We start from the raw sequence: 57671 nt of genomic DNA on the forward strand, positions 1-57671 counted from the left end.
TAGTCGAATCTTGAAAAAATTATAGCGTTTTTCTTGCAAACAAAGACAGTACCCGGAAGGACAAAAAATAATTATCCATTTTACATTATTCTTACGGCTTTACTGCCACCGTCGGTGATTTCCAGAAATCGGGCTTACCGTATTGGCCTTTGGCGACCTCACCACCAAACAGTATCGAGTTAAGCAAAACGCGATACGTACCCAATGGTTGGCCGCGCCATTGCGGACGGAAACCGTGCAAAATGACATGTCCTTTTCCCTGCTGAACATCCAGCGAGGCCGCGTAGCCCTGCAGGTATTTTTCGCCCAGCAAATAACCTGAGCGTAAGGGTGAACCACTTGTCGCAAATTTGGCTAGGGCCTGACCTTTAAAGCCATCGAGCGTAGCAAACACGGGACTATCATCTACAAAGACAGCCGCTCGGGTCGGCATGCCGGACATAACCGGGTGAGTCGGGTCGGTTTCTACTTCCAGGATCGAACCTCCCGTAAAAAAGTCTTTGGCATTGACGCCTGCCACTACATTTTTCACAGGCAGGTGGAGGGCTTCAATGGCATAATCGCTGCTTTCGTTCAGGCAAACGAGCGTTCCGCCCTGGCTGACGAAGTTGGTTAGGTTTGCTGCACCCAGCGTTCCCAATCCACCCTCGTAGGCAGGGGGGACGGCTCCTTTCGCAAATCCATCTTTCAGATTTCTTGGTCGGTCGGAAGCCATCAGGATTACGTCGAAGCGGTCGTTGAGGTCGCTGGCCAGCACGTCGGTGTTGGTGATGATGGCAAACGGAAATTCAAACTGCTCCAGAATCCACTGCGACCAGCCTTCGTCCATGCTGGCTGTCCAGGGTTTGTAAATAGCGATGCGCGGTTTCACCATTGCCCCCGATGTATTGGTGGTCAATTCGGCAGTAAGCCCTAGCTCCTTGACCCAGGGCTCCAGCGTTGTTCTGGCCAGACTGCTAATCGCGTAACGCTGAGCTTCTTTGTTGAATTTGACGGTTCCGCCTGCTTTGAGTGAGCGTGTAATGACTTTAAACGCATTGTTCTCGGCCGGATTGACCAGCAACACCGTTCCCGTACCCGTCAGTTTTCCTTCGGGTACTTTAATTCCTGCCGAAACCGGGTTCGTATCGAAGCCAATCCCTGTCACAAAATCGGCGGGTGTGGCATCTTTCTTATCATCGGTTTTCCAATCTTTACCGGTGCCACTGACCAATTGAATCGCTCCTTTTAATTCGGGAGATAGGGGTTTGATGGCAGGGATGACGTTCAACTCAAATTGTAGCGGAAGTGTCCAGCCAGCGGCATCGTACGGTTGCTCGGGCGGACCGCCGGGAAATTCGCGCAAGTCGGGGTATATCTGCACATCAAGGAGTTGTTTGGTCAATTCACCATACTCCTGATTCATCGGAATCACCCAGGTTCCTTTGGGGTAGTTGCGGCCATCAAACGCGACATCTTTCGTCAGCTGACCAATGCGAATACCATGAAAAGCCAATCGACGAAGCAGCTCGGCTGGGCGGGCCGGATCACGTTGTTTTTGGGGGATGAAATAGGCGTAAGGCGGCTCCTGTTCGTATTTTTTGATGGTGTTTCGTCCAGCCTGGTAGCGGTTGTACAGCAACACATCGCCGTATTTAGCGGCATAATCGAGCGTCGCCAGCGAGGCCGTTTCCATGTAGGCCATGGCGTCGCTGATGCGCCACCAGCCGCCCGGCCATGGACTGGAATACAATGACTCTACCCGAAACTCTTTTTTGTCCTGCGGGAAATCGCGGACGGTGTAAAAATGGGGCGTTGCATAGTTGTACAAGGCCGTTTCGGTCCAGAAAGCCGGAATATTTTGCAACACTGGCATGTAGTCGATATAGCCGGGGTACCAGGCGTCGAAGCCGGTTCCCATGTGCGTGGCTCCTTTCTGACCGTTGCTTTCCAGTGCCTGTGCCATTGCCATTCCTATCATGTTGACCTCACGGGCGATAATGGGTGGGGTTTGTGAGGCAATTGGTTCGGCAAAAGGCGGCAACCAGATACGCGTTGGAAAAGGTGAGGTTTGGTGATGCACGAAAATGATATTCGGCTCCCACTCGCGCCAAGTACGGGCCACCACCCGCGATTCGATCATGTTGAGCATGTAGGCATCGCGGTTGTTGTCGTGCCCAACGTACTTCTGATACAGGAATGGCGGAGGGGCAATCTCAAAGGGCGTCCCGACATTCGATTTATACCAGTCGCCAATCATTGTTTGCCCATCCGGATTAAGTGACGGCCACAGGAGTAAAATCACATTATCCAGAATGTTCTTGATCTTGGGATCATCGGCTTTGCTGAGCATGTCGTAGGCCAATGAAATGGTATGCTGCGCCCCCGCCACTTCCGACGCGTGCAAGCCCCCGTCGATGTGCACGAGTGGTTTCCCTTCCATCGACAGCTTTTTGGCTTCCTCGTCTGTCAGCCCAGCAGGGTGCGCGAGCCGCTGGGCAATGGCCCGGTACTTATCGATGTTATCGAGATTCTTCTTGGACGAAATCAAGGCAAAATACCAGGGTCGTCCTTCGGAGGTTTCACCGACATGCACCAGCTTGACCATGTCGCTGGCTTCGTCGAGTTTCTTAAAATAAGCCAGCGATTGCTCGTAGGTAGCCAGATGGAAGTCGGCCCCAACGGGGAAGCCAAGCGTTTCTTCAGGTTTCGGAATAGGTTTTTGCTGGGCTATACTGGGTGAGGTTGCTAGCCAACAGGAACTAAATAATGCGATTAGGAAAGTGCGCTTCAGGAAGTACATGTTCATTGATGTATAGTTCAGGTTGTAATGAAATGGTTTTTGACAGGATTAACAGGATAAAACAGGATTAGCCACTAGACTAAAAATCCTGTTTATCCTGTTAATCCTGTCAAAAAAATAATTTATTTTCCCGCCACAGGCGGTTTGGCCGCATCGAAATCATCGGGCAACCGCATTAGCCACAGGTTTCGAACGCGACCGTTCGAAATGCGGAGACCGCTGACGATATGCTTCGAGTTTCGGACAACGTCGATAGTGGAGGCAAACCACCAGTCGGTCGAGAATTTGTCTTTATCGGTTGGTTTTAGCGTCACCTCGCCATGATGAACATGCACCAGTTCAAGGCCATCACCCTTTGGGCGAATGGTGTAAATTGCTTCTAATTCAGGACTGTAATACCGGCCTACGTAATCGGCACTGACGAGCTTGTCCGGCTTTTTGTCGGTGGCTGGGGCCTTAGGGGGAGCGGGCGTTTCTTTGCCTTTTTGCTGGTAAGCAGCCAGATAGATATCGGCTATTTCCAGTGCCTTAGCGGTCGGATTGGTTTCGGCCAGATTGTTTAGGACGATGAAGCCGTAATCCTCTTTGGGGAAATACGTGATGTTGGATCGAAAACCGGCATCGGCTCCGCTGTGGCCGTAATACGGTAATCCCTTGTGCGTGCCGTGCACCAGCGCGAAGGCATACGGGATGGTATCGCCCTTGGTCAACCGACCCCGTTCCAGCATCTGGGTCATGGTAGCCGCATTTCCGATAGTCGTATTTTTAAAGTTGTTCATCCACTTCGCCAGGTCTTCAACCGTGGTAAACAAGCTAGTGGCCCCTGCGTTGGCATAGCTCAACACGCTTTTCTTGTAGAAGCCCGCCGACAGGTCGTCAGAACGATGAAATGAATACGCCCGGCCTTTTACAATACGCTCATCATCGTCGTAGAAGAGTGTGTTTTTCATGTCCAGGGGTGTAAATACGTGCTGTTTCATCCACTCCCGAAAAGGCTGCTTACCCACCCGAGCGACAATTTCGGCCAGCAATGTGTAGCCTGTGTTGCAATAGAGATATTCAGCACCGGGGGCGAAATTCAATTCCTTCTGCCGTTTGACGAGGTTAAATACATGCTCTTTCGTAATCACATCGCTCATGTTCCAGCCCGCCATCGTCAGCAAGGCCCACTGATCACGGAGGCCGCTGGTGTGGTGAATCAAGTGACGAATCGTGATTTTCTGCCCGAAATCCGGTACTTCGGGCAGGTGTTTATGAATATCGTCATCCAGTGACAACTTACCCTCCTGCGCCAGCAGCACAATTCCGTAGGCCGTAAATTCCTTGGAGACGGAGGCCACGTGGAAGATCGTTGTGGGTGTAACAGGGGCTCCCGTTTCTATATCGGCCTCCCCAAAACCTCTAGCGTAGATGAGCTTGCCACCATGCAGAACCCCCACAGCCGCCCCCGGTCGGCCAGGCCCGTTCCATTCCAAAAATAGCTTATCAACTTTGGCCGCTAGTGTGTCCGGGATTGACTGGGCAGTTGCGAAATAGGTGCTCAAGAGAGCAAATGCGAGGAAAAGAAGGTTTTTCGTCATGATATGTAGAGACGCAATCCCTTGCGTCTTCTCTAACCGGATGGTTTCCTTTATCTGGATGCTAATTGCTGACGCTTGAGGAGACGCGAAGGATCGCGTCTCTACTTACTCACCGGCAACACAAGTTTACTAGCCGCTGTAGCGCCGTGGTGCACTTTGATGGTGGCTTTCTGGAAATCGCTGTCTTTGGCGTGGTAGATGTCCACATATTTCTGCGGGTTCCGGTCGACTAATGGGAACCAGGTGCTTTGAATCTGCACCATAACCCGGTGGCCTTTCTGGAAGGTGTGGGCTACGTCGGGGAGGGTGTATTTCACTTCGGTAACCTGACCCGGTACAAAGGGCTCCGGCTTCTCGAAACTCTTGCGGAAACGTCCCCGGAACACTTCGCCCCGAACCAGCTTTTGGTAGCCGTTCATGATGTAGGCATCCGAGGCACTGTATTGGAAATCATCGGGAAACACGTCGATCAGTTTGACAATGAAATCCGCATCGGTACCGGTGATACTTACCTGTAAATCAGCTACGAGTGGACCCGCCAAGGTTAAATCTTCGGTCAATACATCCGTCTGAAAAACCAGAACATCAGGACGACTAGCGGCAAAGCGTTGATCGTCGGTCATGTATTCGCGGGTGCGGTTGGCCTTAACGCCTTCCGCATACGGAACGGGTTTGGCCGGATCGCTAACGTATTCCGAAAAAGCGCCACTTGCCGAGGGTTTGGTGAAGCCTAGCTTTCCGTTGGCTTGCAGGTACAGATCGCGATCCGATGTACTGGCTGGTGGCCATTTCTCGAACTGATGCCACTTATTTTCGCCCGTGAAGAAGATGTTCGCTTCCTTGATTTTATCGATGCTGCCTTTTCCTTTCAGATAATAATTGAAGAATGGTACTTCCACATTCTCCGCATAATACGTACTCGTTGGGCTTCCGAATTTCACATTACCCAACGATGCACCGTCGCTACCTCGACCCGCCCACTGGCCATGAAACCAGGGACCCATAATGATTTTGTTGTTGTTTTTCGCTTTACTTTCGATGGCCTTGTAGGTAGACCAGGCACCAAAGCAATCCTCGGCATCGAACAAACCACCCACAATCAGCGTAGCTACGCCGGATGGGACTGCTTCAACGAAATTCCGAACGTTACGGGCTTTCCACCAGGCATCCATATTTGGGTGTTGCATCATCTCGTTCCAGAATCGAACGCTATCGCCAGCAAAGCGGGTTAGGTTGGCCAGTGAGCCACTACGCAGAAAATAGTCGTAGCTGTCTTTGGTTGGTACCGACAAGCCTTTGGGGCCAACGGTAGTCGGTTTCGGGTGCGGAAAGCCAAACCCGCGACGGAGGTAGAAATTGAAGGCATCCATCTCCATAAACGCGCCGTTGTGGTGGAAATCATCGCCCAGAAACCAGTCGGTAACGGGCGCTTGTGGGCTGGCTGCTTTTAAGGCCGGGTGATTACTCAGAGCCGCCATCGTGGTGTAGAAACCCGGATACGAAATCCCGAAAACGCCGACCTTTTCGTTGTTGTTCGGGATGTTTTTTACGAGCCAGTCGATGGTATCGTAGGTATCGCTGGCTTCATCAAAATCCTTTCCTTTTTTGTCTGTCTTATACGGGCGTATGTCTTCAAATACACCCTCGCTCATCCAGCGGCCCCGCACATCCTGTACCACCATGATGTAGCCTTCTTTCAGGTACTCTTTGTAATGGTTGCTATAGAAGGGCCGGTAGGCGCTCTCGCCATAAGGAGCACAGGAATAGGGCGTCCGGGAAAGTAGAATCGGGTGTTTTTCGGCGTTGTCGTTTGGGATGTAAATGGAGGTGAACAATTTCGTGCCATCCCGCATCGGAATGTACTGTTCTTTCTTGGTGTAATTAGCCTTAAACCAGGTTGAATCGGGCGTTTGGGCATGCGTAAGCAAAGGGACAAGCGTCACCAAGAGGTAAACGAGTTGCTTCATGGTTGTATTCTGGTTAACAGAAGAGAAAAAAGTTTATTCGGCAATTTACTGAAACTACAGAATTTCTACGATACAGCCATTATTTGGGTGTAAGACAAGTTTGTTTTCTGACAGGATTAACAGGATAAAACAGGATTATAGGAGAGAGGAAATCATGTCTCATCCTGTTAATCCTGTCAGAAAAAACTACTCCTTTACTCTTTGCTAACTTTCACATTGCTGATATAAACATTCACATTTTCATCACCAGTACCAACCGTCCGGTTTTCCCAGTTGATGGCACTAAACTGGACACCAGCCGGTATGACGCAGTACTCACAGGGCTTTCCATACTTGCCTTTAAAATCGGATGGGAGGATGATAGGCTTGTTGTTGACAAAGAGCGTGACTTCTGATCCTCGCTTGAGTAGCTTGACGTGTACCTTGTTCTGGCGATTCGTAAAAGTGGTGAGCGGCTTGATCGACTCCCCACCGGCTTCGACATACGTATTGGATTTGACCAGCGGGTAACTGGTTACTTCAACTTTTGCCTGCCCCCGGTAATTGTTGTTCTGGAAATCGGCTTCACTGCCCGCCGTAATGATAACTTTTATGTAGGTAGAGGCACTTTTCCGGTCGCCCTTTAGGCCACCCGTCAACTCCATCCTGACTTCCCCGCCCGTTCTGGAATTAAATTCGTCGGTAGCGACATCGTATTCCAGCGAGAAATTTTCCGGAAGGGGTTTGGGCAACGCCGTCGGATCGACCTTGTTGTTTTTGCCTAGTTGTAGCCATTTACCCGGCAAGTTTTTTACGGTTACTACCTGCGACGCTTTGCCATACGAAGAAAAAAACCAGCCCGCCGGTCGGTTGCCGACTTCATTATTAGCAAAATTGTCTTGAAAAAGAACACCCGGAGGCAACGCTCCCCCGGTCGCTGCCGAATTGTTCCAGTAGGAGCGTTTGCTATAGTTAGCCAGCGTCTTTTTCAATAACTCTTCGTTGAGAGGTCGATAAGGTTGCCCTTTTACTTTTTCGGGATTGAAAAAATAATCGTAGACATAATCGAAGTTGAAATGCTCCGTAATGGCCCGAAACAGCTCATATCGCTTGCGGCCATTTTCTTTGGTAGCATAGGGAAAAGTAATGGCAATCCATTGAGGCTGATCGGTGAGGCATTTTTCGTAGATCGATGGCTCGTAGGTATACACGCCGTACGAATGCTTCAAATTCGTGGAGAAGGGATCAATCTTGAACGGATCTATAGAGCCATCAACGGTATAAATGGTTGGCTGCATATCCCGAATCACCGCTGGCTCGTTCAGGCGACCGCTGTATTGGTTCTTTAACGCTTTCAGTTTTTCGCGATAGGTTTTGATCTTCTCCCGTTCCGCTACCATAGCCTCGTTTTGGCTTTTTTCGCCGTTGAACTGGCGGACAATCTCTTTCTGTTTTTCGGCTAAATAGCGATCAAATGATGCGTCGGATAGGTCGAGAAACTCGCCTTTCGTTAGCTGCCGGATGGGTAATTTATTGCCGGGGGCTAAATAAACAGTCATGGCACTGCTGTTTACCGTCGTGATGTATTTATAGACATTCGGGTGGATTTTCGGGTCTGCATCCTTGAAGCGTTTCAGAAAGAAATCGCTTTCCATATAGCCATTCGGCAACAGGGTGAAGATGTACTGCGAAGGCGTGTTGAGGTAATAAGCCTGATTGAAATCGAATACAACATTGGCCGCTATCTGAAAAGGCACCCAGGTCTCGTCGATAGGTTTGAAATGACCTTGTTTATCCAAAGTTTGGAAATCGACGTTATAGGCCTGAAAAAATATGCCGTAGGCATGCGGGAAGTACTCGTCTTTTTTGGCATAATACCGTTTCTTGAAGACACCAATGCCTGCAACGGGCGTGTAGGTTTGCTGCATCCATTGGACAAATAAGTTGTTGATTTCCTGTTGTCGGATCGAAAACGTCTGCCCGCCCGATTGGATTGGTTTCACGGGTTTGTCGGCGGGCGTGAGCTTTGTGTACCAGCCCACCACCGTATCTTCAATCATCTGTTGTTGGCTAATCTGGGCAAATGAGCCAGAAATTGTGCAAAGGAAAACGAACGCAAGTGAACGAATTTTCATGCTGAGTTGAGTTGTTGATTCTTGAATCAGCCCTATCAGGCAGCTGTCTTAAAAGTAAGCATTCAACGCAAAAAGGATTGGTGGGGTTGTTGATTAATTCGTGAGTGGTAATGGGTGGCAGTATAACTCACTACCTTTGCATATGGATTATTTTAAAAATCTGCTTGATTTACTCAAGGTTGAACGAGAAGAAGACCGTGCTCAATACCGCAAACTCACCGAAACAACCTCCGTTGCCGAACGTCGGGCCAATGGCTTAACGTGGTATCCGATTGCTATTCGAGGCTCCGAAATGAGCCGGGGAGATTACCTGACGGTCGAAGTGGAACGAACGACGCACCAGGATATTCCGCACCAGCTCCGATTCGGGATGCCCGCCGTATTTTTCAGTAATCACGATCCGAAAAACGACCGGGTCGAGGGTACGATTTCGTATCAGGGGGGTAATCGGGCCAAAATTACCCTACGTACGGATGAACTGCCCGATTGGTCGAGAGACGGGAAATTGGGTGCTGAAGTGCTGTTCGATGACAATAGCTACAACGAAATGGAGGAAGCCCTTAAACAGGCCAATGCGTTGGGCGAAAAATCGGATAACCGCCTGATTTCCATTTTGACGGGTGATAAATCACCAACCTTTCATACAGATATACCAACGCCCTACCTGCCCAAATTGAATCCGAGCCAGGTGTCGGCAGTCGGGAAAATACTGGCGGCCAATGAACTGGCCATTGTGCATGGCCCTCCGGGTACGGGTAAAACCACGACGTTGGTGCAGGCCATCAAAGCCCTGCTAGCGCAGGATCATAAGAAGATTTTAGTAGTGGCTCCCAGCAACACCGCCGTCGATTTACTGAGTGAAAAACTGTCCGACGAAGGCCTGAATGTGATTCGGGTGGGCAACCCGGCTCGGGTATCGGAGCGCTTGATGTCGCTGACGCTGGATCATAAAATGGCCGAGCATCCTTATATGAAGGAAGCTAAAAAGCTGAAAAAGCAGGCGAACGAGTTCAAGAACATGGCGCACAAATACAAGCGCAATTTTGGCAAAGCGGAGCGCGATCAACGCAAAGCCCTGTTCGATGAAGCGCACCGGATTATGAAAGAAGTCGGCAATTCGGAACAATACATCATTGAGGATCTGATTGCGAAAGCGCAGGTGATTACGGCTACGCTGGTCGGTGCGAATCACTATACGGTCCGGAATCTTACGTATCATACCGTTGTGATCGACGAAGCCGGACAGGCGCTGGAACCGGCCTGCTGGATTCCCATCCTGAAAGCACAGAAGGTTGTCCTGGCGGGCGATCACTGTCAGTTGTCGCCCACTATAAAGTCGGCTGAAGCCGCTCGGAAAGGCTTGAGTAACACCTTACTGGAGAAATGCGTAAATCGGCATCCCGAAGCGGTGGCGCTGCTGAACGAACAGTACCGAATGCACGAGCACATCATGGGGTATTCGTCGCAGGTATTTTACGAGAACAAAGTGCGGGCTCATGCGTCCGTAGCCCGACATTCGCTGTTTGATGGCGATACATCGCTGGTATTTGTCGATACGGCCGGTTGTGGTTTCGACGAAAAACTGGAAGGCACCAGCTCCACAAACCCCGAAGAAGCCGCTTTACTGATCCGGCATCTAACCCAACTTGTGGCCGACTTGAGTACACGCTATTCGAAGCCGGATTTCCCAACAATCGCGATCATCTCACCGTATAAACAGCAGATCAATGTTCTGAAAGATCAACTGTTGAGCGTACCTGAATTACAGGGCTATGGGGATAAGATTTCGGTGAATACCATCGATAGTTTTCAGGGGCAGGAGCGGGACATCGTCTATATCTCCATGACGCGCAGCAATGCCGAAGGGGAAATCGGCTTCCTATCCGACATCCGCCGGATGAACGTCGCCATGACCCGCGCCCGCAAGAAACTCATCATTGTTGGAGACAGCGCTACACTGGCCGGATTTCCGTTCTACGCTGATTTTATTGCCTATTCGGAAGGGCTTGATGCATACCAGAGCGCTTGGGAGTGGATGTAATTCTGGCGCGAGTATTTACTCGTGCCTTTTTACGAAGTCAGTATTTACTGACGCAAGCGAATGCTTGCTATATGGAAAGTCACGAGTAAATGCTCGCGCCAGTCTTGAGCCGCCTAGCAACAACTGCCAGATTGGCTAAGGCCAGTAAGACTAACGCCAAAATAACATCGGGCATCATTAAGAAGATGCGTTCCCAGCTTAATACCCGGCCACTCAACGCTGTTAGCAAGTAAGGGATCAACAACAGGAATACGAGTGGCAACAATCGTAGAAGCATAAAAAGCCAGGAACGCCAGATCGGCCTTGACTGATACAGCCTTTGCCATTGAGTTACTCGGAAAAACTGCCGTACGGCAAAACCAGTTGCGATGAGTAAAAGAAACACAGTAGCAATCGGGTAGAACCAATCGGGAAGAGCCTCTGACGTGGGTTCCTGATTGGTCAGAATATCCGAAACACCCTGGATAAACGACGTATAATCGATGAATGGATTCAGGCCACCATTGAACAGCATCACAATACCAAAGCCTTCTTTGGGGAGAATAAGCAGCTCAGAACTGTACGTCCAGAGAATTCCATTGTGGCGTAGCTTCGCCGGGTTATTGACAAACCAGCCCATACCATAAGGGAAACTAGTGCCCCCTGGCGCAGCGTACATCATGGCCAACGATTGACTGGTAATTAGCTGATTCGTTCCAAACCGCCCCTGATTCAGTTGTAAGCGCATCCAATGAGCCATGTCGTTAATCGTAGAACTCATTCCGGCTGCACCATCCACAAACCAATCCGGTTCTGGTCGGTTAATTGACTTGCCCAAGGCGAAGATCGACCCATTGGCGAGCTTGTCAGGACCTGTATAAAATGCGGGCGTTGTCGCAACATCGCGGGTATGGGTCATGTTGAGCGGGCCAAAAATATGCTGTTGTAAATAAGCCGAAAACGGTTGATGGCTGACGGCTTCTACGACCTTGGCTAGAATCTGGTAATTGGGGTTATGGTAATGGAATTGCTGTCCGGGTGCGCTTACCAGAAGGGCATTTTTTAGGCGGGCAATTGCTTCGTCCAATGTGCGGGGCTGCTCCGTAAATCCCAATTCAGGAAAGCCCGTATCGGCTAAGCCACTCGTTTGATGCAGCAATTGCCGGATGGTTATGGAAGCTCCTCGTGGATCATCGACTGAAAACGTAGGTATATAGCGAGTAACCGGAGCATCGAGGTCGATTTGCTTCGAGTCAACCAGTTGCATAATGGCCATCGCCGTGAACGCTTTGCTAAGCGAGGCAATCGCAAACGGTGTATCGGCAGTAACTGGCCGACCTGTCTCCGTTGTGCCGTAGCCTTTGGCTAACAGAAGCGAATCTCCTTGAACAATAGCAATGGCGAAACCCGGAATGTTGCTGGCTGCCAATCGGCGTTGAAGATATTGATCGAGCTGGGCGATCTTGGCCGTTGACTGGGCATGGACACATACGTAGCTGAGCAACAGGCTCAAAAATGTAAGAAAAATGGATTTGGGTGAGTGGGTCATTGGTGTGCTGTAATAGAATGGCTTACAAAGCTCCGCAAGGATTTTCGCCCATCCATTTACATAGGTAAAGAACGTTATGATCGGGTCAATTTCTTCCGAATTCGACTTAATTGCGTTGGGGTAATACCCAGATAAGACGCAATATGGTATTGCGAAATCTGTTGCTCCAGATACGGATATTGCCGCTGAAAATTTGCATACCGTTTTTCGGCGTTATCCAGAACGATCTCGACTTCCTTGCGTTCTTTTTCAACGAAATACCGTTCGGCAAATCGACGGCCGACCCGTTCCAGGTCTGGGTAGGAATCGTAAAGACGCGTAAAGGTGGTGTAGTCGGCTTGCAAGAGTTGGCAATCGAGTAGGGCCTGCTGACTAATTTGGTTCGGGTTTCCTGTAATCAGCGACGTGTAGCCACCCACAATAGCCGGGGCAATGAAAAAATGTTTGTTGTATTCCTTTCCCTGTTGGTCTCGGTAGAACCCTCGAACAATGCCCGATCGTAAAAAAGCAAATTGAGTAGCCAGCTGACCTTCTTCAATAAAATAGTCGCCTTTTTTCAAGGTCGCTTCGGTGAAAATGGACTGTACGGCCTGCCAGGTAGATTCCTTAATCGGTGAAAATGAGTTCAGGTATTGCTGTAGATCCGTCATAACTTAGGTTGCAAAAGCAGGAGCGTAAACACGGATGGAGTCGTTACGCTTTATCTTCGATAATCTGAATATCAATTCAATGAATGCCGACTACGCATTATTAATTCAAACAATTCGCCATTGGATAGCTATCCACGAAGACGAAGAGGCTGTTATTTCTACCTTATTTGAACGGAAGCAGATAGCCGCCAATGACTTTTTTTTGACAGCGGGCGATGTGTGTCATTCTGTTGGTTTCGTCGTTGAGGGACTACTGCGCTATTACATTCTGGATGATGGTCAGGAGCATACCTATGATTTCTCGCCCGAACAGCACTTTACCTGCAATTACGAGAGCTTTCTCACCAAAACACCTTCCGTTCGATTTATTCAGGCCATTGAACATACATCGTTACTGGTTATTAGCTACGATAATCTGCAACGGCTTTATGATCGATTGCAGGAAGGGCAGAAGTTTGGCCGTCTGGTAGCCGAGGAACTGTTTGTTGGTATGTTGCAAAAACTCACCTCGTTTTACAATGAAACAGCCGAAGAACGCTACGATACCTTACTACGAAGTTTTCCCGATTTGCAGGAGCGCGTACCTCAGTATGTTATTGCGTCGTATGTGGGCATCAAGCCGCAGTCGCTCAGCCGGATTCGGGCACAGCGGGCGGGTAAGCATTATTGAGGGATATTCGATCTTCACCTAGGTGAATGCATGCGCCTGTAGGGAGTAGGACCTTTGTTGCGTCACTAATTCATACAACGATGCAAAACGCAGCACTGCCCTTCTGGGCCAAATCTCTTGGTTATTTCTTCGGTGCCGGATTGATTTTTATCGGTGCCCGTTTTTTGATTCTACCCGAAACTGCTGAACTTGGTTTCGGGCTGCTGTATGCGCAACCGAATGAGTCGTTCCATTACATCAAAGGCATTCGCGATCTGACGTTTGGGTTGCTTTTTACAGTATTCACCCTGGCTGGCTGGCGCAAACCGCTTGGGGCTTTCTTTCTAATTGGCTCACTGACACCAATTGGCGATATGATCATCGTGCTGACAGCACCAGCCGCCGTGTTGAGTGCCGCCTGGATTCACGGACTAACGGCGCTGACTGCCTGGATAGGAGGCTATTTTTTGTTGCGCAAGCAAGAATGATTAGGTGTAGCCTATGTCGCTAATGACTTTGCAGGTAAAATAGCCAGTCTTTCAAAACTTTTTCTGCACTGTAGCAAGAATCTCATGAGGATACCCCATCGCAATGGCACTAACCTCATCCAGACGTGTCACTTGATCGATAGTTAATTGAATATCAAGTACTTTTAGGCTGTCCTCCAGATGGGTCAGCGTTCGTGCGCCGATTATGGGAAATACGTCTTTGCCCAATACCCAGGCCAACGCTACCTGTCCGGGAGTTGCTTCCAGTTCGTTCGCGATCTGTTCTAGTTGATCGATTACTGCTCTGGCATGATCATCTTCCTGATAACTTCCAGACCCAGAAAGTGTCAGTCGCCCAGAGGAACCTTGTCGGTATTTACCAGTCAGTAAGCCCCCAGCCAACGGTGAATAACACATCATGCCCAAACCAAAGTGGTTAGCCATGGGTGTCAACTCGCGTTCTGGTGTTCGTTGGAGCAGGTTGTATTCGATTTGGATAGCAGTCAATGGCATTGATGTGGCGATGGCTGCCGCTTTCCAGGCTGGAAAATTGGCCAAACCCGTGTATAAAACTTTACCGGCAGACACAAGGTCTTCCAACCCCCGAACGGTTTCCTCTAAGGGCGTTACGCCGTCATCAAAATGCGGGATATAGATGTCGATGTAATCCGTCTTCAGGCGTTTCAGGCTGCCCTCGATGGCCTGACGCATGGCTTTCCGGTGATTTCCGGAATTGGCCAGCGACGGATTGGGTTGGCTGCTCCGGGTGTACTTGGTACAAATAATGAAATCGTGCCGGTTGTGCTCAATAAACCGCCCGACCGTTTCTTCCGATTCGCCCAATTGATACTGGTCGGAGACGTCGATAAAGTTTCCGCCAGCATCGGCATAAGCCGAAAGGATGTCGAGCGCGTCGTGGGCGGCAGTGCCATAACCCCGGCGATTGCCCAGCTGTGAGCCGCCCATAATTAGCTCGCTGGCTGGTAAGCCAGTCTGTGTTCCGAATAGTTTATGTTTCATTCTGCAAAGCACCGACGAGAAGAAACGAGAATCAAGTACGGCTAAATTCAGCCGTATGGAGCAGCCCTTTTGAAGGTGTATATTTGTCGAATGTATGCGCGAAAATTACCAGTTGAGCTCGAATGCGGGCTTCACCTATTCATGGAGGTGATGAATGGGAAGTGGAAAATCAGCCTCATTTGGTGCATTCATTCGGGGATTCGGCGGCCCGGCGAATTGCAGCGGAAAATCCCTAAAGCATCGCGGAGATTGTTAGATACCCAGTTAAAACAGCTGGTTGAGCATGGTATCCTTGCCAAAACGGTTTTTGATCAACGGTCCTTAAAGGTCGAATACTCACTCACACCCTTGGGCGAAACGCTGATACCCGTTATTGAATTGACGGCGAAATGGGGCGAAGAACATCGTAGCGTTTTAGAGCCGCTATTTATTGGTGAACAGGCTTGAGGATGAGCTTTTTTTTGTGAAAATACTAGCCTTTTTTGTCATTCCGACGGCAGGAGGAATCTTAAAGTTGATTATTAGTCAAGCTTAAGATTCCCCCTGCCGTCGGAATGACAGAAAACTAAATCGAACGGTAAAAACTAACCTCTCGGAGCGCGGAGGGCAGGTAGACCGATGCCACCGGCACTGAAACCGCCACCCACTGCGATCATTTGCCCGGTAACATAAGACGCTTTTTCGGAGCAGAGGAATACGATCCAATCTATACCTATAAAACGCTCGGTTTCAACTCAAACTCAGGGCAATGATGCCGCTTAGTATTAACCCGCTGGCAATGAGTCTTCGTTTGCCATCTTTTTCATTAAAGACTTTCGAGCCCATAAATACGCCTAACAAAATGCTGGTTTCTCTAGCTGGTGCCACAACGGTTAATGGTGCATATTTTACTGCTTCCAGGACTAATATGTAAGCCGCAGGGCTCAATATGGCAATGGCGATAATGATCCATTTATGCAGTTTTATTTCTCTTCTTAGCTCCTCTTTTTCAGACAGGACGAACGGCGAAAGTAAAACGGCCCCAAAAAGGTTGGTACCTAATGTGAGCGGTAAAGGGGACACAGCATAGGATTTTACGGCGATGGTGTCGTTGATCGTGTATAGGGCGATGAACAAACCCGTCAGCACGCCGTACGTAATACCCGGCATTAGTTGCTTGTTAGCCTCTTTTTTGAAGCTTAACCCCGTGATTAGCAGCACACCAGCAATAATTAAAACTAGACCAATGGTTGCCGTTAATCGTAGTGGTTCGTGTAAGAACACAATAGCCGCTATAGACGAAAACAGCGGACCCGACCCTCGGGCAAGCGGGTATACCACCGAAAGGTCGGCGCTTCTGTAGCCCTTTTGCAACACGATATAATACCCCAGATGCAGCACGGCGCTGCTTACCGAAAACCACAGGAGCGGTGCTGAGTAGAGGGTATCGCCCTGCTTTAGTTGGAATAGGAGTACGGGTAAATACACAACATTGCTGGCGATATACATTAACCAGATGTAAGGCGTTTGGCCTTGTGTTTTTTTAGAAAGCAGATTCCAGGTAGCATGCAGAACGGCAGCAGTTAGTACCAGCGATAAAACGTATACACTCATTTCTGATGGTTAAATTGGCTATTTATTGGTCGTATTCAGGGACTCGTTAGGGCGTCAAGTTAGTTTAATTCAGGGGTTGGGTGTAGGGTAAGTAATTGAAAAGCCTGATTTTATAGGGTCTCTAGACCATCTGGCAAATGTATGACCCAGAAATGCTTAGAGATTAAGTGATGAAAGATCAATCTGTTAAATCTTTGTATGGTTTCACCATGTCGGTTTCTCAAAACCGACACCACAGAGCGTTTCATTCAATAATCTGGGCGTTGGGTTTGTTACGCGGGTAAATTCTATGGTGGATACTCTTACAGGAGAGTACATATTATCAAACCACTTTGAACCGAATGAAACTCATCCGAAATACACAATTTGCTATACTGTCTGCCGTGCTACTCCTTGCTGTCAGCGTGGCCATGATTCCGAGGGCTAAAGAACCCGTTGGTGTTGGGGTGAAAGCGCCGAAAGGGGCCGAAGTGCTGTTCGATGGCTCGAAGAAGATGCTCGATGAAAAATGGACGTATTGGGAAGGTCCTCGGCTTAAGGCCAGTTTACCCATCAAATGGAAAATTGAGCAGGACCCCGCTGGTACGGGTACAGTGATGAACACCAACGATCCGGCTGCTGCCGGTGGCCTGTATGGGGCCGCCGACATTGTGACCAAGGAGACCTTTCGGGATTTTCGCCTGCACGTTGAGTTTTACGTGAGCAAAGCGGGCGGAAATAGCGGGGTTTATCTGCAAAACCGATACGAGATTCAGATTTTCGATGGCGATACAACAAGTCACGGATTAGGAGCGGTCATCAACGAATCGCCTTCGCCCTACAAACTGTACAACGGTATTGGCAAGTGGAACGCCTATGATATTGAGTTCCGGGCTGCCCGTTTCAAAGATGGTAAACGCACCGAACCCGCTATGGTAACGATCTACCTAAACGGCAAAAAAGCGCACACCAACCAGAAGATAAACCAGGTGTGGGGTGGGCCAAATTCGGGTATCGATGGCGGGAATGACGGTGGCAAAGGCATCACCGATACGCCGGGTGGACTGAAACTTCAGGCCGAAGGGCACGACGTGCTTTACCGCAATATCTGGATCAAGAAAATGGATATAAAAGAAGCTAACACGGATTTTTAGTGTAACGCGGCTGGAAAGCCGCAGCGTGTTTTTGTCATTCTGACGCAAGGAGGAATGACAAAAATGCAATACGAAAGCATAAAATCAGACGTCTACATCCCGCTTATAACAACATAAATTGACCAACTATGAATCGCCGATTTACACATTGCCTAGCCCAGTTACTGCTCCTGAGTATGCTGGGGTTTGTATTGCCCATGCACGGGTATAGTCAGGAGAATGCCTCCAAAACCGGAAAAGTAGAACGGATAAAGGTACATGGTAAAGGACTGGAAGGGAATCTGGCTGGCGATTCGCCGGATCGGGATGTATCGGTGTATTTGCCGCCCAGCTACCAGACCGATAAGAAGCGGCATTATCCGGTTATTTATTTCCTGCATGGCTTTACGGATAGCGACGATAAATGGTACGGCTTCACGAAACACTGGATCAATCTGCCCGCTGTTGTCGATAAAACGTTGGCCGAAGGGAAAACGAACGAGTTTATCATTGTGACACCGAATGCGTATAATCGCTATTTCGGGAGTATGTATTCCAACTCCGTGACGATTGGGAACTGGGAGGATTTTGTGGCGCATGAACTGGTCGCCTACATCGACAAGCAGTACCGCACGATTCCGCAAGCGAGTAGCCGTGGCTTGGCAGGGCACTCGATGGGTGGGTACGGCACGATCCGTATTGGGCAGAAGCACCCCGAAATTTTTTCGAGCTTATACCTGCTCAGTCCCTGCTGCATGGTGCCGAATATGAACAGTTCGGTCAATGCCGAACGGGCAGCTTTGGCGGAGGGTATCAAAACGGTCGATGACCTGAACAAAGCTGATTTTGGAATCAAAGCCATGTTTGCGTCGGCGGCTTCCTGGTCGCCCAACCCGACGAACGCGCCCTTTTTTCTGGATTTACCCGTGAAAGAAGGCCAGCCTCAGCCTTTGGTAACGGCGAAATGGGCGGCCAACGCGCCACTGGCCACCCTCGACCAATACATCGGCAACATCAAGCAACTTCATGCGCTGGCGTTTGATGCGGGTTCAAAAGATGCTTCGATAGCGGCCACAAACAAAGTGCTTGACGGTATGCTCACGACTTACCAGATTCCGCATACCTACGAAGAGTACGAGGGCGACCACATCAACCGAATCGCCGAACGCATCGAGCAGAAAATGCTTCCTTTTTTCACAACTAATTTATCGTCGGAAATGGGGAAAGGCGGGAAGAAGAAGTGAGGTGATTTTAATCGAATTTTGTTGTAATGTATACATGCAATTAGTTGTTAAGGTCGATTTTTAGTTATTCACTTTGTCCAGAGATACCAAATCAGTATTGTGAAATATGAAAGTGCATTTATTGGTAGATAATCAGACGGTTGTGTAAATATTTTTTGTACTTATTTATCTAGTAAAGTATTATTGTAATAAGAGTGCTGTAAAAGATGAATTTTAAGTGCTAAATTTTGGGTATGGAAAATGTAATGGCTTTTGTAGATGAGTATGGTAATAATTCTTTTGATTTTGACTCTCAGGGGACGCATTTTATCGTATCCGCGGTAATAATTAATCAAAGAAGGCAAGATAATATCATATCGGAGATTGAAAATATAAGAAAGAAGTATTTTCAAACTGGAGAAATAAAGTCAAATAAAGTCGCTTCAAACGATAAGAGAAGGTTGCTTATTTTGAGAGACCTTGTTAAGAGTGATTTTAGTATATATTCTGTTGTAGTAGATAAGAGGAAATTAGTTAGTGAAGGCTTTAAGTATAAAACGTCATTCTATAAGTTTCTTAATGGGTTAGTTTATAATGAGCTATTTAAGACTTTTCCCGATCTACAGTTAACAGTTGATGAACATGGGCGAAACGATTTTATGAGAAGCTTTAAAAAATATGTTTCGGAAAATCATCAGCCAGATTTATTCTCAGGATCAGGTTTTTATTTTTCTGGTAGCGCTGATAATGTATTAATTCAATTGGCTGATTTTATATCTGGAACTCTTGGGAGATGCTTTGATGAAACAAAAAAGTCTGAAAATAGTGACCTTTTCTTAAAAATGCTGCAGCCAAGATTAATAAGTATTAAGCCATTTCCTAATGAAAATGATCTTCAAGTTTATAACTCAACAATAGAAGATAAGAGTTATGATGCTACTATTGCTAATTATTCAGTAAACCTTGCAAATATCTTTATTGATAAGAAAAAAGGTAGATTATCGCAGCAAGAAGTAGATCAAATTACATGTGTGAAACTTTTGCTACTCTACTTTAGAAATTATGGATTTAATAAGTATGTTTCTGCAAGGGAAATAATAAATCATCTCAATGCAGGGCGTAAAGAACAGATGCAGGAACAGTATTTCAGAACAAGTATTATTGCTAAACTGCGTGATGGAGGGATTATTATAGCTAGTAATACCTCTGGTAAACGTAAAGGATATAAGTTGCCAAGTTGTTCTGAGGATTTGTATAACTTTATCAATCACGGAAACAGTATGATTATTCCTATCCTTGCTCGTATAAAAAAATGTAGAGATGGTATAAAGTTAGTTACGGACAATAGATTAGATATACTGGATAAGCCTGAATATACTTATTTGAGAGGTTTGATTGAAAAATAATCTTCGTTTAATCTAACATTACCAATACGCATTGCCTTAACTGGGAAGAACGCTAATACAAATCCGCAGAGATCGCCCCCGTTCGGCGTAGTATTCACTACGCTCAGCTTACCTACCATCTAAACTTCAAAATCGTATACGAATAAGCCGGAAAATCGTACACCGGGCTGGCCCCTTTAAGCACCACTTTGGTGTGCACAGTTTTATGGCGAGTTGGTTTTGAGGGCGTATTTTCGGCGACTAGATTACCGGAGAGAACGTATATATCCGTGTCGGGTTTGAGGTTTTCGAATCCGTTAAGGTCGATTTGGGTGGGTATCGTTTGCACGCCTGTATTCACAACGTGGACGACTAACGTCTTGCCGTCTTCGCTGCGGACGCGTAGGGACAGGTGAATAGGTTCTGACTGGTGGAATTACGACGCTATCCACTGACTTCAAACAGATGGGAAAGACGTTAGCGCAGCTCATGACGACCAAATCCATTACCACCATCAGAAACCCCTGGCAGTTCAACATTCGAAAATCGCTTTGACGTCTGAGTGAGTGGTACTTACTGATAATTGCATGTAGAGTCAGTTAGAATAAGGTCTAAATGGTCAACCCCCAACTTTTTTAATCAACCTACTGTTGTATATTTCGTCCACAATTTGTGGACGAACTTAAGTTATGGATAAGCAACACAAAGGAATGAGACCGCAGGATGTCATTATCCTGATCAAACTTGCTCTTAGCAATCGTGAATGGTCGGCCAAAGAACTGGGACAATCACTGGGTTTGTCAAAAAGTGAAATATGCAATTCACTCGAGCGATCAATGCAGGCTGGCTTGATCGATGATAGTAAACGATTGGTAAAACGGCGCCGATTAGTTGAGCTACTCCAATATGGCTTTGGGTATGTATTTCCGGCAAATTTGACCAGTAGTACCAGAGGTATTCCCACTGCCTTATCTGTTAAGCCATTAGTTGATAAAATAATGTCCGACGAGAGTTTTGTCTGGCCCAATGAGGAAGGTGATATGGTTGGTATAGGTATACTTCCACTTTGTCGGACTGTACCGCAGGCTGTTAAACATGATGAGAAATTACATGTCGTTTTGGCGCTGGTGGATATACTTCGTTTAGAAGGGAGTCGAGTTCGTGAACGTAACCTGGCCAAAGAATTATTGGAGGACGTACTTCTAAACCGGAACGAACTTGTTTTACAGGCATGAGTCATCAACGGAATCTTGACCGGCTGGCAGCTGTAGCAACTGCATTAGGTGAGCTAAATAAAGACGTCGTTTATGTAGGAGGTGCCACAGTTTCGCTCTATGTACCCGTTTTACAGACTGCTTATACCCGGCCAACCGACGATGTTGACGTAGTCGTTGAGCTGGCCACATATGGAGCCTATAACCACTTATACAACCTCCTTACTACGAAAGGATTCATCCAATCTCACAACGATGAAGTTATCTGCCGGTTTCGATTGCAGGGGTTCATTGTAGATATAATGTCTACGCAGGATATTGGTATGGGTAGTTCAAATCGATGGTATCAGAGTGGCTTTACTGCCGCTATCTGGTATGACATTAAACCCAACCTTGCTATTCGAATCTTTCCTCCTTCCTACTTTTTGGCGACTAAATTAGAAGCCTTTTTCAGCCGAGGTTATCAGGACCCCTATGCTAGTAAAGATTTTGAAGACATTGTTTTTTTAATTGACTACTGCCCCAATCTAATAGAGTCAGTGAACCAATCCGATGATGTATTACGACAACATCTGGCAGTTTATGCCCAACGCTTGCAGGTAACCCGAAACCTTGATGATATTGTGTTAGGACATATAAGTGGTCGCCATCAAGAAGAACGTACCAGACATATATTGGCATTTTTTGACGATTTAGCTAGTAACAACTGATCCGTCACGAAGCTTTATTTGCCCTTGTGCATTACTAAATCATCCGTAAATATTTGTTGCCATTTCCAAAGAACCTTGCCTTTCTGACGGGTTAAAATGAACAGCGGATCATTGAGTTTAACCCGGTCCTTGGCGTAAAACGCGCCATCGGTTGCCGACCGATAGTAGACTTTTAGGGTCGTTGGCGTGCCGGTTGCCCAGCAGTCCAGGGTGTAAAATGTTTGAATTCCTTCGGCATGCACCTCACATAAATTCATGCCTTTGTATTTATCCTTGACCTTGATGGTATAGGTGACTCCTTCGGGATGTTCGCCTGTCCATTTCCCCATCCAGCCATCTGTTTGCTGAAAATTGAGGAAGGTCGCGACTATAAGCAGGCAACCAATTATGGCAACTACCTTGCGCATGGTGTGTTGAGTTGGTGATGGAGATTGACAACTAGGAGTGCATGAAGCCGTACCACATAAAGGCAACGATAATGGCTTCGATAATCCAGACGTGTAGTGTATTGTGATGGGCTAATCGACGGATTAGAAAATGAAGCCCGACCGCTCCGGCCATAATAGGAATGCCGAATAAAAATTGCAGAATGTTGTTCTGTTGTTTCATATCGACAAAGCCGTAGAGAATCATGATGAGACCCATCAGGGCGACAATCATCAGTGGCGTAACCAGATTAAATACCTTTGAAATATCCATATACACGATTAGTTAAGGGCCATAATGATCGACTGAGGATCATTGACCAATAGCCAAAATCAATAGGTACAGGATGGGTCATTTGCGTTTGGCTTATTTCAAGAAATGGCCTACCCAGATCACTAAAAACAGGCCTGTTTAATGCCAATTTCATGAACTCTTTAATCGGCTAGAAAAGGGTGTCTGTCGGTATTTACGCCTGAATGGTCTAGTAAATGCGTACGTTCGCCGAGGCTTATTTATCTTTGGGCCATTAAAAGTATTAGATAGGATTAAGGAAAGCGGCCTGACTTTGTTTAGCCGCTTTTTTGTGTTAATCCAGCCCCCATATGCAGACCAACCGATAAGGCATACTATCAGCGCAACTAGTGTCTGGATAGAAGTTAAGCTACGCCCAGACACTATTCTTTGTGACATCAATGTGTTTGCCAGGATGGCGACAGAGTAAGTCCGCCCCCAACAAGACCATTCTCGGCCTGACCACCGTATAAGTTGAAGCTTTTAATAAGGCTATTCCCTAAAAAGCCGTTCGTGAGGCCGTTTCTTGAAACTCCACTTCCAGCGCTACTAGTGGTCCCTTTACCGGATTTCTTGCCGAAATATTTATAAAGTCCATAGCCAGCGGCCAATGCGGCTCCCAGTGCAATTCCTGCGATAGCTGTTACCTTCTTATCCATGAGTATTTATCAGATTGTTTGTATAGGTAACAGACGGTAACACAAATGGTTTTGGCATGCCTACTCCAACGGACATTTGATTAAAGCCCGAACTTGCTCAAAAGTACGTTGTTAGCACCGGGTTAATAAGGGGCATTTACGATGTCTGGCTAGCTTAAAGAGGGTGAAGATTTTTTCAATCTCACCGGGTTAAAACTCGGCGCAGATCATTGATTCTGTCTTCTTGCACCGGGTTTTAACCCGGTGAGATTGAAAAAATATGCCTGTTGCTCAACCAGAAATTGATGCGTAATTATTGCCGCAATTGACCCCTACTTTGTCGGATTTACCCCACGTCAGCGCCCTGGATTTGCCGTATTTTTGTTCTGTAAATCACCAAACAACACATACTCATGGCAACCAAGATTTTTTTAAACCTGCCCGTTAAAGACCTGAACAAATCGGTTGAGTTTTTCACGAAACTAGGCTACTCCTTCAACGCCCAATTCACCAATGAGGATGGTACCTGCATGATTATCAGCGAGGATATTTATGTCATGCTACTGGTAGAGAAGTTCTTTAAGTCGTTCATAAAAAAGGAAATTGCCGATGCTTCCAAAACCACCGAAGCGATCATTTGCCTTTCTGCCGACAATCGGGAAGCCGTCGATGAAGTAGTGAAAAAGGCAGTAGCTGCAGGTGCTACAACGCCTACTGAAGCCCAGGATCAGGGCTTTATGTATAGCCACGGATTTCAGGATTTGGACGGCCACCTGTGGGAGTTTGTATATATGGACCCTGCGGCTGTCAATCAGGCGTAACAAACGGCAGAAAACAGCTCATTAAAAACAGACAACCTGAAAAAGCAGAAAGCCCGATCCTTGTTGTGGCCGGGCTTTCTGTTCTAGTACTCGTCCAATTTAGATTCTATAGATTCTATAGATTCTTTTGATTCTGTCTGGATTCTATCCGTTGATCATCAATGCAATAGAAGCAATAAAATCCAGCAGAATCACTAGAATCTATAGAAACAGTTAGAGTCTATTTTGCCAAAGCACTAGTTTTCAACAAACTCTTTGTCTTCGAGCATGTGCACTACATCGAGGAGTGCTTCGGTTTCCAGATCGTCCCACGTAAAGAGTTCGCCAATTTTTTTGTCAACAATCTGGGCTAGGCCTTGTTCGGTAATGGCATTGAATTCCAGCCCTTCATACTCCCATTCTTCGGCTAAAGTAGCCTCGGGCATTACAGAACCATTGTGATCTTTTACGTTCTGACGATACAACTGGCTGATTAATTCTTTTATTCGTTTCCGAAATTTGTCATGCTCTTCCAGGAGCGTTTTTGACGTTTGGGTCATGATACTTTATAAAGTTTACGGTTGATTGTGAATAATTTAATTTTTTATTAATGGCTTAGACTGGTTTTGATTAAATAGTATCAGGTTGTAGGTCGCTATGCTATAAATTTTAATGTGAATGGTTGGTAAGTGTTTGACAATGAGTGGATTTTCTAGTGAAATGATTTTTGCCATTCCTATTTCCTTAGGAGGCAGATATACTAATCTAGAGCGTACCCTCTGGGTAAAATCGTTAGACGATATTGGCTGAAAAATAAAAAAGGCACCCTGGGGTGCCTTAACGTAACGTGTATTTATACGCTACCAGATAAAATCATCCAATAGCTTCGGGCTGTTTAATTAGGATGCTGACTCCTGATTGAGGATGATTAACTTATCGACTTCCAGTTCACCAATTCGCAGTTTCCGGATATAACCCCGACCAACGCTTAACTGTCCGATTGCCAGTGCGCCAATAGCTAGCGCACCCATTGCCAGGGCTCCGGCGGCAAAAGCCCCTAAAGCCAGGCGGCCTACAGCAGCCTGCCCTAAGGCCTGCGTGCTTAGTTGTCGTGGTAACTTGAATCGTTTCATGGTTTGCGTTTTAACCAGAACTTATATTGCCTCGGCAGGTTTTATTGTATTATCCTACGGACCAAATTAATTGATGAACCGATTTTACGCCATTTTAGCCAACTCGCTGGTTGCCTCATTGACCAATAATCTTGTCTGGTTTGCGGTTACTTTCTGGGTTTACTTAGAGACCAAATCGGTAGTGGCTACCTCGTTGATGGCTGGTGTCTATTCAGGTACGGTAGCGCTTTCCGGTTTTTTCCTTGGCTCACTGGTCGATCGGTATAAAAAGAAGCTCTCGATGATTTTCTCGAGTGTTGGCTCGCTTGTTTTATACGGCCTCTCGTTTCTCATTTTCATCACAACACCCGAAAAAATCTTTAAAGACCCCGCCAGCCCGGTTCTGTGGACATTTATCATTCTTTCCTTGGTAGGCGCCATCGCCGGAAACATTCGAAGCATTGCGCTCTCAACGCTTGTGACGGTACTGATACCTGAAGATAGTCGGGATAAAGCAAACGGGATGGTTGGCACCACCAATGGCGTTTCCTTTCTGGTTTCGTCGATTTTCAGCGGACTAATTATTGGCTTTCTGGGTATTTTCTGGATGCTGGTTATCGCAATTGGACTGACCGCCCTGGTACTGATTCATCTTTGGCTTTTAGAGATTCCCGAGAAAGGAATTGTCCATGCCGAGGAGCATACCAAACGCATTGATATTCGGGGAACAATCAAGGCTATCAATCTTGTACCAGGCCTGTTTGCACTTATCTTTTTCAATACCTTCAACAACTTTCTGGGCGGTGTATTTATGTCGCTGATGGATGCGTATGGCCTATCGTTAGTTACGGTCCAGACCTGGGGTGTTTTATGGGGTGTTCTGAGCCTCGGGTTTATTATTGGCGGCTTAATTGTATCGAAAAAAGGCCTTGGTAAACAGCCGCTTCGCACCCTGTTTCTGTCCAACATCGCCATGTGGACAGTCTGCGTTTTCTTTACGATACAGGCATCGATTATTCTGCTGGCGGTTGGGATGTTCATTTACCTGTGCCTCATTCCGGTTGTTGAAGCGGCCGAACAGACGATTCTGCAAAAGCTGATTACGCCAGAGCGTCAGGGGCGGGTGTTTGGCTTTGCACAGAGTATCGAACAGGCGGCTTCCCCGATAACCGCGTTTATGATTGGTCCCATTGCGCAACTTATATTCATTCCGTTCATGACCACCGGAGCGGGCGCAGAACTGATAGGTTCGTGGTTTGGTACAGGTAAGGATAGGGGATTAGCACTTCTGTTTACAGTTACCGGATTGATTGGCCTCATCATTACGATTATAGCCATGAAATCGAAAGCTTATGACACACTCTTAGAAAACTACCAAAAACAAGCCCAGCTCCAGCCAGAGGGGGAAATTACTAATGGATAATGAGTCACTAATTATTCATTTTACAGTATCCATTACCTACCTGCACAGCTAATTTCCTCTCTCGCCAGACCAACTACACTGAAATCAGGATTCCCAGACAGGCAAGACCTGCCGTGACCAATCGAATGGTGGCAGCGGCCACGTAGCCAAACCCTTCGAGACCTTTCTTAATCAGAATGTAACTGCTTCCCCTAATAAGCGATAACGCAATGAAATACACCCATTTAGTGGGGTTTTGCATGGTAGCCATGAGATTAAATGAATTTGGTACTAATAGGCGTGCATTTCTCCCCTCTCCCAAAACGGGAGAGGGACAGGGGGTGAGGGGACTACTTCTCCAGAACCGAGGTCGGTTTCCCCGGTTCAGCTACGAAAAAGACTAATAGTTTAGCCGGAACTGTCGCACTGGTATTACGGGCTGAACTGTGCAGTCCATTGCTGAATTCATAGAACGTGTCCCCTTTCTTATACACACGCGTCTTGCCTTCGAAGGTAGATTCAAGTTCGCCTTCCAGTAGATAGCCAAACGTAGGGCAGGGGTGACGGTGTGCAGGTGAGGAGCTGTTGGGCGGATAGTCCACAATAAGCATCTGGACTTCCCGATTGTCGATCCCTTTTTCGTTCAATAACTGCTGACGAATGATAGAGCGAGTTACGGTCGTAGGACTGCTAGTAGCCGCCGTATGGTCATGTTGAGCAAAGAGTTGGCCTGATAGCGAACTTGCCAGTATAACACTGATAATGAGTAATGTTTTCATTTGAGCGTTAAGAGTTTAGCCCACCGCTTTAGCTGTGGGAATTGGAATAATGTAAGGTAGCAATCAACCGTTTTAACGGTTTTTTTGTCAACAAACCGTTAAAACGGTTGGCGTAAGTTCGCCATTTTTTTTTACCACCCACAGCTAAAGCGGTGGGCTAATAAATGGTTGATTTTGTGATGGTTGTCAATCCCGATCAGCCACCATATGCGTAGCGACTGCAATGCGATTCCAACTATTAATGGTGTTAATGACCAGAATGATCTGGGCTACTTTTTGCTCGCCAAGCAGGCTTACCACCTTATCATACACGTCGTCGGATACGCCCTTGTTGGTTAACTGCGTCAATTCTTCAGTGAACCGCAAAACCGCCTGTTCGATTTCGGTGAAAAAGGGCGTTTCCCACCAGGCACTTAGTGTGTAAAGCCGTTGTTCAGTTTCGCCAATTCGGCGGGCTTCTTTGGCGTGCATGTTCAGGCAGTAACCGCAGCCGTTCAATTGCGACACGCGCATTTTGATCAATTCGGTCAATATAGGATCAAGACCGAAGGAAGCTTGTTGTTTTACCGCTTCCATCATGGCTGTATAAACTCTGGGTTCTACTACTTTAACGCTTAATCTGGTTTTCATGCTCTGTACTGTTTAAGTTGGCAACAGCCGCTTTTTGGTGCGTTTATGGCCGTTTGTACTTGTGTTTTGTCTCGACAAATGTCTATCTTTCCTGGACTACTTTTATAGTCCAGATTAAACAAATAAAGTAGTCCAGAGATGTTCTCGTTCAAGGACTTTATTCAGATCGACAAAAGCGCCGATACCTCCATTTATTTGCAGGTTGTTAATGCCATCATTCAGCAAATTCGCCGGGGGCAGTTGCGGAGCGGATCAAAATTGCCGGGCTCCCGTGAACTGGCTGAAGCGCTGTCTATTCATCGAAAAACCATCGTAGCAGCTTACGATGAACTCATGGCGCAGGGCTGGATTGAGATGATTCCTCGGAAGGGAACCTTCGTTGTTCAGGATTTGCCCGAGATCAAACCAAAGAAGCTGAAAACGAGCGACTTTGTCTTGACTTATCCAAGCCAAACGATTTTCGCTATTCAGGAAAATCGGCTTGGTTCGTTTCCCGCAGTGGTTATTCCAGACGCTAAAGCATTGATCATCAATGATGGCTTTCCCGATACGCGCTTAATTCCTAATGAGCCGCTACTGCGCGAGTTAAGAAGCGTGAGTCGGCAGACCGCCTTCCGAAAATATCATATGTATGGGAATCCGGAAGGTACTGATTACCTGCGCGAAACGCTGGCGAATTTTCTGCGTGAAACCAGGGGCTTACCCATTTCGACTGCCAACGTGATGATTACTCGTGGTGCGCAAATGGGCATTTATCTGACAGCTCAGCTGTTGCTGAAACCGGGTGATCAGGTCGTGGTAGGAGAGTCCAGTTATTTTGCCGCTACGCTCATTTGCCAGCAGACGGGCGCACAAATCAATCGGGTTCCTGTCGATGAGTTTGGCATTGATGTCGATGCGGTAGAGCAGCTTTGTAAAAAGAAGCGAGTCCGGTTGTTGTATGTGATTCCGCATCACCATCATCCCACTACGGTGACCCTGCCCCCTGAGCGACGCATCCGGCTCCTTGAACTGGCCGCTACCTACAAGTTTGCCATTATCGAAGACGATTACGACTACGATTTTCATTACACCAGTAATCCCATTCAACCCATGGCCAGTCTCGACCATCACGGCAGCGTGATCTACATCGGGACGCTGAGCAAAACGCTGGTTCCGGCCATTCGGGTTGGGTTCATTGTGGCACCCGAAAATTTTATTCAGACGGTTGCCAATCTGCGTATGGCCATTGATCGGCAGGGCGATAGTATGATGGAGATCGCCATTGCCGAACTGTACCGAAACGGAACAATTAGTCGGCACATTCGGAAAGTGGTTAACCTCTATCGGGAGCGCCGGGACCATTTCTGTGCATTGATGACTGATCAACTTGGCGATCGAGTTTCGTTCAAAATACCCGATGGCGGTATGGCCGTCTGGACTAAATTTACTGACAGTGATCTCCAGCAAGTTTCGGCGAAAGCGGCTACAAAAGGATTGATTATGAGCGATGGACAGCGCTACAATACGGGCTTAATAAATTATAATGCTGCTCGATTGGGTTTTACCTCGCTAAATCTGGCTGAACAAGATAGAGCGATTGAGATTATGGCGAGTTGTTTGTAAAGAGCTGGCGATGGCGCGAGTTTGAACTCGTGCCTTTTACTATAGCAAGCATTCGCTTGCGCCAGTGAATACTGGCAAAATAAAAAGGCGCGAGTGAATACTCGCGCCAGACGTCCGGATTGCTTCTTCATGCAACAAATGTATGTTTCCAAACGTATACTATTTAGTCGAATAGTGCTATCCCTAAGGACTACGATATATAAAAAAAAGCCTTTTTGACACTTAATGGCATTATTTTGGAATATTTGTAGTTCTAAAATTCATCAACGTTAGATTAATGATTGAAACTGCTACATTAACCGATTTTCCTTCTGATCAACAGATCTGGCAACGGTTTAGAGAAGGCGATCAGGTTGCTTTTGAGCAGATTATTGCCACTAACTACAACAGTTTATTTCGGTTTGGCACCCGGTTTACCAAAGATGTCGGGCTGATCGAAGATTGTCTTCACGATCTATTTGTGTACCTCTGGGAGAAACGCCAATCGCTTGGGGCGACCGATTCGATTCGAAAATATCTGTTCAAATCCTTCCGACACAAAATGTTGCTGGAGTTGCAGCGGGTGTATCGGCGGGGCTGGGTTGCGGAGGACGAAGCGGCTGAGATGGCATCTGAGCAGAATTTTCAGGAAATCCTTTTTCGGCTGGAAAAAGAGCAGTTCACCACCCGAAAAGTAAAAGAAGCAATTAATCAATTACCCGTTCGTCAGCAGGAAGCGTTGTACTTACGTTACTTCGAAGGGCTGGATGTGGATCATATCGCCCAAATCATGAACATCAACCGCCAGTCTGTCTCTAATCATCTTCATAAGGCGCTCACCTATCTGCGCGAACACTGGCAGGGCTTTTCCGTCTCCATGCTGTTTTATTGCTTTTTTTAAGGTGGATCATGCCTGAGGCATGGTATATATTTTTCATTTTCACCGGGTTAAAACCCGGTGCAGTTCATCCATTCTATGTTTTGCGCCGGGTTTTAACCCGGTGAGAATGAAAAAATACCAGCTGTTTTTAGTCCACTTCCTTTATCCTTCAAAAAGAATCTAAAAAAAAGTTAAAAACAGAGGGTATATTTTTTTAGCTCGCTAATTGTCTGAATAAAGGGGTAGACAAGTAGCGTTTTTTGATGAAAACATTTAACCATTCCGAGCTAGGCGATTTTCTGGAGGACGAAACCTTTCGGCTGTGGCTGTTAGGTAAGGCCGAACCCGAACTAGCGCAGGAATGGGAGGAGTTCCCCTATCGATATCCCGAGAAAGCGGCTACATTCAGAAAAGCGCAGGAAACACTGCGAGCCATTCAGGGCGATACGTTTGTGCTGCCATCGGCAAAGGTTCGGCAAAATATCCGTCAAATTATGGAGGCTATTGAACCCGTTCCAGTTAGTCAGCCAGTGGTTTGGTATCAGATGCCGGTCTGGCGATGGGCCGCAGCCGCCGTGGTTCTGCTTGGTGTAACCTGGTTTAGCTGGCAACAGAATCGGTTAAACGCCAATACATCGGCCCGACTTTATCAGCACCTGGTCGCTACGGCCGAATCTCCCCTGGAAGAAGTTACGAACAAAACCGCCCGCAGCCAACTGGTTATGCTTTCCGATGGCAGCTCGGTGCTGCTTCAGCCAAATAGTCGTATCAGTTACCCGAAGCAGTTCAACCAGCACACAAAGCGGGAAATCTACCTGACAGGCGAAGCTTTTTTTGAAGTGGCTAAAAATCCGGAGAAACCTTTCTTTGTCTACGCCGATAATCTGATTACGAAAGTATTGGGTACCAGTTTTACCGTTCGGGCTGATGGAGAAAGTGAAGTCAATGTAATCGTGAAAACGGGGAAGGTGTCTGTGTTTACCCGGTCGGATAAAGAGCGAGTTGAAAAACAGCAATCGAAACAGTTAACCGGGTTAGTACTGACGCCGAATCAACGCGTACAGTTTTATCAGGACGAAAATCGCCTGTTACGCTCGCTGGTCGATTCGCCAACAGTACTCGATATGCCCATTCAACAATCGATGTTCGAGTTTGGGAATACACCCATTACCCAGGTTTTTGCCTCGCTCGAAAGAGCTTATGGTGTGGAGATTGTTTTCGATGCGGAGGTCATGAAAAACTGCTATCTGACGGCCTCGCTGGACGATGAACCCCTGTTTGAAAAACTCAATATGATTTGCCAAACGCTGGATGCTCAGTATGAGCAGATGGACGGAAAGATTTTAATTAGCAGCAAAGGATGTCAATGAATGTCATAAAATTACTCAACACAATTTCTTAGCCTATGTCTGAAAAATAAGTACGCTTACCTCCAAAAAAAGAGTCAGCAATGCGCCAACATCACTGACTCCAGAGTTTTCCCTCACTTGCTCTCTTCTAAAAAGCACCCTCTCCAACAGGGTAAGGGAATTTTATTGCCGATCTAAACCGACAAACAATTCAAAAGTATGACAATTCCAATACAAATGCAGCACCGGCTGCTTAAAATTATGCGAGTCAGTTTTTACCTGTTTTTTGTGGTAACAACGGTTGCTTCAATGGCACGGGCGCATGATACGTATGGTCAGGAATTACTCAATCGGCGTGTGAGCCTTCAACTCGCCAACCTGACCGTTGAACAGGCCATCAGTCGCATTGGCAAAGAAGTCGATGTGAAGTTCATGTATAACCCACGCATCTTTACACAGCAACGAATTGGTGCGCTTACGTTTACGAACGAAAGACTTTCCGACGTGCTCGATCGAGTACTGGGCCCTGCTGCTATTTCGTATGAAGTAGGCGGAAAAACAATTATCCTGAAACGGGTAGCTACTGCACCAGAAAGCAGCCCAAACGTCGAAAAACCCGTTCCGCCTATAACCGTCACGGGCCGGGTTCTCGATGAAACCGGCGCTGGGTTGCCAGGTGCCACGGTGTTGGTTAAAGGAACGAGCAACATTGGTACAGCAACCGACGCCGACGGTAAGTTCTCGCTGAACGTACCCGACGGTAATGCAACCCTGGTCATTTCATCGATTAGCTATACATCGCAGGAAATCGCCATTAACAACCGCACAACCCTACCCGACATCAAACTGGCGTCGGACGTAAAATCACTGAGTGAAGTGGTTGTGGTTGGGTATGGTACACAACGGAAAAAAGACCTCACTGGTGCCGTGGCTGTTGTGAACGTAGCCGAACTTCAGACACAGCCAACCTCACAGATTACCAATCAGTTGCAAGGGCGTGCTTCTGGCGTTACAGTACTTGGATCGGGGCAGCCTGGTGAGGCTCCACAGGTGCGGATTCGGGGGTTGAATACCTTCGGAAATAACCAGCCGTTGTACGTTGTGGATGGTGTACCGACGCAGAATATCAACGATATCAACCCCAACGATGTAGCGTCGATGCAGGTATTGAAAGATGCTGGTTCGGCGTCGATCTACGGTTCGCGGGCGGCTAATGGTGTGATTATCATTACGACCCGTCGCGGAAACGGTAAAGTAAAAGTTCAGTACGATTCGTATTACGGCACCCAGATTCCGAAAAGCGGTAACGTCTGGAATTTGCTCAATCCGCAGGAAACAGCACAGCTGAAGTTCAATGCGTTGCGAAATGCCAATCCAAACGTAGCCATCAACGATCCGCTGTATGGTAGTGGCGCCACGCCCGTATTGCCCGATTATATTTCGCCACAGGGAGCAAAGGAAGGTGATGCATCCGTAAATCCTGCCTTGTATAATGTAAACCCAACCTACAACAGCGCCGATCAGTACAACTCGTTCTACCGGATTACACGGGCCAACAAAACCGGCACCGACTGGTTCCACGAGATTTTCAAAGCGGCACCAATCATGAGTCAGAACCTGGCCGTTAGTGGTGGAGGGCCGCAAGGCAATTACCTGTTCTCGTTCAATTATTTCAACCAGCAGGGTACGCTGATCAATACCTACCTGAAACGGTATACGATCCGCTCCAACAGCCAGTACAACATTCGGGAAAACATCCGGGTGGGTGAGAACATTGCCTTTTCGGTGACGGACAACCCACGTGTTAACGCCTTGCAGGAAGGTAGCGCCATTGGTATGGCATTCCGGGAGCAGACCATTATTCCGGTCTACGACATCATGGGCAATTATGCCGGTGGTTATGGACAAGGACTTGGAAACGCCAGCAACCCGGTAGCTGTTCAGCAACGAACCGCAAATAACAAAGGGTTGAACAACCGATTGTTCGGGAACATGTATGCTGAGATCGACTTCCTGAAAGATTTCACGGCACGCACGAGTTTCGGGGGTGAGATTTTTATGGGGAATTTCCATTCGTTCACGTACCCAACGTACGAGAACCAGGAGAACACGACGACCAACTCATATACCGAAAATACGTTCAATGGCTCGAACTGGACCTGGACCAACACGATCCAGTACCAGCATAATTTCAACAACACGCACGATCTGAAAGTACTGGTAGGTACCGAAGCGTATAAGAATCAGGGTCGTAACGTGGGCGGTACAACGCAGGGCTATTTCTCCTTCGATCCAAACTTTACGAACCTCTCAACGGGGTCGGGAACGCCAACGAACTATAGCAATTACTACGCTGATGCGTTGTTCTCGCTGATTGGTCGGGTCGATTACTCGCTGAAAGACAAGTATCTATTGGGCGCAACTATTCGTCGGGATGGCTCGTCACGATTCCTGAACTACCAGTATGGCTGGTTCCCGGCGGTGAGTGCTGGCTGGCGGGCGTCGCAGGAAGACTTCCTGAAAGGTGTCACATGGTTAAATGACTTGAAAATTCGGGGCGGTTACGGGATCATGGGGAACCAGTTGAACGTAGACCCAGCCAATGCTTACACAACCTACGGTGGCGACAGAACATCGTCGTATTACGCCATCAATGGTTCGAACTCGGCTAATACGCTGGGCTTCCAACGGACCCGGATCGGTAATCCCGATGCACGCTGGGAGAAAAACATCAATGCCAACATTGGTTTCGATGCCAGCCTGTGGAAAGGTAAGCTTGATCTGACGGTTGATTACTACAACAAACAAGTTCGTGATCTGCTATACACGCTTGAACTGGCCGGAACGGCCGGTTTAGGTACTGCCCCCGCTGTGAACGTGGCTAAAATGCGTAACCACGGTTTGGATATTGCGGCTTCGACCAATCTTAACATCACAAGTGATCTGAAGATAAACGCCACAGCTACATTTACGAGCTACAACAATAAGATTGTGTCGCTGGCCGATGGTATCGACTATTTCGATCAGGAAGGCCGTCGGTTCAATGGTAGTTATATTGTTCGTAACTCAGTTGGCCATTCTATCGGACAGTTCTTTGGCTATAAGACTGCCGGATTCTGGAATTCGCAGGCAGAAATTGATGCGGCTAATGCGCAGGCTCAGCAAAAGACGGGTAACTCGGCTGCTGTATATCAGAGCGACGTAGCGGTCGGTCGTTTCCGGTATGCCGACACCAACGGCGACGGCCAGATTACGGATGCCGACCGGACTTACTTAGGCAATCCGAACCCAAAATTCAGCTATGGTTTGAATCTGGGTGCTACCTATAAGAAGTTTGACTTCAGCATTTTCTTCTACGGAACGCAGGGTAACGATATCTGGAACAACGTACGCTGGTGGACCGATTTCAACGCGAACTTCCAGGGTGCTAAAAGTCGGACAGCTTTGTATGATTCCTGGACGCCCGAAAATCACAATGCCAAAGCGCCAATTCAGGAAACCGTTGGATCGTTTAGCTCGGCCAACGTGCCTAACTCGTATTTCGTAGAAAACGGGTCGTACCTGCGGGCTAAAAACGCACAGATCGGCTATACGTTGCCCGCCAATTTACTGAAAAAGGCAGGTGTTGAGCGTTTGCGGGTGTACGTTCAGGCGGCTAACCTGTTCACGATCACCAAGTACTCGGGCCTGGACCCTGAAATTGGTACGACGGCAAACACCAACAACAGTTCAGGTGGTAGTTTGAATCAGTCGTTCTCAAATACTACCTCGTTTGGTATCGACGAAGGTGTTTATCCAAACCAGCGCCAGTTCCTGTTTGGCTTGAATGTGACGTTCTAACTCATTAACTCGACATACGATGAAAATACAACAATATATAGCCATCCTGGCAGTTACGGCGGTCAGCTTGACGTTTGACTCCTGTAAAAATAGTCTTGATATAGCCGCTCAGGGCGCCTTAAGTGACGAGACGCTGGCCACCGAAAGTGGGGTAGATGCGTTGCTTACGGGGGCCTATGCCGCGCTGGATGGTCAGTACAACAACGGCTCGGCACTGAACCTGAGTGGTTCCGATGCCTGGCAGGCATCGCCCAGTAACTGGGTATACGGAAGTATTGCTGGTGGTGATGCGCACAAAGGCAGTGACGGTAGCGATCAGCCGGCCATTGATGCCATCGCCAAGTTTACATCTGATCCCAGCAACGGCTTTTTTAACGGGAAATGGCGGACAGTATATGAGGGTATAAACCGGACGAACTCAACCTTACGGGTTCTGGCAAAGGCAACGAGTGTTTCTGATGCCAAGCGGACCAGTTTTACCGCTCAGGCTCGTTTTCTGCGGGCACACTATTACTTCGAGCTGAAGAAACTATTCAATAACATTCCGTGGATCGATGAAACCATCGAAACATCGGCTGCCAGTTCGCAACCGAACAATGTGGATATCTGGCCGAAAATTGAAGCTGATTTGAAGTATGCTGTGGATAATCTGCCGGCTACTCAGTCGGATATGGGTCGGGTAAATAAATGGGCAGCAATGACTTATCTGGCCAAAACTTATCTGTACGAGCATAAATATGCTGACGCAAAAACACTCTTCGATCAGGTGATTAGTTCGGGAGTTACCAGCAATGGACTGAAATATGCATTGGTGGCGAAGTTCCACGATAACTTCGATGCTGCTACGGAAAACAATTCTGAGTCAGTGTTCGCGATTCAGATGGTGGCTAATGATGGTACCGGTACCATCGCCAATGCCAATCAGGGCGATATGCTGAACTTCCCCTATGGTAATAGTCCATTCCGTTGCTGCGGTTTCTTCCAGCCATCGCAGGATTTGGCCAATTCGTACCGGACTGATGCGACGGGCTTACCGTATGTGGATGCTTACAATAGCCATCCTGTGAAGAACGATCAGGGCGTTGCGTCAAATCAGGCCTTTACACCCGACGCTGATAATCTGGACCCACGCATCGACTGGACGATTGGTCGTCGGGGTATTCCATATCTGGATTGGGGCAATCACCCCGGTGCCGACTGGATTCGAAGCCCAGGTCAGACCTATGCCGGACCGTATTCGCCGAAGAAAAATATTTACATGCAGGCTACGCAGGACCAGTATGCCGATAACCATTCGTGGGCACCGGGTACGGCTATTAACCTGAATTTGATTCGTTACGCCGATGTGTTGTTGATGGCTGCCGAAGTGGAAGCTCAATTGGGCAATCTGGATCAGGCGCAAACGTATGTCAATCTGGTACGGGCTCGGGCTGCTAATCCGGTCAACTTCGTGTACAAATACGCTAACGACGCAACGCCTTTGGCGGGTTATTCAACAACAACCGCTGCCAATTACAAAATAGTGGTGTATCCAGCGGGCCGATTTGCTAGCCTGGGTAAAGACGGTGCGCTGAAAGCGATCTATTTTGAGCGCAAACTGGAGTTGGCGATGGAAGGCCACCGCTTCTTCGACCTGGTACGCTGGGGAACGGCAGAAGCAACCTTGAATGCCTACTTTACCTACGAAAGTACCGTAACGACGGATATTCGGGGTGGTCATTTTACGTCTGGCAAAAGCGATTATTTCCCAATTCCACAACGGCAAATCGACTTGAGTACATCCAGTGGCAAGTCGTCGCTAACGCAGAATCCGGGGTATAATTAATGAGTTTATGATCTACGCAAAGAGGCAGTCATCGTGCTGCCTCTTTTTGTTTACCTAACGTCGGGTTGCTTCGGCCTGTTAGGGCCATAACAGCGCAGCGTCGGTAGAAGAAAATCATGAATAAGTTATTCGTGTGCCGTAGGTACACAACTGTATTGTTAGCCCTATGTTATGTACCTACGGCACATTTATAAACAACAAATGCCCCTAGCTATTGCTACCGACGCTACGCTGTTGTGGCCCTAACGGGCCTCGAAGGTAATTTTTGATTCAGGCTAATCTAATGCCAATAATGCACAAGCTTTTCCATCGAATTTATTTACTTCTAGTAATCGGCGCATGTGCTGCCCTGGCCGGTTGCCAATCCAGCACGGAATCAACCACAACGAAAGACCCGGTTGCTGCGGAGGGAGAAAAACTAGCTCGTCAGTATTGCGGTACCTGCCATTTGCCCGTTGCCCCTGAAGCACTGGATAAGGAGACCTGGAGCAAGCACGTTCTGCCCGAAATGGCGACCAAATTAGGGCTGGAAGTCTGGCAGAAAACCCACTATTACCCCTCACCAAACGCTACCATTTCGTTCGAAAACTGGACGAAGTTGTTGGCCTATTACGAAAAATTCGCACCTGCGAAACCCACCAAAGCGACCCCGCCAACGCCTTTGGTTAACGATTGGGCCATTTTCAACTTGCGAAAACCGGCTGAAATCAAAACCGAACTGGCTACTACAACGATGGTTGCTGTTGATTCGGTTAGTGGGCAGATTTATTCGAGCAATGAAAACACGTCAGGACTTTATCAGTGGAATTCGGCACTGAAACCAACCCTGATTCGTACCCTAAATTCACCTGCCGTTCAGGCGCGTTTTATACAGGCTGGCGGTTCTCATCGAGCGCTCCTGACCTGTATTGGAACGATGATGGCGGTTGATCGGCCCAGTGGTGAAGTTGTTGAGGTTGAGTTAGATAAATCGGCAACTAGCCAGCCTATTACCCTAGCAAGGCAATTGCCGCGTCCTATCCAATCAACGCCAGCAGATTTTAACCATGATGGTCTGACGGACTATATCGTTTGCGGATTCGGTCATAATGCCGGTGGTTTATACATGTTAAAGCAGCGGCCCGATCATCAGTTTGAGAAACAGGTTATTAAGGAAGTGCCAGGTGCTACCCAAGTCATTACGGGTGATTTTAACAACGACGGCTGGCTCGATTTTATGGCTCTCTTCGCCCATGCCGACGAGGGTATCTGGCTTTTTACCAACGATCAGCAAGGTGGTTTTAATGATCGTAATCTGCTCAAGTTTCCACCTGTTTACGGGTCTACCAGTTTTCAGTTAATCGATTTCAACAAAGATGGGCGATTGGATATTCTGTATACTTGTGGTGATAACAGCGATTATTCGCGAGTTCTGAAGCGATTTCACGGCGTTTATATTTTCCTGAACAAAGGCAATAATCGTTATGAGCAAGCCTACTTCTACCCAATCAACGGCTGCACCAAAGCCGTTGCCGCTGACTTCGATAAAGATGGCGATCTGGATCTGGCCACCATTGCTTTCTTCGGTGATCTAAAAAACAACCCCGCCGAAACTTTCATCTATTTTGAGCAGAAAAACCCATTGAATTTTGCTCCCCATGCAATACCCATACACACCTACGGCCGCTGGATGTGCATGGATGTAAATGACCTCGATCGAGACGGGGATCTGGATATTGTTTTAGGCAACTACTCGCAGGGGTTTTTGAATGAAGTCGGTTTCAAGCCTAATTGGAATGGGTATTTGCCGTTGATTGTGCTGGAAAATAAGGTTCGTTAGTTTGTAACAGATGGCGCTTATAGTGCAAGGCTCCAGCCTTATGCCAATTATTCTCCAACCTCTGGCCGAAAAAATTAATAGCCAACCGGCCAGATTGGTTTTTACTAAATAAATGCGATTTATTTTCCAGTCTCACCGGGTTTTAACCCGGTGAGACTGGAAAAAATAGAAAGGTATTTTCCTCGATTAATTAGTGAAAATCAATGAGACCGAAGAATAATCAGCACGAGCGTAGAAGTTCGCGCTATCCTAACGAGCTAGTTCAATTTTATACTTCTTCCCCTTCATTTTTTCGTCTTTGATTCGCTTCAGAAAAGCATCGACTTTGGCTTTTTTTACAGCGGCAAACGAAATGAAATCCTTCACCTCAATCAAGCCTAAATCGCCTTTTTCGAGTTGCCCCTTTTGAGAGAAAAAACCAACGATGTCAACTTTATTAAGCTTGTTTTTCTTCCCACCACTAATATAAATGGTCACAAATTCGGGTGGATTTGGTAAGGGTGAATTGGCGGGGAGTTCTAACGTTTCGAGCGATTTATCCAGATAAGGTGGGCGGGGTTCATCACGGTGTAAAATCACATAAGCCGTTCCCGATGTCTGCATACGCGCCGTTCGACCGTTGCGATGGGTAAACTCGTGCGCATGTGGCGGCAGATGGTAATGAATCACGTGTTTCATTTCGGGAATGTCCAGCCCGCGAGCCGCCAGATCGGTGGTAACCAGGTAATTGACACTGCCATTTCGGAACAGAATCAGCGCCCGTTCGCGGTCGTCCTGCTCCATGCCGCCATGATAAAAGGTCGAATAAATGCCCATTTCGTTCAACAAAGCGCTGGTTCGCTCGGCGGCTTCCCGATGGTTGCAGAAAATCAAAGCCGATTCCGAGTTCAGCGAGCAAAGCAGTTGAAACAGCGTCTCGATTTTGTCTTTTGCTTCTGAATAAACCAGCTTGACGGTTAAGCCCGTCGGTACATCTTCGTCGGACTTGAAGGTCAGCGTAGTGGGTGCGTTGAGCCGAATAAAATCGGGAATGGTAATGCCTGACGTTGCCGAGACGAGCACCCGTTTCCGGAGATTACGTAAGTCGCTGATGATATAGGCCATCTCCTCCTGAAATCCCAGTTCCAGCGATTTATCAAATTCATCCAGAACCAGCGTATGAATACCGTCCAGCGAGAAGGTTCGACGGGAAATATGGTCTGTAATTCGTCCGGGTGTGCCGATCAATAGGGCAGGGGGATTGCTAAGGTTCTTGATTTCGGTCTCCATCGGATGCCCACCGTAGCAGACGTTGACTTTATAGCCCGTCGCCATTTTCTTCCAGACCTGCTCAATCTGCAACGCCAGTTCGCGGGTGGGGGCCAGGATGAGGCACTGCACTTCATTGCGATCCGGCTTAAGCAATTGGAAAACGGGTAGTAGAAACGCAATCGTTTTACCCGAACCCGTCGGGGCTATCAAAAACGTATCGTTGTCCTGTAAAATGGCTTTCTGAGCAGCCTCCTGCATCGGTTTCAAGGCCGAAATGCCCAGATTGTTCAGAATCTGCTCCTGTTGTTGTGGGGTTATCATACCCTAAAAGTACGGATTAAATTTTTCGACAGGATTTACAGGATAAAACAGGATTTCTTTCTGATCTCTGGACAAGACTTATGTGGGTGAAGATTTAATAAAATCCTGTTTTATCCTGTAAATCCTGTCAGAAAAACATGGGTTCCCGGAATAGCCGTACCTTTGCAGGCTGGTAGACAATGAATAAGCTATGACGTTCGAGGAACTGAATCTGAATAAACCGCTAATAAATGCCCTGAATGACCTGGGCTACACAACGCCCACAACCATTCAACAGAATGTGTTTTCGGTAGTTATGTCGGGGCGGGATGTGTGCGGACTGGCACAAACAGGAACGGGGAAAACGCTGGCCTATCTGCTGCCCTGCCTTCGTCAGCTTCAATTTTCGAAGGAAAAACTGGCCCAACTTCTGATTATTGTGCCCACCCGCGAGCTGGTCGTTCAGGTGCTGGAAACTGTGAATCAACTGACAACCTATATGAACCTGACTGCTGTTGGCGTGTATGGGGGTGTCAACCTGAAACCACAGGCCGCGCAGGTTCAGCAGGGAATGGACATATTAATTGCGACACCCGGTCGGGTGGTCGATTTGTTGGCGAGTAATGTTCTGAAAACCAAAGCGATTAAAAAGCTGGTCATCGACGAAGTGGATGAGATGCTGGATCTCGGCTTTCGCGCACAGTTGAAAAACATTCTGGACCTGCTCCCGCAAAAGCGACAAAACTTATTGTTTTCGGCAACGATCACCCCCGAAGTCGAAGAATTGATTGATACGTTTTTCAACAATCCGGTCCGGGTTGAAGCCGCGCCTGTTGGTACACCGCTGGAAAACATTGCGCAATCGGCCTATGAGGTTCCTAACTTTTACACAAAGATTAACCTCCTGAAGCTGTTGCTGAATCAGGACGCTGCCATGACCAAAGTAATGGTCTTTGTGGCCACTAAGCAACTGGCGGATATGGTCTACGAAGAAATTGACGCTAAATTCCCCGGCCAGTTAGGGATTATTCACTCGAATAAGGCCCAGAATCAGCGATTTGAGGCTGTTGAGAACTTTAAATCGGGTGCGTTTCGGATTCTGATTGCTACCGATATTGTTGCCCGTGGATTAGACGTAGCCGAAGTGTCGCACGTGATCAATTTCGACATGCCCGACGTGCCGGAAAACTACATTCACCGAATTGGCCGAACCGGGCGGGCTGATCAGAAAGGGATTGCGATTAGCTTCATTACCCCCGCCGATCAGGAAAAACAGGAGGCTATCGAAGCGTTGATGAATTATCAGATTCCGTTGGTCCCGTTACCTGAAGATCTCGCCATTTCGGAGGTGCTGACTGAGGCTGAAAAGCCGAAGCTTCACCTGAAAATGCCAGAAGTGAAAGCACCCAAACGGGAAGATGTTGGTCCCGCTTTTCACGAGAAACTGGCTAAGAATCAAAAAGTAAACGTACGGCGCGATCACGCTGCCGAAAAAAGATTAAAATATGGTCGACCCATTAAACGAAGCGGAAAAAAATAACGCGACGTTCGCATCGCTCGGTTTATCCGAACCACTGGTAAAAGCTGCAGCGGAGCAATTATACACGCGCCCTTACCCCATTCAGCGGGATGCCATTCCGTCTATTCTGCGCGGGAAAGATATTCTGGGTATCGCTAAAACCGGTTCGGGTAAAACCGCCAGTTTCGTATTGCCCATTCTGGAATTGTTTCATCGGACAAAAGACGCCAGCAATCGGTACGCCAGCGTTCTAGTACTGGTGCCCACACGGGAGCTGGCAGGGCAGGTTGCCGAAGTATTTGAGTCTTTGGGAGTGCATCTGTTTCCGAAAGTAAAAACCGTGGCTGTTTATGGGGGTGTCTCCATCAACCCACAAATGCAGGCCGTGTACGGAGCTGACATTATTGTCGCTACGCCCGGTCGGTTGCTGGATTTGCTGGATCAGCGTGCCTTGCGGTTATCGGATGTTGAAATTCTGGTGCTCGATGAAGCCGATAAAATGCTTGAACTTGGTTTTGCCGACGAGATGAGCAAGTTGTTTGCGCTATTGCCCAAAAAACGCCAGACAATCCTATTTTCGGCAACCCTTGGCGACGCCATTCAGGATATAAACTCAACGCTGTTACGAACACCCATTAAAATTGAGGTTGCCGAAGAAGAAACCAATCTGGAGCAGATTGAGCAATTAGCCTATAAAGTTAGTGCTGAACGCAAAGGCCCGTTTCTGCGCTATTTGATCAAAACCGAAAAAATGAAGCAGGTTCTTGTATTTGTTTCATCGACCCGAACGGCTGACAATCTGGTTGTTAAACTGAATAAAAACGGCATTCAGGCCGCAGCTATTCATGGCCAGAAAGGGCAAAACATAAGAACCGAAGTACTCCAGAAATTCAAAGCAGGTCAGCTTACCGTGATGGTGGCTACCGATTTATTGGCGCGCGGCATTGACATTCAGTTGCTCCCGTACGTCATTAATTTCGATTTGCCCCGATCGCCCAAAGACTACGTTCACCGAATTGGTCGAACCGGTCGTGCCGAAGCGAAGGGGAAAGCGTTTTCGTTGATTACGCCTGATGATGAACACCATTTCAAAATCATCCAGAAAAAGATGGGCAAACGAGTCGAGCAGATCGATAGCGCCGAGTTTGATTTGCAGGGGTATTGATCAAAGTTTATAGGTTTTTGTCATCCCGACGACAGGAGGGATCCTAAAGTAGCCTTACGAGATTACTAGGAAACAGTAAGATCCCTCCTGTCGTCGGGATGACAAAAAATGTTTCTTATTTCTGCCGCTTGAATACTTTCGATAACCAACCCCAGCGATCCACATTCGGTTGTTGGGGTTCTTTTGTTGTAATAAACGTGTTGCCACCGTCCGATGAGTCTGATAATAGTTGCTTTTTGATCGAGTTAATGACGGCTTCGGATGGCTTTTTGGCGTAAATGCTCTGTACGGCTTCGATGGGAATCGTAACTTGTTTATTACCCGTTTTCGTTTTTACCAAAACCGTATAATGCAAGTCATCTTTGACCGTATGTTCGAGGTACTGGACAGCTCCACCCATACCTAATAACAACTCGATTGGCTCTTTGTCGGATTTGTAGTGTGCGTTCATGGATGTTTTTTGTAGTGTACTATTCAGTTGACTGTCAGATCGAAATACGATGCGGTAAGGACACTTTTCGAATCGAAAAGCTGCAAGCGTACAGGGTTGAATGATCCTAATCGAGTAAATTTTTTACAGCCTCCCCGACTATCTTGCCTGGAATAAACAAAGCCCGACAATTGCCGGGCTTTGTAATAGATTTCCTTCGTTTCTACTAGTTCATTGCAATGGTACGAACGGCTTGCTGAACAGGCTGCGATGACACATTCAGTTGCTTAACGATACTGCCTTCGTTCGATTTGATTTCCAGTTCATACTCGCCATCGGCCAAATCATTAACATTCAATTTAACAGTGTACTTGTCTTCTTTTTTGCCAATGTTGTGGTGATACAGTACATCGTGGCTTTTGTTCCGGAGTACTACTTCAATTGGGGTTTCGGCCGACTTACGAACGGCCACCCGAATCTGATGATCGGAGGTTACAAAGGCACTTGCGTCGAACGATAGCGTTTTGGGGGTGGTAGGATTAAACAGGGTTGAAGCGCTTAACAAAAGTGATGCGGCAACTTTGCTCATTAGTGGTAACATGGTAGTAGTTGTTTAGTGTTTGTGTTGTTTACTGAGTTGCTATCATTAAGTCAATGAGCGTGCCAAAACTTTAATTATCCTGTTTATCAGTGTATTATCTTTTGTGCCAATTCTTAGTTACGTCCGCAACCGGACAAATTCTGTTCACTTGCGGACAAAATCAGGACAGTTGATGACTGCCAATTAATCTGAAGAAGAAATTGGATAAAAGCGTGTAGTACGGGAAGAGGCTAATTGCCGATTAACCACTCTTTTAGAGCGGATAGCGATTAGTGAATTTTGTGTAAATCGAAATCAGATGAGCTTTCGAAAAGACTACCAGCACGGGTATAGATTTGCCAAATTGCCTTGTGGTATAGAAAAAGTGGAGGGCTTGTAGGGCTCAAACTAGCGCCTTAAGCCATTAACGCTTTACATCACTTCCGCTTATTCACGCCTATTTTCTGATACGCGATTAATTGATCGGCGCGAGATGCGGGTGGGCGGTGATACACAAATATTTCGTAGTCGTTTTCTGTGCCAGAATAGCTTCCTTCAATAAAATGCTCGTCTGTTTTGGGTGGCGTCGTTGTCGTTTGCCCAACGTAATCATAGTTGTAAACGCCCTGTTTGAGTAGAATTGTGGCTCTATAGGCCCCCAACAAAGCATCGAATGACATGCGATTTCGATCGTTTAGTTGCCAGAAATTAAACGCCCCGTTTACGTATATATCCCAGTTCTGCACTTCAGGTATTTTGAGCGTGAAAACCGTTTCGATGTAGTCTGCATTTGTTGCCCCATTGCTGGTTTCCCGTTGGTCGATTACAAATTGACCATTGAAATCATCACTTTGAATATAAGGGCCCTGATTTCGAGATTTATCCGTCTGCACATAAACCACATTTCGGTCGGCAAGCCGGTCGATTCGATCAATGTAGTTTGCGCGGGATAGTACCGTTCTTGTATCAAAAAACCGGTATTCATTCCCACCTAACATGGTGTTGCTCAGGTCGATGAGCTTATATTCCAGCGTCTGGTCGAAAGACTGTACATTGGTCGGACGTAATCCACGAATCTCACGATCATCACGGTAATTCTGCCGGATCACCACCTTGAAATCATCTTGTGGTGAGATAACCTGATAGCCTTTGTAGTTAATACTCAAATCGATTTGCTGATCGGAAAACTGGCGGGCCGGGTCTGTCGAAAAGCGTGCTTCGGCCGTTATCTGTACCCGATTCTGGTAGGTACAAAACCGACGGGTGAAGATGATGTTGTTTCGGTTACGCTCGTCGTAAACCACCAACAGGTAATTACCCGGCAGTTTCAGTTTGGGAAGCGTAAATCGGTAGTGATAATACGGAATTTTGGTGTTGATCGAATTTTGGTATTCCGTAATCGGATTGTCGTTATATTCATAGGTGAACTCAATGTCGTTCAGAATAGAGCGTTGCCAATCGGCGTTACAATGAACAATTCGAGCGCGAAATGAGCGATACGTAGCTGTCAGATCATCAAATTCGAGCTGGAGCGCTACCTGTTCATCCAGCGAAATAACTGGCGGATTGAGGGTTAGCGATGGGTCGAGCTGGTTGGTACTCACTTGTGGAAATAGCAGTACGGTTTCCACTTTCGGATCATAAATATGATCGATGGTTTTCAGCTGCTGCCCCCAGACAGGGGCCACTAGTATTCCCAAAAACAAAAGAGTAGACAATCGGGCAAGTAAACTCATTTAATCTTATTTTAATACGACAGAGTTACTAAATTAACGCTTTACAATCGGCGCGATTATACAAAGTTGCCAATAGCAATGAATTTAACCATTGGTATCGTCAGCAGAATCGCGTATGATTATAGTTTGCTCAACACAACAGCTACATGGTCAGGTATAACCCCAAAGAATGGCTCCGGTTTATTGTTACGTTTAATCGGGCCGATACAGTACGTAAATTACTGCCTATTTTAGTAGGCGTAGGCTTTTACGCGTTTGTAATCGTTCATATACTCGAACTGCTCGATCTGAGCGAAAACCCGCATCTGAAGAACTTCTCACTCATGCACACGCTGCTGAGTTTCGTAATTTCGATGCTGCTGGTTTTTCGTACCAATACCGCCTACGACCGTTGGTGGGAAGGTCGAAAATTATGGGGATCGCTGGTAAACAACTCCCGAAATCTGGCGCTGAAGCTAGATCAATTACTGGAACCAGATCAAACCGAAACCCGTGAGTTTTTTCGGGCCATGATTCCCAATTTCGCCTTTGCCCTCAAAAATCATCTTCGGCAACAATCTTTTGAAAGGGAATTCACAGAACCCTCAACATTCAGCCTTCAGAACTTACACCTGAATGAGCATGTTCCTCAACAAATTGCGTTGATCATTTTTGGCAAGGTTAACGATTTACAACGGCGAGGAGTGTTATTGCCAGAACATCTCATTATTCTGAACTCAGAAATTCAGGCGTTAATGGATGTCTGTGGCGCTTGCGAGCGAATCAAAAATACCCCTATCCCTTTTTCTTATAGTTCATTTATCAAGAAATTCATTTCTTTCTACTGCCTGACATTGCCGCTTGGGTACGTCTCCAATCTGCATTATCTGGTCATTCCGCTGGTCATATTCGTTTTTTATGTGTTGGCCAGCCTTGAAATTATCGCCGAAGAAATTGAAAACCCCTTTGGTACCGACGACAATGATTTACCCTTAGACACCATTTGCAAAGGCATTCATAAAACCGTAACCCAATCTTTCGATCATAAACTTACGCTGGAACCCGCCGATCAAAACAGTGAAAAGGAAAAAGGGTTTTCGTATGAGAAATAGGTGGTTTTTCGTAGCCTACTCAAACAGTCCAATTTGCCCCGCAGGCCGGAATAGGTCCGTTCTGAGTCGAGGAGGTTGACGGTCGCTGAGGTATTTCTGGCAACCGATACGATGCAGTTGAGCAATGTGCTGTGCATAATTCCCTTCTCCTGCCATACGGGTTTTGAATCGTGAATCATTCAACTGGCCGCCATGACAATCGGCAATCTGGTTCAGTACACGGTCGGCGCGGTCAGGAAAGGCTTGTTGAATCCAGTCGGTAAATAGGGGGCCAAGTGCTCCGTTTAAGCGCACAATCGTATAGGCAGACCAGCAAGCGCCCTGTTTGGCTGCCTGTTCAATCAGTTTAGGAATCTCATGATCGTTCAACGAAGGAATAATTGGAGCGGTCATAATGCCTACGGGTACGTCCGCCTGATGCAAGGTTTGCATCGTTTTAAATCGTTGAGCCGCCGTAACCGTACGCGGTTCCAGCAATAGGCGCAGACTTTCTGTTAACGTGGTAATCGAAATAGCTACACTCACCAGCTTCAGAGCAGCCATCGGCTTCAGAATATCCAGATCGCGGAGAACCAGCGCATTTTTTGTAATGATCGAAACGGGGTTACGATACTTCAGGCAGAGGGCCAGCATCTGTCGAGTCAGTTGATACGTCCGCTCGGCAGGTTGGTAGCAATCGGTGTTACCCGAAAAATGAATGACATCGGGTTTGTACGAACGCGCTTGAAATTGTTTTTCCAGCAAAGCAGGCGCGTTTTTCTTCACCATGATTTTACTCTCAAAATCCAGACCTGCCGAAAAGCCCCAGTATTCATGCGTAGGCCGAGCATAGCAGTAAATGCAGCCATGCTCACAGCCCTGATACGGGTTGATCGACGCAACAAAGCCAATATCAGGGCTGTTGGGGCGACTGATAATCTGCTTAGGGGTTTCCTCGAAAAACTGTGTTTTTACTGTCGGTTCGAGAAAATCATCATTATAAAAATCACGCTGATCATCGAACGCATAGTGATGTTTCGAGAATGAATTGGCTGTATTAAACTGCGCCCCCCTACCTTTTTTATAGTCGCCCATGATCATACAAATAAAATACAAGTATATTTTATTTGTATGATAAAAGCAAAGAGTGCAAGGGTGAATGAGTGAATAGCATCCGGTAAATTTCGCTCTCTCACTCATTCATCCTTTCGCTCATTAAAACCTGATTAGGCCAGTTTCTTTTCCCACTCTTCGGCTTCGAGCATAGCCGTTTCCCACTCATCCTGCAATTGATTGATCTGGGCCGTTACGTGTCGATATTCGTCATTTTTGGCCTGCATCAGTTTATCATCGCCATAGGTAGCGGGATTCGCCAATTCGGTTTCGAGCCATTTTTTTCGCTCTTCCAACTGGGCAATTTTCGTTTCTGACTCCTGAGCCTGACGGTTCAGATTCTTGAGTGTTTTTTGCCACTCTTTTCGCTCATCTTCTGATGGTTTGCCATTCGTAGCCTTCCCGTTCGTAGCGGGTGCTGGGGTGGGTGCAGGCTGCATCTTCGAATTGTCAGTCGGTTGCTTCGACGGAGCGTGACCTTGCGCTTTCCGCTCTTCCTGCCACCATTCGTATTCGTCGTAGGTGCCTGGGTACTCTTTAATTTGTTCGTCTTCGATGTACCAGATTTTGTTCGCAATCTGCGATACGAAGTACCGGTCGTGAGAAACAACCACATACGTACCTTCGTACTGCTGCAAAGCCTGAATCAGAATATTCACCGACTGCATATCCAGGTGGTTGGTCGGTTCGTCAAGTAGCAGGAAGTTGGCTTGTGAGAGCAATACTTTTGCCAGCGCTACCCGCGATTTCTCTCCCCCCGACAACACTTTGATCTTCTTAAACACATCATCACCCGAAAACAAGAAGCAACCGAGTACGCCCCGAAGCTCGCCATCCGATTTTGTTGGATTTGCCTGTTTCAGCTCGTCCAGCATCGAATCTTCAACCCGGAGCGACTCCAGCTGGTGCTGCGCGTAGAAACTAAATGAGACGTTGTAGCCTAAAATGCGGTTACCCTCAATGGGTTCTGAGCCTGAAATGATGCGCAGTAATGTTGATTTCCCACGTCCGTTGGCCCCAATCAGTGCCACTTTATCACCCCGTTCCAGACGAGCTGTAGAATGGGTCAGGATACGTTTTTCGCCGTAAGCCTTCGAGATATCATCCAGGTGCAGAATATGCCGACCGGGTTGCTGCGAGAAGTTGAACTTAAAGTTAACTCGTGCATTGCTGTCAATGACATCATCCACAAGCTCCATACGCTCAAGTTGCTTAACCCGGCTTTGTGCCTGTTTAGCCTTCGAAGCCTTCGCTTTGAAGCGTTCGATAAATCGCTCTGTCTGACGAATTTTGGCCTGCTGGTTTTCGAACGCTCCTTTTTGAATCTCATTACGCAGTGCTTTCTCTTCCATATAGTACGAGTAATCGCCAGCGTAGTAATTCAGTTTTGCCCCCGACACTTCAACAATGGTATCGACCACATTATCAACGAATTCACGATCGTGCGAAACCACAATTACAGACCCTTCATAGTTCTGAACGTATTTTTCAACCCACTGAATCGACGGTAAGTCAAGGTGGTTGGTTGGCTCATCAAGCATCAGTAATGAAGGCTTTTCCAACAGCAGCTTGGCGAGCATTACACGCATCCGCCAGCCCCCGGAGAATAACTTTAGTGGCCGTTGAAGATCGTCGGTCGAGAAGCCCAAGCCTTCCAGAATTTCTTCGGCTCTGGACTGGATTGTATAGCCATCAAGGGCGTCAAACTCTTCCTGCGCCTTGCCCAGTTTATCAACCAGATCATCGGTATAATCGGTCTCCATTTTATGAAGCAATTCCTCAATCTTGATCTGCAGTTCGTTCTGACGGGCAAACGCCTGCATAGCAACAGCAAGGATCGAATCGTCGGTCTGATAAGAAAGTAAATCCTGATTTAGGAATCCGATCGATACATCGCCCGCTTTGGAAATAATCCCCCCATCGGGTTGGTATTCGCCATTGATAATTCGGAGTAGCGTCGATTTGCCGGTACCATTCAGGCCAATCAGACCAATTTTCTGGTTAGGCTTGATATGGAGTGACGCATTTTCGTAGAGCGCCCGGCTACCGAGGTAGTAAGAGAGGTTTGTGATGGAAATCATGGATGCAAATTTACCAAAAATAGAACGGATACTTGCGTTCTTAAATTCCAAACGGTTATATTTGCACCCGCAAAAGCAGTAAAAAGCCTCCTTAGCTCAGCTGGTAGAGCGACGCATTCGTAATGCGTAGGTCGCAGGTTCGAATCCCGTAGGAGGCTCAGTTTTTGAATGAAGGCTAATCAGTTTTAGAGTGAAAAATCTCTATATCAACTGGTTAGCCTTTTTCGCTTTATTGTACTTTACGATTAACTTTACTAAAGTTAATCCGCCAACTATTCCGTCAACCCTATTGAAATAGTTTGTTTCTTGGTCTTGACCAAACCAAGTATCACTCTTGAAGACTGTTTCTGAGCAGGACATTAAGTTTCTGCTCAAATCTCCCCGCTCGACCGGCCCACGCTGATATCTTTATTTTATCGCTATGCGAATCAGCGGCTCGTTTACTCGATTGGCTTGACTATTGAGCCTTTTCAATGGGATACTGAGCGCCAACGCGCTTATACCAATCAAAAGAATCGAGTTGCCCGTGAGCCGTTTGAAATGATTAATGCTCATCTCGATCGCTACCGGTCAATCTTCAAGACTGCTCTTACCCGGCTCCAACTGGCCAATATCCCTTTTACAAACGAATCCATTAAACAGCAACTGGATGCAGAAACAGGACGAGTTAAGAAGGATACGCTACCAACTCCTATTGCTGTTGAGAAAGAAACTTTCCCCGCCTATATTGAGCGATTTGTAAAAGAGGCAGAAACAGGGAAACGACTCAACGCCCGAAGCGTTCATTATGCATGAGGTCCTCCCGAAAAGCGTACCACTCAAAGATTGAGGATCGGACGTTCATTTATTCTTCTTTCGACGCCCATTCCGGCCTCATCTGACGTCAGTCCGCCAAGTGAACTATGAGGTCGAAATGCATTATATTCCACTCGCCAAGCCTCGATTTTTTCACGGGCATCTTCCAAGGATAAAAACCACTGGGCCGCCGGAGCGGTGAGCGTTCAAGCACTCGTCGCGAAAACTCCCATTGAAGGATCGCACCGGCGACCCGGTCAATAAACGGGTTATCAGTAGGCTTACCAGGCTTGGAAAAATCCAGCGTTACTCCGTTATCTCTTGTCCTGACAAGAATCGGACGTTTTCGTGGACGATTTCATTATATGGTCGAATAGGATTCAATTGCTTAATTTACAGTAGTTTAGATCGTTCAGAAAATAGAGGGGTTTGACATTATATTGGACGAAAATATATACCTAAATAGGGTATCAGTTTGGTTTAAAATTGATACCCTATTTAGACTAAGTCACTTCATTTAACAAAAGATAATTAGGGACGGTTATCCGATAAAGTTGAGAATTTCATGTGCAGATATAGCTATTATGTAACTTTAATAACAAGCTTACCCAATGCTTCACTTTGAAGATGCATAGTAGCTTTGAGAGCAGTTTCAATGCTATATCTGTATTAATGATGGATTTAGTTTTATATTAACCTCGTACCGTTATTTCCAGTAATCCTCTAGTAGAGAGAAAGCTTCGAGCCATTCTTTGGGCTGTGCTGGTTTAATCATATATGAATTTCCTGAGTATTTAAATACCTCTCCCATATCATCGGGATCAGCAGAGCGGCTCAGAATGATGGCCGGGATTTGCTGATATACCTGATGGGATTTTAAGCTTTTCAACACACTCAGACCTACTTTAGCGCTCGGAATATATAAGTCCAATAAAATCAATCTGGGTAAGCCCGTTTCTTGCTGAAAACATGAATCCAGATACGGAATTACTTGGGTAGCATCTTGAACATAAACTAGTTCTACAGTTGGAAATTGCTGAAGTAAGCCCCATTGAATCATGAAATAGTCATCGGCATTATCTTCAATGACCAGAATCGATGGCTTAGCTGCTTCTAATTGACTGGATGATTTAGTATCCATAGATTCACGCTTAAATTTCGCTTAAAATACCAGTTTTATAGGCTATCGTTCCGCTACTGCCCCATGCCGGGTAAGGAGACGATGCGCAACCAGAACTGGCAAATGCGTTCGATCATTAGCTCAAATGGCATATATTGTATTGGTATCGAGATGACCGAGTTGGCCTGGTAATGGTAGCCATCAATAATCAATTGATCGGTTGGGGAAACCAATAAAATAACGGGAATACTGCTGAGACGGCTATCTTTTTTCAAACGCCTTAGCGTGTATAAGCGCTCCAGTGTTTTTGTCTGGGCATCTATCAAAATTAAGGTTGGAAAGTCCTGCTCGGGTAATTGCTTCAGCATTTCCAGCAAAATTGTACTTTGCTGATCGGTATATACGTGGCAAGTGGGCCATTTTTCTCTGATTGTTTCCTTCGTTAGTAGCGTTTTCTCCTTTTCATCAGAAATGAAAAAGATGGAAAAAACGGGTAAGCCCGATTGCCCAAGATCTGGAGCGTCAGAAGGAAAATCGGCCTCGTCAACAAACGTATTCTTTGTTAGAGGAGTAAAAAATTTCATTACCTTCGGCCAGCGACGACGACTGACAGGAAAGACCTCACCACTATCTAAATGGACTTTGCCTGCCATTTTATTCCGCGGAGGGTAGTCCAGACTTTTGACGTAAGCTGGATTGAGTAAAACGGTTTTATGCACCCGAATAAAATTGGGTAGCAGAGTTCCAAGGTAGCTAATGGGTTTGGCCAGCAATTTTTTGTCGCCATCCCGAAAATGGACCCAGCAGTAATTATTCGCTCCCGCGAAGTAGGCAATTCGCTCTGGATGTTGAAGAGCAGGTTTAATAACGCTCATAATGAAGCAAGTTTTTGGGCCTCCATCACGGATGTTCCCCTAGTTCTGATTAATGATGCATCAGCTACCGCCGACGCCATGATTCAAGCCGTGTTTGCCAGAGTAGTCATCAGTAAATCAGTAGCGGCCGCTACTGCCTGCTGGTAACAATCCTGATCATCTTCACGCACAGCCCGGTGGCGACTCTGATCTAAGGCCCCCCATTCGGCAGGGTCGGCCGAGGTGAATATCACAATACTAGGCGTCTGACAGGCAACCGCCAGATGCGCCACACCGGTGTCATTGCTAACCAGCAAAGCTGCCTCCTTCACTACAGCGGCTAACTGGCGAAGAGAGGTTTTTCCAACTATCGATACCGATGGATACTTCATAGCCATCTGAACGGTTTCGACAATAGCTTGCTCACTGGCTGTTCCTGTGAGCACAATCGTATAGCCCTGCTCAGCCAGCACATCGGCAACAGCCGCAAACTGATGCTCAGGCCAGCGTCGGCCGGAAATGCCCCCCGCATGCAAACAGATGAAGGGTTTTGGTTCGGCTCCGATCTGATGCAGTAGCCTACGGGCTTCACACCGATCTGCTTCGGTCAGGCTGAATTCAAGTTCGTAGCCCCGCGGGGCAATCCCCAGAAACTCTATCAGCCAAACATGCCGCAACACCTCATGCGTATTAATGGGATAAGGCATATAAAGACCTGTCTTGGCTACCCATCGTTCGGATCGTTGATCAGGCAAATAATAACCTGCTATGACTGGGGCATTGAACAAGTGAAGCATCGCATTGACGAGGGTTCCATTGCCCTGAAGCTGAAGGACTACGTCCCACTGCCGGCTTTGCATCGCTTGTAGAAACGTAACGGTCCGATCTGGATTCAGTGGCTGTTCAGGTAAGCCCGGCCAGCCCGGAAACGAAACAAACTCATCAAAATACTGCGAATAGCACCCAACAAACTCCTCTGCCCAGGGCAGGCCGATCAAGGCGATATGGGCCTTTGGAAACGCCTGCCGTAAGGCTCGAAATGCGGGTATGGCACAGAGTAAATCCCCTAATTTTATCGCCCGAAAAACGGCAATTTTTCGGGGTGTGTACCCTAAGGCTTCCGTTAATTTATCCATGTTTACGAGTTACCAAAACCATGTTTTATACGTAAAGGCACCGTGAAGGCGCCAGTAAACCGACAGAAAGGGCGTTGCTAAACTGGTTAGTGTTGCTTGTTTGAACACCTGCCAGTTATCGAAATGCCCCTGTAGTCGTTCCCAGATAAGTCTGACTGTCAATAAGCCCCAAAGGCCAAGACAAACAATAGCTAGTTTGGTTTGCCCTATACCGATTGCCAACAGGCCGATCAGCAACCCGATCACCGATAGGTAATACCGGATGACTAAGGGTTTGTAGGCCGGAATACGCTGCCTGAATAACTCGGGATGGCGCTTATACAGTAGAGCGTCATAGCGATTTTTTCGTTCGTTGTGCAGGCTAGCATACCAATTGGCTGGTCGGATGGGGTGGACAATAACCGCTTCAGGGCATGTGCTGATGGGGATGCCTGCTTCCAGGAATTTAAACTGTAAATCGCTGTCTTCGCGCCAGGCACTGTCGAACTGTTCATCAAACCCACCCACCTGCTCCAAAGCCGACCGCCAGCAAAACAAATTAGCTGTGACAAATTCGGCGGTTTCCAGCAGCGCGGTTGTTCGCTGCTGATGCGTGGGTTGTTCGGGTAACGGCATTTTCACCTTACCCGTCACGACCTTACCCCCGCGTAACAACAGCGATAAACCCGCCAGTAACCAGGTAGGCTGGGGTAGGCAATCATCATCGGTAAACGCAATAAATGGACTACCAGCGGCTTTCCAACCCCGATTTCGGGCAGACGCCGGGCCTCGACGTTCCTTTTGTTGCAGACACTTGATCACCAGACCAGTCTGTTTGCTCATCCGATAAGTTAGGTCAAATACCTCAAAATCAATACCATCGACAACAACGATTATCTCGACCTCAGCCCACGCCAACACGTGCTGGTGGGCCAGAGCTTCCAGACACTTCTGCAATAAGGCAGGCCGTTGATAGGTAGGTATGACAACCGTGATGACAGGTTTCATCGCTAAAGGTTGGTTAAGCCGTCACGACCGTTTGCGCGGTTCCTTCAAGTAGGGACCCTTGCCCTTGACTGGTATTTTTCTCCAGGAAAAACGAGCCAATGACTAGTGCATCCAGCGGGGAAGTCCAGAACGACTCGACCGCATCGCGGGGGGTACAGACAATGGGCTCACCCCGCGTGTTGAACGAGGTATTGATCAGCACAGGCACGCCCGTTTGTTCGGCAAACGCCCTTATTAGATCATAGTAGGGTTTATTCTGTCGTTCATTCACCGTCTGGATTCGGGCCGTTCCATCGGTATGAGTCACGGCCGGAATCGTACTGATCATTTCTGGGCGTACTTCATTAACAAACAGCATAAATGGCGACTGACGGGCGTTCAGAAAATACGTATCAGCGGCTTCTTCCAGTACGGCTGGTGCTACGGGCCGAAACTCTTCCCGGTCTTTCAGATCATTAAGCCGGGACTGCATCTCGGCCGGAAACGGGGGCGCAATGATTGAGCGGGCACCTAAGGCCCGGGGGCCAAATTCCATACCCTGTTGAAACCACCCGATTACATTCCCAGCCGCCAGATACGCAGCCACTTCATTGGCTGGATCGGCCATTCGCCGGTAAGGCAGTTTCGACCAGCGTAAAAACGCTTCTATTTCATCATCATTAAAAGAAGGTCCCAGATAAACCTGCTCCATTACGTAACGTCGTTCATTTCGACTGAGATAATCTGCTGACGACAAGGTTGGTGCAGAAGACGCGGTTGTTATGCTACGTTGCTGGGCATCGATCCACATGGCAGCTCCAAGTGCCGTACCTGCATCGCCCGCAGCAGGTTGTACCCAAATATTTCGAAACGGTCCCTGATCGCGCAGACGGGCATTCATGACGCAGTTGAGCGCTACGCCACCCGCTAAACAAAGATTGTCGGTGTTGGTCTGTTGACGTAGCCAGTTACAAATCTTAAGTACAGTCTCTTCCAGAACGAGTTGGACCGAATGCGCCAGATCGAAGTGGTGCTGGTTCAAAGGGCCACCTTTCTGGCGAGCGGGGCCAAAGGTTTCCGCTAGATTGAGCGGTGCAATCGTATACTGTCCCCGAGCGGTCAGTCGAATCCGTTGCCGGAAATAATCGGCATAAACGGGCTTGCCGTATGAGGCCAGTGCCATTACCTTGTATTCGTCGGACGAATGTAGAAAGCCCAGATACGTAGTCAGTTGCTCATACATCAGTCCCAGCGAATGCGGTAGGCAGACCTCGCCCAGCGAAACAAGATGATTGCCCTCGCCTAGCCAGTAGCTCGTAGTAGCTACTTCGCCCCGGCCATCGAGTACTAATACGGCCGCCCGATCATAAGGGCCAGGCAAGAAGGCACTGGCTGCATGTGATATGTGGTGATTGACAAAATACCACTGATAAGGCCCCTGGGCAGTGACTCCCTTAAATTGGCTGGCCAGATGTAACGGCACACCATCGACCAAGTGGCCCGGCGCATTTAGAATACTGGATAGAAACAGACCATCATAGGGATTGAGCCAACCCGCTGGCAGATCAGTGCCAGACAGAGAACCCGGTTTGAGCGGTAGTTCGACGGTATTGGTTGTCTGATGATTGCCGGGTAATGCGTTGGGATCGAACGAATAGGCAATATGGTGAACGTCGGAAAGCGTAATTCCTGCTTTTTTTAAACAGAAATCAATGGCATTGTAGGGTAACTCGTAGGTAGAAAACGGAATGGGTCGTTTGCCGTGTTTGATGTGCGTAAAACGCTCTTCTTCAGCGGCTGCCAGAACCACTCCATTTTTAACCAGCGCAGCAGCCGGGTCATGAAAAGCAGCATTGATACCTAATGTGTACATACTACGTCGTTTTTAGAAAATAAATCTTGCTCCGCTATCAGTTCATTGACGGCCTGTACAATTGCTTCGGGTGAAGCCGTGGATAGAATTGCTTCGGGGAATTGCTGTAGCAGCACATTTCTGGAGCGCAACCCTACCGGTACATCAAAATATAAGACCCGGCTGGGTATTTGCCAGGGTGTATGCTGCGGATTGGTTTTGGCGTATAGGACCACCACGGGCGTTCCGACGGCTGCAGCCATGTGAACCGG

Annotated in this window: 50 protein-coding genes, 1 tRNA gene and 1 pseudogene (1 of these 52 running past the window's edge); 22 read left to right on the top strand and 30 right to left on the bottom strand. The window is 47.4% G+C overall.

Going from position 1 to position 57671, the window contains the following annotated elements:
- Positions 1 to 91 precede the first annotated feature (91 nt).
- The 4 genes from ACYVGR_RS32010 to ACYVGR_RS32025 form a co-directional block, all read right to left on the bottom strand.
- Complete coding sequence (locus tag ACYVGR_RS32010) at positions 92 to 2788, bottom strand: M14 family metallopeptidase (RefSeq protein ID WP_460964157.1); 2697 nt, start codon at positions 2786 to 2788, stop codon at positions 92 to 94.
- Positions 2789 to 2904: 116 nt separating this feature from the next.
- The gene (locus ACYVGR_RS32015; protein WP_460964159.1) at positions 2905 to 4362 is read right to left on the bottom strand and encodes a serine hydrolase domain-containing protein; all 1458 of its coding nucleotides are present in this window, start codon (positions 4360 to 4362) and stop codon (positions 2905 to 2907) included.
- Between the two features lie 101 nt (positions 4363 to 4463).
- On the bottom strand, positions 4464 to 6329 hold the full coding sequence (locus ACYVGR_RS32020) for a CocE/NonD family hydrolase (protein WP_460964161.1): 1866 nt from the start codon (positions 6327 to 6329) through the stop codon (positions 4464 to 4466).
- Positions 6330 to 6523: 194 nt separating this feature from the next.
- Positions 6524 to 8443: a hypothetical protein gene (locus ACYVGR_RS32025; protein WP_460964163.1), complete on the bottom strand. Its 1920-nt coding sequence runs from the start codon at positions 8441 to 8443 to the stop codon at positions 6524 to 6526.
- A gap of 142 nt (positions 8444 to 8585) precedes the next feature.
- Between ACYVGR_RS32025 and ACYVGR_RS32030 the strand changes: the two genes are divergently transcribed.
- Entirely contained in the window at positions 8586 to 10484 is a 1899-nt protein-coding gene (locus ACYVGR_RS32030) for an AAA domain-containing protein (protein ID WP_460964165.1), read from the top strand.
- A gap of 79 nt (positions 10485 to 10563) precedes the next feature.
- Here ACYVGR_RS32030 and ACYVGR_RS32035 read toward each other — a convergent pair whose 3' ends face one another.
- Both ACYVGR_RS32035 and ACYVGR_RS32040 read right to left on the bottom strand, forming a co-directional pair.
- Entirely contained in the window at positions 10564 to 12012 is a 1449-nt protein-coding gene (locus ACYVGR_RS32035; RefSeq protein WP_460964167.1) for a serine hydrolase domain-containing protein, read from the bottom strand.
- Positions 12013 to 12086: 74 nt separating this feature from the next.
- The gene (locus tag ACYVGR_RS32040) at positions 12087 to 12662 is read right to left on the bottom strand and encodes a Crp/Fnr family transcriptional regulator (protein ID WP_460964169.1); all 576 of its coding nucleotides are present in this window, start codon (positions 12660 to 12662) and stop codon (positions 12087 to 12089) included.
- Between the two features lie 34 nt (positions 12663 to 12696).
- On the opposite strand from ACYVGR_RS32040, the gene ACYVGR_RS32045 reads away from it, so the two are divergent.
- Positions 12697 to 13332, top strand: a complete 636-nt coding sequence (locus ACYVGR_RS32045) for a Crp/Fnr family transcriptional regulator (protein ID WP_460964170.1) — start codon at positions 12697 to 12699, stop codon at positions 13330 to 13332.
- Positions 13333 to 13412: 80 nt separating this feature from the next.
- The gene (locus ACYVGR_RS32050; RefSeq protein ID WP_460964172.1) at positions 13413 to 13799 is read left to right on the top strand and encodes a DUF4267 domain-containing protein; all 387 of its coding nucleotides are present in this window, start codon (positions 13413 to 13415) and stop codon (positions 13797 to 13799) included.
- A 51-nt stretch (positions 13800 to 13850) separates the two neighbouring features.
- Here ACYVGR_RS32050 and ACYVGR_RS32055 read toward each other — a convergent pair whose 3' ends face one another.
- Complete coding sequence (locus tag ACYVGR_RS32055; protein ID WP_460964174.1) at positions 13851 to 14819, bottom strand: aldo/keto reductase; 969 nt, start codon at positions 14817 to 14819, stop codon at positions 13851 to 13853.
- Positions 14820 to 14909: 90 nt separating this feature from the next.
- Here ACYVGR_RS32055 and ACYVGR_RS32060 point away from each other — a divergent pair, with 90 nt between their 5' ends.
- Entirely contained in the window at positions 14910 to 15266 is a 357-nt protein-coding gene (locus tag ACYVGR_RS32060) for a winged helix-turn-helix transcriptional regulator (RefSeq protein WP_460964176.1), read from the top strand.
- A 282-nt stretch (positions 15267 to 15548) separates the two neighbouring features.
- On the opposite strand, the gene ACYVGR_RS32065 is transcribed toward ACYVGR_RS32060, so the two are convergent.
- A complete protein-coding gene (locus tag ACYVGR_RS32065) occupies positions 15549 to 16412 on the bottom strand; it encodes a DMT family transporter (RefSeq protein WP_460964178.1) in 864 nt (287 codons plus the stop codon).
- Between the two features lie 410 nt (positions 16413 to 16822).
- Here ACYVGR_RS32065 and ACYVGR_RS32070 point away from each other — a divergent pair, with 410 nt between their 5' ends.
- The 3 genes from ACYVGR_RS32070 (at position 16823) to ACYVGR_RS32080 (ending at position 20153) form a co-directional block, all read left to right on the top strand.
- Complete coding sequence (locus ACYVGR_RS32070) at positions 16823 to 17545, top strand: 3-keto-disaccharide hydrolase (RefSeq protein ID WP_460964372.1); 723 nt, start codon at positions 16823 to 16825, stop codon at positions 17543 to 17545.
- Between the two features lie 128 nt (positions 17546 to 17673).
- Positions 17674 to 18768: an alpha/beta hydrolase gene (locus ACYVGR_RS32075; protein WP_460964180.1), complete on the top strand. Its 1095-nt coding sequence runs from the start codon at positions 17674 to 17676 to the stop codon at positions 18766 to 18768.
- Between the two features lie 233 nt (positions 18769 to 19001).
- The gene (locus ACYVGR_RS32080) at positions 19002 to 20153 is read left to right on the top strand and encodes a DUF3800 domain-containing protein (protein ID WP_460964182.1); all 1152 of its coding nucleotides are present in this window, start codon (positions 19002 to 19004) and stop codon (positions 20151 to 20153) included.
- Positions 20154 to 20265: 112 nt separating this feature from the next.
- Here the strand turns inward: ACYVGR_RS32080 and ACYVGR_RS32085 are convergent, their stop codons facing one another.
- Positions 20266 to 20481 (bottom strand): hypothetical protein, encoded by a 216-nt coding sequence (locus ACYVGR_RS32085; RefSeq protein ID WP_460964184.1) that lies wholly within the window; start codon positions 20479 to 20481, stop codon positions 20266 to 20268.
- 340 nt (positions 20482 to 20821) lie between these two features.
- Here ACYVGR_RS32085 and ACYVGR_RS32090 point away from each other — a divergent pair, with 340 nt between their 5' ends.
- Together ACYVGR_RS32090 and ACYVGR_RS32095 are read left to right on the top strand one after the other, a co-directional pair.
- Positions 20822 to 21367, top strand: coding sequence for a hypothetical protein (locus ACYVGR_RS32090; RefSeq protein ID WP_460964186.1), 546 nt, complete (start codon positions 20822 to 20824; stop codon positions 21365 to 21367).
- Complete coding sequence (locus tag ACYVGR_RS32095; protein WP_460964187.1) at positions 21364 to 22056, top strand: hypothetical protein; 693 nt, start codon at positions 21364 to 21366, stop codon at positions 22054 to 22056. Before ACYVGR_RS32090 ends, ACYVGR_RS32095 begins: the two co-directional genes overlap by 4 nt.
- Before the next feature lie 14 nt (positions 22057 to 22070).
- On the opposite strand, the gene ACYVGR_RS32100 is transcribed toward ACYVGR_RS32095, so the two are convergent.
- The 3 genes from ACYVGR_RS32100 to ACYVGR_RS32110 form a co-directional block, all read right to left on the bottom strand.
- A complete protein-coding gene (locus ACYVGR_RS32100; RefSeq protein ID WP_460964189.1) occupies positions 22071 to 22463 on the bottom strand; it encodes a DUF5991 domain-containing protein in 393 nt (130 codons plus the stop codon).
- 31 nt (positions 22464 to 22494) lie between these two features.
- Positions 22495 to 22755, bottom strand: coding sequence for a hypothetical protein (locus ACYVGR_RS32105; RefSeq protein ID WP_182457858.1), 261 nt, complete (start codon positions 22753 to 22755; stop codon positions 22495 to 22497).
- Between the two features lie 416 nt (positions 22756 to 23171).
- Positions 23172 to 23432 carry a hypothetical protein gene (locus ACYVGR_RS32110; protein ID WP_460964191.1) on the bottom strand — a complete coding sequence of 87 codons (261 nt, stop codon included), beginning with the start codon at positions 23430 to 23432 and terminating at the stop codon, positions 23172 to 23174.
- Positions 23433 to 23824: 392 nt separating this feature from the next.
- On the opposite strand from ACYVGR_RS32110, the gene ACYVGR_RS32115 reads away from it, so the two are divergent.
- Positions 23825 to 24232 carry a VOC family protein gene (locus ACYVGR_RS32115; RefSeq protein WP_460964193.1) on the top strand — a complete coding sequence of 136 codons (408 nt, stop codon included), beginning with the start codon at positions 23825 to 23827 and terminating at the stop codon, positions 24230 to 24232.
- Positions 24233 to 24468: 236 nt separating this feature from the next.
- Here the strand turns inward: ACYVGR_RS32115 and ACYVGR_RS32120 are convergent, their stop codons facing one another.
- Together ACYVGR_RS32120 and ACYVGR_RS32125 are read right to left on the bottom strand one after the other, a co-directional pair.
- Positions 24469 to 24771, bottom strand: a complete 303-nt coding sequence (locus ACYVGR_RS32120) for a hypothetical protein (protein WP_460964195.1) — start codon at positions 24769 to 24771, stop codon at positions 24469 to 24471.
- 339 nt (positions 24772 to 25110) lie between these two features.
- Positions 25111 to 25344 (bottom strand): hypothetical protein, encoded by a 234-nt coding sequence (locus tag ACYVGR_RS32125; protein WP_460964197.1) that lies wholly within the window; start codon positions 25342 to 25344, stop codon positions 25111 to 25113.
- Between the two features lie 73 nt (positions 25345 to 25417).
- Here ACYVGR_RS32125 and ACYVGR_RS32130 point away from each other — a divergent pair, with 73 nt between their 5' ends.
- Positions 25418 to 26746, top strand: coding sequence for an MFS transporter (locus ACYVGR_RS32130; RefSeq protein WP_460964199.1), 1329 nt, complete (start codon positions 25418 to 25420; stop codon positions 26744 to 26746).
- Positions 26747 to 26819: 73 nt separating this feature from the next.
- Here ACYVGR_RS32130 and ACYVGR_RS32135 read toward each other — a convergent pair whose 3' ends face one another.
- From ACYVGR_RS32135 to ACYVGR_RS32145, 3 genes are all read right to left on the bottom strand, one after another.
- Positions 26820 to 26996, bottom strand: coding sequence for a hypothetical protein (locus ACYVGR_RS32135; protein ID WP_460964201.1), 177 nt, complete (start codon positions 26994 to 26996; stop codon positions 26820 to 26822).
- A 79-nt stretch (positions 26997 to 27075) separates the two neighbouring features.
- Positions 27076 to 27504, bottom strand: a complete 429-nt coding sequence (locus tag ACYVGR_RS32140) for a cupin domain-containing protein (RefSeq protein WP_460964202.1) — start codon at positions 27502 to 27504, stop codon at positions 27076 to 27078.
- Positions 27505 to 27690: 186 nt separating this feature from the next.
- The gene (locus tag ACYVGR_RS32145) at positions 27691 to 28134 is read right to left on the bottom strand and encodes a carboxymuconolactone decarboxylase family protein (protein ID WP_460964204.1); all 444 of its coding nucleotides are present in this window, start codon (positions 28132 to 28134) and stop codon (positions 27691 to 27693) included.
- A gap of 138 nt (positions 28135 to 28272) precedes the next feature.
- Between ACYVGR_RS32145 and pdxR the strand changes: the two genes are divergently transcribed.
- From pdxR to ACYVGR_RS32175, 6 genes are all read left to right on the top strand, one after another.
- A complete protein-coding gene (gene pdxR / locus ACYVGR_RS32150) occupies positions 28273 to 29739 on the top strand; it encodes a MocR-like pyridoxine biosynthesis transcription factor PdxR (protein ID WP_460964206.1) in 1467 nt (488 codons plus the stop codon).
- A 277-nt stretch (positions 29740 to 30016) separates the two neighbouring features.
- Positions 30017 to 30619 carry an RNA polymerase sigma factor gene (locus tag ACYVGR_RS32155; RefSeq protein WP_460964208.1) on the top strand — a complete coding sequence of 201 codons (603 nt, stop codon included), beginning with the start codon at positions 30017 to 30019 and terminating at the stop codon, positions 30617 to 30619.
- A gap of 242 nt (positions 30620 to 30861) precedes the next feature.
- Positions 30862 to 31968, top strand: a complete 1107-nt coding sequence (locus ACYVGR_RS32160; protein WP_460964210.1) for a FecR family protein — start codon at positions 30862 to 30864, stop codon at positions 31966 to 31968.
- Positions 31969 to 32166: 198 nt separating this feature from the next.
- Positions 32167 to 35787, top strand: a complete 3621-nt coding sequence (locus tag ACYVGR_RS32165; protein WP_460964212.1) for a SusC/RagA family TonB-linked outer membrane protein — start codon at positions 32167 to 32169, stop codon at positions 35785 to 35787.
- Positions 35788 to 35806: 19 nt separating this feature from the next.
- Positions 35807 to 37612 (top strand): RagB/SusD family nutrient uptake outer membrane protein, encoded by a 1806-nt coding sequence (locus ACYVGR_RS32170; RefSeq protein WP_460964214.1) that lies wholly within the window; start codon positions 35807 to 35809, stop codon positions 37610 to 37612.
- A gap of 292 nt (positions 37613 to 37904) precedes the next feature.
- Positions 37905 to 39431, top strand: coding sequence for an FG-GAP repeat domain-containing protein (locus tag ACYVGR_RS32175; protein WP_460964216.1), 1527 nt, complete (start codon positions 37905 to 37907; stop codon positions 39429 to 39431).
- A 249-nt stretch (positions 39432 to 39680) separates the two neighbouring features.
- Here the strand turns inward: ACYVGR_RS32175 and ACYVGR_RS32180 are convergent, their stop codons facing one another.
- Complete coding sequence (locus ACYVGR_RS32180; protein ID WP_460964218.1) at positions 39681 to 41003, bottom strand: DEAD/DEAH box helicase; 1323 nt, start codon at positions 41001 to 41003, stop codon at positions 39681 to 39683.
- Between the two features lie 190 nt (positions 41004 to 41193).
- Between ACYVGR_RS32180 and ACYVGR_RS32185 the strand changes: the two genes are divergently transcribed.
- Entirely contained in the window at positions 41194 to 42522 is a 1329-nt protein-coding gene (locus tag ACYVGR_RS32185; protein WP_460964220.1) for a DEAD/DEAH box helicase, read from the top strand.
- Complete coding sequence (locus ACYVGR_RS32190; protein ID WP_460964222.1) at positions 42488 to 43666, top strand: DEAD/DEAH box helicase; 1179 nt, start codon at positions 42488 to 42490, stop codon at positions 43664 to 43666. Before ACYVGR_RS32185 ends, ACYVGR_RS32190 begins: the two co-directional genes overlap by 35 nt.
- 115 nt (positions 43667 to 43781) lie before the next feature.
- Here ACYVGR_RS32190 and ACYVGR_RS32195 read toward each other — a convergent pair whose 3' ends face one another.
- From ACYVGR_RS32195 to ACYVGR_RS32205, 3 genes are all read right to left on the bottom strand, one after another.
- Positions 43782 to 44117: a hypothetical protein gene (locus ACYVGR_RS32195; RefSeq protein ID WP_460964224.1), complete on the bottom strand. Its 336-nt coding sequence runs from the start codon at positions 44115 to 44117 to the stop codon at positions 43782 to 43784.
- 205 nt (positions 44118 to 44322) lie between these two features.
- The gene (locus ACYVGR_RS32200) at positions 44323 to 44697 is read right to left on the bottom strand and encodes a hypothetical protein (RefSeq protein ID WP_460964226.1); all 375 of its coding nucleotides are present in this window, start codon (positions 44695 to 44697) and stop codon (positions 44323 to 44325) included.
- A 416-nt stretch (positions 44698 to 45113) separates the two neighbouring features.
- Positions 45114 to 46412: a type IX secretion system plug protein gene (locus ACYVGR_RS32205; protein ID WP_460964228.1), complete on the bottom strand. Its 1299-nt coding sequence runs from the start codon at positions 46410 to 46412 to the stop codon at positions 45114 to 45116.
- A 146-nt stretch (positions 46413 to 46558) separates the two neighbouring features.
- On the opposite strand from ACYVGR_RS32205, the gene ACYVGR_RS32210 reads away from it, so the two are divergent.
- Positions 46559 to 47503, top strand: coding sequence for a bestrophin family protein (locus tag ACYVGR_RS32210; protein WP_460964230.1), 945 nt, complete (start codon positions 46559 to 46561; stop codon positions 47501 to 47503).
- Positions 47504 to 47518: 15 nt separating this feature from the next.
- Here the strand turns inward: ACYVGR_RS32210 and ACYVGR_RS32215 are convergent, their stop codons facing one another.
- A complete protein-coding gene (locus ACYVGR_RS32215) occupies positions 47519 to 48577 on the bottom strand; it encodes a PA0069 family radical SAM protein (protein ID WP_460964232.1) in 1059 nt (352 codons plus the stop codon).
- A 131-nt stretch (positions 48578 to 48708) separates the two neighbouring features.
- A complete protein-coding gene (locus tag ACYVGR_RS32220) occupies positions 48709 to 50676 on the bottom strand; it encodes an ABC-F family ATP-binding cassette domain-containing protein (RefSeq protein WP_460964234.1) in 1968 nt (655 codons plus the stop codon).
- 85 nt (positions 50677 to 50761) lie between these two features.
- On the opposite strand from ACYVGR_RS32220, the gene ACYVGR_RS32225 reads away from it, so the two are divergent.
- Together ACYVGR_RS32225 and ACYVGR_RS32230 are read left to right on the top strand one after the other, a co-directional pair.
- Positions 50762 to 50834: transfer RNA gene (locus ACYVGR_RS32225), tRNA-Thr, on the top strand.
- A 295-nt stretch (positions 50835 to 51129) separates the two neighbouring features.
- Positions 51130 to 51471 (top strand): hypothetical protein, encoded by a 342-nt coding sequence (locus ACYVGR_RS32230; protein WP_460964236.1) that lies wholly within the window; start codon positions 51130 to 51132, stop codon positions 51469 to 51471.
- A 23-nt stretch (positions 51472 to 51494) separates the two neighbouring features.
- Here the strand turns inward: ACYVGR_RS32230 and ACYVGR_RS32235 are convergent.
- The 7 genes and pseudogenes from ACYVGR_RS32235 to ACYVGR_RS32265 all read right to left on the bottom strand — a co-directional run.
- Positions 51495 to 51787, bottom strand: a pseudogene (locus tag ACYVGR_RS32235) (integrase core domain-containing protein); the annotation flags it as partial.
- Positions 51788 to 52177: 390 nt separating this feature from the next.
- Positions 52178 to 52612 carry a response regulator gene (locus ACYVGR_RS32240; protein WP_460964238.1) on the bottom strand — a complete coding sequence of 145 codons (435 nt, stop codon included), beginning with the start codon at positions 52610 to 52612 and terminating at the stop codon, positions 52178 to 52180.
- 53 nt (positions 52613 to 52665) lie between these two features.
- Positions 52666 to 53466, bottom strand: a complete 801-nt coding sequence (locus ACYVGR_RS32245; RefSeq protein WP_460964240.1) for a LytTR family transcriptional regulator DNA-binding domain-containing protein — start codon at positions 53464 to 53466, stop codon at positions 52666 to 52668.
- Between the two features lie 83 nt (positions 53467 to 53549).
- Complete coding sequence (locus tag ACYVGR_RS32250) at positions 53550 to 54581, bottom strand: glycosyltransferase family 9 protein (protein WP_460964242.1); 1032 nt, start codon at positions 54579 to 54581, stop codon at positions 53550 to 53552.
- Positions 54582 to 54590: 9 nt separating this feature from the next.
- Positions 54591 to 55568, bottom strand: coding sequence for a glycosyltransferase family 2 protein (locus ACYVGR_RS32255; protein ID WP_460964244.1), 978 nt, complete (start codon positions 55566 to 55568; stop codon positions 54591 to 54593).
- Between the two features lie 13 nt (positions 55569 to 55581).
- Positions 55582 to 57420 (bottom strand): carbamoyltransferase family protein, encoded by a 1839-nt coding sequence (locus ACYVGR_RS32260; protein ID WP_460964246.1) that lies wholly within the window; start codon positions 57418 to 57420, stop codon positions 55582 to 55584.
- A protein-coding gene (locus tag ACYVGR_RS32265; RefSeq protein ID WP_460964247.1) for a glycosyltransferase family 9 protein crosses the window boundary here: on the bottom strand, positions 57408 to 57671 show its end. 861 nt of this gene lie beyond the right edge of the window; 264 of the gene's 1125 nt are visible here — the last part of the coding sequence; its start codon lies beyond the right edge, outside the window — the gene reads right to left on this strand; it ends in the stop codon at positions 57408 to 57410. Before ACYVGR_RS32265 ends, ACYVGR_RS32260 begins: the two co-directional genes overlap by 13 nt.

This window comes from Spirosoma litoris, from assembly GCF_054776755.1.

Coding starts and splice junctions, on each gene's coding strand:
- ACYVGR_RS32010 (WP_460964157.1), bottom strand. CDS start 2,788: ATGAACATGTACTTCCTGAAGCGCACTTTCCTAATCGCATTATTTAGT.
- ACYVGR_RS32015 (WP_460964159.1), bottom strand. CDS start 4,362: ATGACGAAAAACCTTCTTTTCCTCGCATTTGCTCTCTTGAGCACCTAT.
- ACYVGR_RS32020 (WP_460964161.1), bottom strand. CDS start 6,329: ATGAAGCAACTCGTTTACCTCTTGGTGACGCTTGTCCCTTTGCTTACG.
- ACYVGR_RS32025 (WP_460964163.1), bottom strand. CDS start 8,443: ATGAAAATTCGTTCACTTGCGTTCGTTTTCCTTTGCACAATTTCTGGC.
- ACYVGR_RS32030 (WP_460964165.1), top strand. CDS start 8,586: ATGGATTATTTTAAAAATCTGCTTGATTTACTCAAGGTTGAACGAGAA.
- ACYVGR_RS32035 (WP_460964167.1), bottom strand. CDS start 12,012: ATGACCCACTCACCCAAATCCATTTTTCTTACATTTTTGAGCCTGTTG.
- ACYVGR_RS32040 (WP_460964169.1), bottom strand. CDS start 12,662: ATGACGGATCTACAGCAATACCTGAACTCATTTTCACCGATTAAGGAA.
- ACYVGR_RS32045 (WP_460964170.1), top strand. CDS start 12,697: ATGGAGTCGTTACGCTTTATCTTCGATAATCTGAATATCAATTCAATG.
- ACYVGR_RS32050 (WP_460964172.1), top strand. CDS start 13,413: ATGCAAAACGCAGCACTGCCCTTCTGGGCCAAATCTCTTGGTTATTTC.
- ACYVGR_RS32055 (WP_460964174.1), bottom strand. CDS start 14,819: ATGAAACATAAACTATTCGGAACACAGACTGGCTTACCAGCCAGCGAG.
- ACYVGR_RS32060 (WP_460964176.1), top strand. CDS start 14,910: ATGTATGCGCGAAAATTACCAGTTGAGCTCGAATGCGGGCTTCACCTA.
- ACYVGR_RS32065 (WP_460964178.1), bottom strand. CDS start 16,412: ATGAGTGTATACGTTTTATCGCTGGTACTAACTGCTGCCGTTCTGCAT.
- ACYVGR_RS32070 (WP_460964372.1), top strand. CDS start 16,823: ATGATTCCGAGGGCTAAAGAACCCGTTGGTGTTGGGGTGAAAGCGCCG.
- ACYVGR_RS32075 (WP_460964180.1), top strand. CDS start 17,674: ATGAATCGCCGATTTACACATTGCCTAGCCCAGTTACTGCTCCTGAGT.
- ACYVGR_RS32080 (WP_460964182.1), top strand. CDS start 19,002: ATGGAAAATGTAATGGCTTTTGTAGATGAGTATGGTAATAATTCTTTT.
- ACYVGR_RS32090 (WP_460964186.1), top strand. CDS start 20,822: ATGGATAAGCAACACAAAGGAATGAGACCGCAGGATGTCATTATCCTG.
- ACYVGR_RS32095 (WP_460964187.1), top strand. CDS start 21,364: ATGAGTCATCAACGGAATCTTGACCGGCTGGCAGCTGTAGCAACTGCA.
- ACYVGR_RS32100 (WP_460964189.1), bottom strand. CDS start 22,463: ATGCGCAAGGTAGTTGCCATAATTGGTTGCCTGCTTATAGTCGCGACC.
- ACYVGR_RS32105 (WP_182457858.1), bottom strand. CDS start 22,755: ATGGATATTTCAAAGGTATTTAATCTGGTTACGCCACTGATGATTGTC.
- ACYVGR_RS32110 (WP_460964191.1), bottom strand. CDS start 23,432: ATGGATAAGAAGGTAACAGCTATCGCAGGAATTGCACTGGGAGCCGCA.
- ACYVGR_RS32115 (WP_460964193.1), top strand. CDS start 23,825: ATGGCAACCAAGATTTTTTTAAACCTGCCCGTTAAAGACCTGAACAAA.
- ACYVGR_RS32120 (WP_460964195.1), bottom strand. CDS start 24,771: ATGACCCAAACGTCAAAAACGCTCCTGGAAGAGCATGACAAATTTCGG.
- ACYVGR_RS32125 (WP_460964197.1), bottom strand. CDS start 25,344: ATGAAACGATTCAAGTTACCACGACAACTAAGCACGCAGGCCTTAGGG.
- ACYVGR_RS32130 (WP_460964199.1), top strand. CDS start 25,418: ATGAACCGATTTTACGCCATTTTAGCCAACTCGCTGGTTGCCTCATTG.
- ACYVGR_RS32135 (WP_460964201.1), bottom strand. CDS start 26,996: ATGGCTACCATGCAAAACCCCACTAAATGGGTGTATTTCATTGCGTTA.
- ACYVGR_RS32140 (WP_460964202.1), bottom strand. CDS start 27,504: ATGAAAACATTACTCATTATCAGTGTTATACTGGCAAGTTCGCTATCA.
- ACYVGR_RS32145 (WP_460964204.1), bottom strand. CDS start 28,134: ATGAAAACCAGATTAAGCGTTAAAGTAGTAGAACCCAGAGTTTATACA.
- pdxR (WP_460964206.1), top strand. CDS start 28,273: ATGTTCTCGTTCAAGGACTTTATTCAGATCGACAAAAGCGCCGATACC.
- ACYVGR_RS32155 (WP_460964208.1), top strand. CDS start 30,017: ATGATTGAAACTGCTACATTAACCGATTTTCCTTCTGATCAACAGATC.
- ACYVGR_RS32160 (WP_460964210.1), top strand. CDS start 30,862: ATGAAAACATTTAACCATTCCGAGCTAGGCGATTTTCTGGAGGACGAA.
- ACYVGR_RS32165 (WP_460964212.1), top strand. CDS start 32,167: ATGACAATTCCAATACAAATGCAGCACCGGCTGCTTAAAATTATGCGA.
- ACYVGR_RS32170 (WP_460964214.1), top strand. CDS start 35,807: ATGAAAATACAACAATATATAGCCATCCTGGCAGTTACGGCGGTCAGC.
- ACYVGR_RS32175 (WP_460964216.1), top strand. CDS start 37,905: ATGCACAAGCTTTTCCATCGAATTTATTTACTTCTAGTAATCGGCGCA.
- ACYVGR_RS32180 (WP_460964218.1), bottom strand. CDS start 41,003: ATGATAACCCCACAACAACAGGAGCAGATTCTGAACAATCTGGGCATT.
- ACYVGR_RS32185 (WP_460964220.1), top strand. CDS start 41,194: ATGACGTTCGAGGAACTGAATCTGAATAAACCGCTAATAAATGCCCTG.
- ACYVGR_RS32190 (WP_460964222.1), top strand. CDS start 42,488: ATGGTCGACCCATTAAACGAAGCGGAAAAAAATAACGCGACGTTCGCA.
- ACYVGR_RS32195 (WP_460964224.1), bottom strand. CDS start 44,117: ATGAACGCACACTACAAATCCGACAAAGAGCCAATCGAGTTGTTATTA.
- ACYVGR_RS32200 (WP_460964226.1), bottom strand. CDS start 44,697: ATGTTACCACTAATGAGCAAAGTTGCCGCATCACTTTTGTTAAGCGCT.
- ACYVGR_RS32205 (WP_460964228.1), bottom strand. CDS start 46,412: ATGAGTTTACTTGCCCGATTGTCTACTCTTTTGTTTTTGGGAATACTA.
- ACYVGR_RS32210 (WP_460964230.1), top strand. CDS start 46,559: ATGGTCAGGTATAACCCCAAAGAATGGCTCCGGTTTATTGTTACGTTT.
- ACYVGR_RS32215 (WP_460964232.1), bottom strand. CDS start 48,577: ATGGGCGACTATAAAAAAGGTAGGGGGGCGCAGTTTAATACAGCCAAT.
- ACYVGR_RS32220 (WP_460964234.1), bottom strand. CDS start 50,676: ATGATTTCCATCACAAACCTCTCTTACTACCTCGGTAGCCGGGCGCTC.
- ACYVGR_RS32240 (WP_460964238.1), bottom strand. CDS start 52,612: ATGGATACTAAATCATCCAGTCAATTAGAAGCAGCTAAGCCATCGATT.
- ACYVGR_RS32245 (WP_460964240.1), bottom strand. CDS start 53,466: ATGAGCGTTATTAAACCTGCTCTTCAACATCCAGAGCGAATTGCCTAC.
- ACYVGR_RS32250 (WP_460964242.1), bottom strand. CDS start 54,581: ATGGATAAATTAACGGAAGCCTTAGGGTACACACCCCGAAAAATTGCC.
- ACYVGR_RS32255 (WP_460964244.1), bottom strand. CDS start 55,568: ATGAAACCTGTCATCACGGTTGTCATACCTACCTATCAACGGCCTGCC.
- ACYVGR_RS32260 (WP_460964246.1), bottom strand. CDS start 57,420: ATGTACACATTAGGTATCAATGCTGCTTTTCATGACCCGGCTGCTGCG.